Origin of the sequence: Acinetobacter sp. YH12039 (assembly GCF_013420015.1) — a bacterium.
GTDB classification, from domain to species: domain Bacteria; phylum Pseudomonadota; class Gammaproteobacteria; order Pseudomonadales; family Moraxellaceae; genus Acinetobacter; species Acinetobacter amyesii.
The window spans coordinates 1-57,671 of record NZ_VOZA01000001.1; the positions used below are offsets into that span (position 1 = coordinate 1).

The 57,671-nt window shown below is 41.7% G+C and carries 55 protein-coding genes and 4 pseudogenes (1 of these 59 running past the window's edge); 39 read left to right on the plus strand and 20 right to left on the minus strand.

What is annotated here, in order from left to right:
* Positions 1–140: 140 nt before the first annotated feature.
* The 10 genes and pseudogenes from FTT98_RS00005 to FTT98_RS00050 all read left to right on the plus strand — a co-directional run.
* Positions 141–368, plus strand: a pseudogene (locus tag FTT98_RS00005) (ribonuclease E inhibitor RraB); the annotation flags it as partial.
* A 332-nt stretch (positions 369–700) separates the two neighbouring features.
* Positions 701–1,148 (plus strand): annotated as a pseudogene (locus FTT98_RS00010) (SRPBCC family protein).
* A 45-nt stretch (positions 1,149–1,193) separates the two neighbouring features.
* Positions 1,194–1,562, plus strand: coding sequence for a DUF488 domain-containing protein (locus tag FTT98_RS00015; protein WP_180004732.1), 369 nt, complete (start codon positions 1,194–1,196; stop codon positions 1,560–1,562).
* Positions 1,563–1,717: 155 nt separating this feature from the next.
* A complete protein-coding gene (locus FTT98_RS00020; RefSeq protein WP_180041515.1) occupies positions 1,718–2,059 on the plus strand; it encodes a zinc ribbon domain-containing protein YjdM in 342 nt (113 codons plus the stop codon).
* A 162-nt stretch (positions 2,060–2,221) separates the two neighbouring features.
* Positions 2,222–2,584 carry a 5-carboxymethyl-2-hydroxymuconate Delta-isomerase gene (locus FTT98_RS00025; protein WP_180041514.1) on the plus strand — a complete coding sequence of 121 codons (363 nt, stop codon included), beginning with the start codon at positions 2,222–2,224 and terminating at the stop codon, positions 2,582–2,584.
* A 272-nt stretch (positions 2,585–2,856) separates the two neighbouring features.
* On the plus strand, positions 2,857–3,192 hold the full coding sequence (locus tag FTT98_RS00030; RefSeq protein ID WP_078191118.1) for a YegP family protein: 336 nt from the start codon (positions 2,857–2,859) through the stop codon (positions 3,190–3,192).
* Between the two features lie 185 nt (positions 3,193–3,377).
* Positions 3,378–4,061, plus strand: coding sequence for a DUF2939 domain-containing protein (locus tag FTT98_RS00035; protein ID WP_180041513.1), 684 nt, complete (start codon positions 3,378–3,380; stop codon positions 4,059–4,061).
* A 25-nt stretch (positions 4,062–4,086) separates the two neighbouring features.
* On the plus strand, positions 4,087–4,533 hold the full coding sequence (locus FTT98_RS00040; RefSeq protein WP_218950648.1) for a nuclear transport factor 2 family protein: 447 nt from the start codon (positions 4,087–4,089) through the stop codon (positions 4,531–4,533).
* 137 nt (positions 4,534–4,670) lie between these two features.
* Positions 4,671–7,106, plus strand: a complete 2,436-nt coding sequence (locus tag FTT98_RS00045; RefSeq protein WP_257220771.1) for an AI-2E family transporter — start codon at positions 4,671–4,673, stop codon at positions 7,104–7,106.
* Between the two features lie 90 nt (positions 7,107–7,196).
* Positions 7,197–8,249, plus strand: a complete 1,053-nt coding sequence (locus FTT98_RS00050) for a DUF1176 domain-containing protein (RefSeq protein ID WP_180041512.1) — start codon at positions 7,197–7,199, stop codon at positions 8,247–8,249.
* A 79-nt stretch (positions 8,250–8,328) separates the two neighbouring features.
* Here the strand turns inward: FTT98_RS00050 and FTT98_RS00055 are convergent, their stop codons facing one another.
* Positions 8,329–9,096 carry a hydroxymethylpyrimidine/phosphomethylpyrimidine kinase gene (locus FTT98_RS00055; protein ID WP_078191115.1) on the minus strand — a complete coding sequence of 256 codons (768 nt, stop codon included), beginning with the start codon at positions 9,094–9,096 and terminating at the stop codon, positions 8,329–8,331.
* A 98-nt stretch (positions 9,097–9,194) separates the two neighbouring features.
* Here FTT98_RS00055 and FTT98_RS00060 point away from each other — a divergent pair, with 98 nt between their 5' ends.
* Positions 9,195–9,866 carry an HAD-IA family hydrolase gene (locus FTT98_RS00060; protein WP_180041527.1) on the plus strand — a complete coding sequence of 224 codons (672 nt, stop codon included), beginning with the start codon at positions 9,195–9,197 and terminating at the stop codon, positions 9,864–9,866.
* A 28-nt stretch (positions 9,867–9,894) separates the two neighbouring features.
* Here FTT98_RS00060 and FTT98_RS00065 read toward each other — a convergent pair whose 3' ends face one another.
* Complete coding sequence (locus tag FTT98_RS00065; RefSeq protein ID WP_180021346.1) at positions 9,895–10,347, minus strand: hypothetical protein; 453 nt, start codon at positions 10,345–10,347, stop codon at positions 9,895–9,897.
* Positions 10,348–10,644: 297 nt separating this feature from the next.
* On the opposite strand from FTT98_RS00065, the pseudogene FTT98_RS00070 reads away from it, so the two are divergent.
* Together FTT98_RS00070 and FTT98_RS18010 are read left to right on the plus strand one after the other, a co-directional pair.
* Positions 10,645–11,815: pseudogene (locus FTT98_RS00070) on the plus strand (low temperature requirement protein A).
* A 93-nt stretch (positions 11,816–11,908) separates the two neighbouring features.
* Positions 11,909–12,322, plus strand: coding sequence for a TM2 domain-containing protein (locus tag FTT98_RS18010; RefSeq protein WP_228144741.1), 414 nt, complete (start codon positions 11,909–11,911; stop codon positions 12,320–12,322).
* Between the two features lie 40 nt (positions 12,323–12,362).
* Here the strand turns inward: FTT98_RS18010 and FTT98_RS00080 are convergent, their stop codons facing one another.
* The 5 genes from FTT98_RS00080 to FTT98_RS00095 form a co-directional block, all read right to left on the minus strand.
* A complete protein-coding gene (locus tag FTT98_RS00080; protein ID WP_180004738.1) occupies positions 12,363–12,962 on the minus strand; it encodes a DUF805 domain-containing protein in 600 nt (199 codons plus the stop codon).
* A gap of 64 nt (positions 12,963–13,026) precedes the next feature.
* Entirely contained in the window at positions 13,027–13,635 is a 609-nt protein-coding gene (locus tag FTT98_RS00085; protein WP_180004739.1) for a DUF805 domain-containing protein, read from the minus strand.
* 169 nt (positions 13,636–13,804) lie between these two features.
* Positions 13,805–15,088 (minus strand): ribonucleotide-diphosphate reductase subunit beta, encoded by a 1,284-nt coding sequence (locus tag FTT98_RS00090; protein ID WP_078191110.1) that lies wholly within the window; start codon positions 15,086–15,088, stop codon positions 13,805–13,807.
* 142 nt (positions 15,089–15,230) lie between these two features.
* Entirely contained in the window at positions 15,231–15,359 is a 129-nt protein-coding gene (locus FTT98_RS18015; RefSeq protein ID WP_257220656.1) for a hypothetical protein, read from the minus strand.
* 143 nt (positions 15,360–15,502) lie between these two features.
* Positions 15,503–18,334: a ribonucleoside-diphosphate reductase subunit alpha gene (locus FTT98_RS00095; RefSeq protein WP_180039651.1), complete on the minus strand. Its 2,832-nt coding sequence runs from the start codon at positions 18,332–18,334 to the stop codon at positions 15,503–15,505.
* Positions 18,335–18,922: 588 nt separating this feature from the next.
* On the opposite strand from FTT98_RS00095, the gene bfmR reads away from it, so the two are divergent.
* Together bfmR and bfmS are read left to right on the plus strand one after the other, a co-directional pair.
* Entirely contained in the window at positions 18,923–19,639 is a 717-nt protein-coding gene (bfmR, locus tag FTT98_RS00100; protein ID WP_067764711.1) for a response regulator transcription factor BfmR, read from the plus strand.
* A 45-nt stretch (positions 19,640–19,684) separates the two neighbouring features.
* Positions 19,685–21,346 carry a sensor histidine kinase BfmS gene (gene bfmS, locus FTT98_RS00105; protein ID WP_180039654.1) on the plus strand — a complete coding sequence of 554 codons (1,662 nt, stop codon included), beginning with the start codon at positions 19,685–19,687 and terminating at the stop codon, positions 21,344–21,346.
* 92 nt (positions 21,347–21,438) lie between these two features.
* On the opposite strand, the gene FTT98_RS00110 is transcribed toward bfmS, so the two are convergent.
* Complete coding sequence (locus FTT98_RS00110; protein ID WP_180009319.1) at positions 21,439–21,795, minus strand: hypothetical protein; 357 nt, start codon at positions 21,793–21,795, stop codon at positions 21,439–21,441.
* Between the two features lie 567 nt (positions 21,796–22,362).
* Between FTT98_RS00110 and ndhC the strand changes: the two genes are divergently transcribed.
* The 16 genes from ndhC (at position 22,363) to FTT98_RS00190 (ending at position 39,468) form a co-directional block, all read left to right on the plus strand.
* On the plus strand, positions 22,363–22,911 hold the full coding sequence (gene ndhC, locus FTT98_RS00115; protein ID WP_078191106.1) for an NADH-quinone oxidoreductase subunit A: 549 nt from the start codon (positions 22,363–22,365) through the stop codon (positions 22,909–22,911).
* A 6-nt stretch (positions 22,912–22,917) separates the two neighbouring features.
* A complete protein-coding gene (locus tag FTT98_RS00120; protein ID WP_078191105.1) occupies positions 22,918–23,595 on the plus strand; it encodes an NADH-quinone oxidoreductase subunit B family protein in 678 nt (225 codons plus the stop codon).
* A gap of 87 nt (positions 23,596–23,682) precedes the next feature.
* On the plus strand, positions 23,683–25,470 hold the full coding sequence (gene nuoC, locus FTT98_RS00125) for an NADH-quinone oxidoreductase subunit C/D (RefSeq protein WP_078191104.1): 1,788 nt from the start codon (positions 23,683–23,685) through the stop codon (positions 25,468–25,470).
* 14 nt (positions 25,471–25,484) lie between these two features.
* Positions 25,485–25,994 (plus strand): NADH-quinone oxidoreductase subunit NuoE, encoded by a 510-nt coding sequence (nuoE, locus tag FTT98_RS00130; RefSeq protein WP_078191103.1) that lies wholly within the window; start codon positions 25,485–25,487, stop codon positions 25,992–25,994.
* Positions 25,991–27,322 (plus strand): NADH-quinone oxidoreductase subunit NuoF, encoded by a 1,332-nt coding sequence (gene nuoF / locus FTT98_RS00135; RefSeq protein WP_180039656.1) that lies wholly within the window; start codon positions 25,991–25,993, stop codon positions 27,320–27,322. The genes nuoE and nuoF overlap by 4 nt, the downstream gene beginning before the upstream one ends.
* Positions 27,323–27,333: 11 nt before the next feature.
* Positions 27,334–30,012, plus strand: coding sequence for an NADH-quinone oxidoreductase subunit NuoG (gene nuoG / locus FTT98_RS00140; RefSeq protein WP_180039658.1), 2,679 nt, complete (start codon positions 27,334–27,336; stop codon positions 30,010–30,012).
* A gap of 3 nt (positions 30,013–30,015) precedes the next feature.
* Positions 30,016–31,032, plus strand: coding sequence for an NADH-quinone oxidoreductase subunit NuoH (gene nuoH, locus FTT98_RS00145; protein ID WP_078191100.1), 1,017 nt, complete (start codon positions 30,016–30,018; stop codon positions 31,030–31,032).
* A gap of 18 nt (positions 31,033–31,050) precedes the next feature.
* Positions 31,051–31,593 carry an NADH-quinone oxidoreductase subunit NuoI gene (nuoI, locus tag FTT98_RS00150; protein WP_078191099.1) on the plus strand — a complete coding sequence of 181 codons (543 nt, stop codon included), beginning with the start codon at positions 31,051–31,053 and terminating at the stop codon, positions 31,591–31,593.
* The gene (gene nuoJ, locus FTT98_RS00155; RefSeq protein WP_171262661.1) at positions 31,593–32,111 is read left to right on the plus strand and encodes an NADH-quinone oxidoreductase subunit J; all 519 of its coding nucleotides are present in this window, start codon (positions 31,593–31,595) and stop codon (positions 32,109–32,111) included. Before nuoI ends, nuoJ begins: the two co-directional genes overlap by 1 nt.
* Positions 32,111–32,419, plus strand: a complete 309-nt coding sequence (gene nuoK, locus FTT98_RS00160) for an NADH-quinone oxidoreductase subunit NuoK (protein WP_067665227.1) — start codon at positions 32,111–32,113, stop codon at positions 32,417–32,419. Before nuoJ ends, nuoK begins: the two co-directional genes overlap by 1 nt.
* On the plus strand, positions 32,416–34,305 hold the full coding sequence (gene nuoL / locus FTT98_RS00165; protein ID WP_180039660.1) for an NADH-quinone oxidoreductase subunit L: 1,890 nt from the start codon (positions 32,416–32,418) through the stop codon (positions 34,303–34,305). The genes nuoK and nuoL overlap by 4 nt, the downstream gene beginning before the upstream one ends.
* Before the next feature lies 1 nt (position 34,306).
* Positions 34,307–35,920 (plus strand): NADH-quinone oxidoreductase subunit M, encoded by a 1,614-nt coding sequence (nuoM, locus tag FTT98_RS00170; protein WP_180039662.1) that lies wholly within the window; start codon positions 34,307–34,309, stop codon positions 35,918–35,920.
* 3 nt (positions 35,921–35,923) lie between these two features.
* Entirely contained in the window at positions 35,924–37,468 is a 1,545-nt protein-coding gene (nuoN, locus tag FTT98_RS00175) for an NADH-quinone oxidoreductase subunit NuoN (RefSeq protein WP_078191095.1), read from the plus strand.
* 126 nt (positions 37,469–37,594) lie between these two features.
* Positions 37,595–38,230, plus strand: a complete 636-nt coding sequence (gene upp, locus FTT98_RS00180; protein WP_180039663.1) for a uracil phosphoribosyltransferase — start codon at positions 37,595–37,597, stop codon at positions 38,228–38,230.
* Positions 38,231–38,315: 85 nt separating this feature from the next.
* Positions 38,316–38,609 carry a cold shock domain-containing protein gene (locus FTT98_RS00185; RefSeq protein ID WP_168378567.1) on the plus strand — a complete coding sequence of 98 codons (294 nt, stop codon included), beginning with the start codon at positions 38,316–38,318 and terminating at the stop codon, positions 38,607–38,609.
* Positions 38,610–38,715: 106 nt separating this feature from the next.
* Positions 38,716–39,468 carry an excalibur calcium-binding domain-containing protein gene (locus tag FTT98_RS00190; RefSeq protein WP_180039665.1) on the plus strand — a complete coding sequence of 251 codons (753 nt, stop codon included), beginning with the start codon at positions 38,716–38,718 and terminating at the stop codon, positions 39,466–39,468.
* 43 nt (positions 39,469–39,511) lie between these two features.
* Here the strand turns inward: FTT98_RS00190 and gigC are convergent, their stop codons facing one another.
* On the minus strand, positions 39,512–40,396 hold the full coding sequence (gene gigC / locus FTT98_RS00195) for a LysR family transcriptional regulator GigC (RefSeq protein WP_078191091.1): 885 nt from the start codon (positions 40,394–40,396) through the stop codon (positions 39,512–39,514).
* Between the two features lie 85 nt (positions 40,397–40,481).
* Between gigC and FTT98_RS00200 the strand changes: the two genes are divergently transcribed.
* Positions 40,482–41,243 carry a ferredoxin--NADP reductase gene (locus tag FTT98_RS00200; protein WP_180025850.1) on the plus strand — a complete coding sequence of 254 codons (762 nt, stop codon included), beginning with the start codon at positions 40,482–40,484 and terminating at the stop codon, positions 41,241–41,243.
* Between the two features lie 430 nt (positions 41,244–41,673).
* On the opposite strand, the gene FTT98_RS00205 is transcribed toward FTT98_RS00200, so the two are convergent.
* From FTT98_RS00205 to FTT98_RS00225, 5 genes are all read right to left on the minus strand, one after another.
* Positions 41,674–42,417 (minus strand): amino acid ABC transporter ATP-binding protein, encoded by a 744-nt coding sequence (locus tag FTT98_RS00205; protein ID WP_078191089.1) that lies wholly within the window; start codon positions 42,415–42,417, stop codon positions 41,674–41,676.
* Positions 42,414–43,097 (minus strand): ABC transporter permease subunit, encoded by a 684-nt coding sequence (locus FTT98_RS00210; protein WP_180039667.1) that lies wholly within the window; start codon positions 43,095–43,097, stop codon positions 42,414–42,416. Before FTT98_RS00210 ends, FTT98_RS00205 begins: the two co-directional genes overlap by 4 nt.
* Positions 43,097–43,840, minus strand: coding sequence for an amino acid ABC transporter permease (locus FTT98_RS00215; protein WP_078191087.1), 744 nt, complete (start codon positions 43,838–43,840; stop codon positions 43,097–43,099). Before FTT98_RS00215 ends, FTT98_RS00210 begins: the two co-directional genes overlap by 1 nt.
* Before the next feature lie 70 nt (positions 43,841–43,910).
* Complete coding sequence (locus FTT98_RS00220; RefSeq protein ID WP_180039669.1) at positions 43,911–44,858, minus strand: transporter substrate-binding domain-containing protein; 948 nt, start codon at positions 44,856–44,858, stop codon at positions 43,911–43,913.
* A gap of 337 nt (positions 44,859–45,195) precedes the next feature.
* Positions 45,196–45,618: a hypothetical protein gene (locus FTT98_RS00225; protein ID WP_078191199.1), complete on the minus strand. Its 423-nt coding sequence runs from the start codon at positions 45,616–45,618 to the stop codon at positions 45,196–45,198.
* 349 nt (positions 45,619–45,967) lie between these two features.
* Between FTT98_RS00225 and FTT98_RS00230 the strand changes: the two genes are divergently transcribed.
* The 4 genes from FTT98_RS00230 to FTT98_RS00245 all read left to right on the plus strand — a co-directional run bounded on the left by FTT98_RS00230 (position 45,968) and on the right by FTT98_RS00245 (position 48,822).
* Positions 45,968–46,246: a hypothetical protein gene (locus FTT98_RS00230; protein ID WP_078191085.1), complete on the plus strand. Its 279-nt coding sequence runs from the start codon at positions 45,968–45,970 to the stop codon at positions 46,244–46,246.
* A gap of 274 nt (positions 46,247–46,520) precedes the next feature.
* Positions 46,521–48,284: a mechanosensitive ion channel gene (locus tag FTT98_RS00235; RefSeq protein WP_180176864.1), complete on the plus strand. Its 1,764-nt coding sequence runs from the start codon at positions 46,521–46,523 to the stop codon at positions 48,282–48,284.
* Between the two features lie 69 nt (positions 48,285–48,353).
* Positions 48,354–48,536 (plus strand): hypothetical protein, encoded by a 183-nt coding sequence (locus FTT98_RS00240; RefSeq protein WP_168378574.1) that lies wholly within the window; start codon positions 48,354–48,356, stop codon positions 48,534–48,536.
* A gap of 124 nt (positions 48,537–48,660) precedes the next feature.
* The gene (locus FTT98_RS00245) at positions 48,661–48,822 is read left to right on the plus strand and encodes a hypothetical protein (RefSeq protein WP_162689753.1); all 162 of its coding nucleotides are present in this window, start codon (positions 48,661–48,663) and stop codon (positions 48,820–48,822) included.
* Positions 48,823–48,914: 92 nt separating this feature from the next.
* Here FTT98_RS00245 and FTT98_RS00250 read toward each other — a convergent pair whose 3' ends face one another.
* The 5 genes and pseudogenes from FTT98_RS00250 to FTT98_RS00270 form a co-directional block, all read right to left on the minus strand.
* Entirely contained in the window at positions 48,915–50,114 is a 1,200-nt protein-coding gene (locus FTT98_RS00250) for an NAD(P)/FAD-dependent oxidoreductase (protein WP_180039672.1), read from the minus strand.
* A gap of 33 nt (positions 50,115–50,147) precedes the next feature.
* Positions 50,148–51,038, minus strand: coding sequence for a 1-aminocyclopropane-1-carboxylate deaminase/D-cysteine desulfhydrase (locus FTT98_RS00255; RefSeq protein WP_180039674.1), 891 nt, complete (start codon positions 51,036–51,038; stop codon positions 50,148–50,150).
* Positions 51,039–51,185: 147 nt separating this feature from the next.
* A pseudogene (locus FTT98_RS00260) lies at positions 51,186–52,293 on the minus strand (HlyD family secretion protein).
* 62 nt (positions 52,294–52,355) lie between these two features.
* Positions 52,356–54,005, minus strand: coding sequence for an MFS transporter (locus FTT98_RS00265; protein WP_180039676.1), 1,650 nt, complete (start codon positions 54,003–54,005; stop codon positions 52,356–52,358).
* A gap of 6 nt (positions 54,006–54,011) precedes the next feature.
* Positions 54,012–54,560 (minus strand): TetR/AcrR family transcriptional regulator, encoded by a 549-nt coding sequence (locus FTT98_RS00270; protein WP_180039678.1) that lies wholly within the window; start codon positions 54,558–54,560, stop codon positions 54,012–54,014.
* Between the two features lie 305 nt (positions 54,561–54,865).
* Between FTT98_RS00270 and FTT98_RS00275 the strand changes: the two genes are divergently transcribed.
* Positions 54,866–55,069, plus strand: coding sequence for an NF038215 family lipoprotein (locus FTT98_RS00275; protein WP_078191077.1), 204 nt, complete (start codon positions 54,866–54,868; stop codon positions 55,067–55,069).
* Positions 55,070–55,305: 236 nt separating this feature from the next.
* Here the strand turns inward: FTT98_RS00275 and FTT98_RS00280 are convergent, their stop codons facing one another.
* Complete coding sequence (locus tag FTT98_RS00280; protein WP_168378581.1) at positions 55,306–55,764, minus strand: DIP1984 family protein; 459 nt, start codon at positions 55,762–55,764, stop codon at positions 55,306–55,308.
* Between the two features lie 171 nt (positions 55,765–55,935).
* Here FTT98_RS00280 and FTT98_RS00285 point away from each other — a divergent pair, with 171 nt between their 5' ends.
* Positions 55,936–56,559: a LysE family translocator gene (locus tag FTT98_RS00285; protein ID WP_180039680.1), complete on the plus strand. Its 624-nt coding sequence runs from the start codon at positions 55,936–55,938 to the stop codon at positions 56,557–56,559.
* Between the two features lie 60 nt (positions 56,560–56,619).
* On the plus strand, positions 56,620–57,671 hold the 5' portion of the coding sequence (locus FTT98_RS00290; RefSeq protein ID WP_168378583.1) for a P-loop NTPase fold protein. 811 nt of this gene lie beyond the right edge of the window; the window shows 1,052 of its 1,863 coding nt (coding positions 1–1,052); it begins with the start codon at positions 56,620–56,622; its stop codon lies beyond the right edge, outside the window.

Consider the following 57,671-nt stretch of genomic DNA (forward strand, 5'->3'; position numbering starts at 1 on the left):
ATTTTGCATGTGACTTGTTCCACTTTAGATATTTGTTTAAGATGAGATGTAACTCATTGAAATGTGTCATCATATTCGTCGTCAGAAAACAAGTATTATGCCATTATTTCAATGAGTTATCTTTTTTTGTCGTGTACAAAGAAGAAGAGCAAAAAATTTCGTTGTTCCAAGATGAAGAATCAGATCGCGTGGAATGGATTATCACGGTCTATGTCTATATGGAACCTGATTATGAAGATATCGTTGATTTAGAGCAGTGGTTTATTAAAATTGCGGAACAACATTCGGGCGAATATGATGGCTGGGGTTGTATGGCTTATATCTATGAAGATGATGATCTGGAAGAAGATGAAGCACAATTGAGCTAAGTCTCACTATTGCATCTTTAGCAACAAGAACCCAGTCTTTCAACTGGGTTTTTTATTATTTAAATTTTAGAGAAATTGTGTAAAATTTTGATTTTTCAATATTTTTATAAAAAAATCAATATGAATGCAGCTCACAAAACATAACACGGCATTGCGTTAAAGTGATGGGATCAATCTGTAGGATTCGCTATAGTATTGAACAGTAATACACCTTTCTCATACGTCGTAACACTGTTTCGCTTAGATCGTTTCAGTGTGATAAAAATGGACGATAAAGCGAGGGTGAATGCATGTGGATGATTCAGTGAAAACAATGACAAAAGGACATCATCATGAGTAATACTGTTCGATTACATCGTGTTTTTAGTGCACCTGTAGAGCGAGTTTATCGTGCCTTTGTGGAGCCAGATGCTTTGGTGAAATGGATGGCACCGCATGGATTTACCGCCCATGTGGAACATTCGGATGTGCGTGTAGGTGGCTCGTACCGCATGTCGTTTCAAAATTTTTCAACCGGAACCACACACGCTTTTCATGGTGATTATCATGAAGTCGTGCCGAATCATTTACTGCGCTATACAGACCAATTTGATATGCCAGAGTTAGCCGGTGAAATCGAGGTCACTGTTGAGTTTAAAGCGGTATCAGTAGGAACCGAAGTGACGATTGTACAGGCAGGGTTGCCGAGCGTTATTCCACCTGATGCCTGTTATTTGGGTTGGCAGGAGTCTTTACAGTTGCTGGCTTTTTTTAGTGAATCCAGCGATGCCCGATGAATAATTTGAAGAATGATCGAAAAACTGTAAATAGATGATGGAGGGCTTAATGACCGTACATATTAAACGTATTTATGATGAGATAAGCCCAGATGACGGTAAACGCATATTGGTCGATCGCTTGTGGCCGCGTGGTATCAGTAAAGTGAGCGCAGAGCTAGATTTGTGGCCGAAGGCATTGACGCCATCGACAGATTTACGTCGTTGGTATCATCAAGACGAGGCAATGGCTTCTCGTTGGGACGAGTTTAAACAGCGCTATTTGCAAGAAATACAGCCGCATCAAGCCGAGTTAGAACAACTGCGCGCATGGGAAAAAGAGGAGCCGCTGACCTTACTCACAGCGGCCAAACATATGGATAAAAATCATGCGCATATCTTAAAAGCGTTGATATTAAACACCTCATTAGAGATCTAAAATTTAAACCGATTAGTGCTGTGGCGTTGTGTTATTTAAATCGTCATAACTTCACTAAACCATACGATATTTATGGTTTTTAAGTTTATGAAATACATAAAAATGTTATATTAAGTTTTTATGGATTTTTGCGTCCATCTTTTTTGAGGTCTTTTATGTCTTTACCCAATTGTCCCCAATGTAATTCTGAATATACCTATAATGATGGTGACTTACTGATTTGTCCTGAATGCTCACACGAATGGCGTGAAGGCGAAAGCGCTGCTGATGAGCAGGTGCTGATTAAAGATGCCAATGGCAATGTATTGACCGATGGTGACACGGTTACTGTGGTGAAAGACCTTAAAATTAAAGGTTCATCTTCAGTGGTGAAAGTTGGTACCAAAGTTAAAAATATTCGTCTTTTAGTCGATGCAACAGATGGTCATGACATTGATTGTAAAATTGATGGTATCGGGGCAATGAAGCTCAAATCTGAATACGTGAAAAAAGTTTAAGTTTCGTTTTTGTTCGCTCCAAAGCAAATTTCAATCATCCTAAGCGAAGGCCACACTTGGCTTAGGATGTCTACTTAAACATGAAATAGATAACTAATTCGCTATAGATTTTACTTTTCAGCCTGCATAATAGAAGCATTACAGGTTTGAAATGTCTTTACTATGCCGCATATTCATTTGGAATATTCCAATAACCTTGAGCTGGAGGCTCGTCCTTTACTTAAATCGCTAAACAAGGCCTTATTTGAATCGGGTCATGTCAGTGCCATCAATGATATTAAGAGCCGTGCTGTCGCTCAGCAAGATTTTGTTGTGGGTTTGGATGAACACGCCCAACATGCGTATATGCATGCCAAAGTTTCATTATTGACGGGTCGAACGATCGAAGTGCAAAAGCAAATTTCATTGTTGTTATTGGACGTGTTGAAACAACATGTCACAGCTTCAGCAGTAGAAGTGCAACTTTGTGTTGAAATTTTAGAAATGAATAAAGCGACCTATTCGAAGCAGATCGTCAGTCCTTAAGGCCTTTATTCATGCGTTGAGTAATGCGCCTCTATTCACAAATACAGCATGATGAAAGAATGATGAAATCCGACTTCGGTCGGATTCTTTTTTATTGGAATTATTTATTGAAAATCATTTTCTTAGTGATTAAATTTTAAGCCTTTACACTGATCAAAAAAGACATTGAAAAATGTGACCGAGTTCATTTATATTCTGTAGATCAGGTTGAATTTCCAACAACAAATCCTGATCGAATAATAGAGAAAACAATGAAAATGAAGGGGTAACATATGTCGGGATGGTACGAGATCAGTCATTCTAATGATCAGCAGTTTCGTTTTGTATTAAAAGCAGGGAACGGTGAAATCATTTTAACGAGTGAATTATATAAAGCGAAAGCATCAGCCCAAAACGGGATTGAGTCTGTACAAAAGAACAGTGCAGATGACAGCCGTTTTGAACGACTGACGGCCAAAAATGGCAAACCATATTTTAATTTGAAAGCGGCAAACCATCAAATTATTGGGACCAGCCAATTTTATGCCAGTGAGCAATCACGCGATAAAGGCATTGAATCAGTTAAAACCAATGGTGCAAGTACCCAAATTAAAGATCTAACTGCTTAAATTTGAAACAACCTGATCGAGACAGTCAAAGCGGGATGAACAAAACGTGAAGGCTTGTCAAAATCACAAGATCAAAAGCAATATGGTTCTCAAATAAGCGTTGTTGGGTTGGACGCTCAACCCAGATCAGGCTTATTTGACGGTACAAGGAAGTACCACAACTTCACTGGCTAGAGTGGTGAACGATGAATAAGCAGAATCATATTTGGAATTATGGGCTCATTACGATCTTGATCATCGTCGTGGGTTGGATGATTGCATCTCCGTATTGGGTGCTGTATCAAATACGTCAAGCCTATGAGCACAATCAACCTGAAAAAATTGCTCAATATATCGATTTTGCGGCAGTCAAATCGAGTCTAAAACCACAAGTTGAAGACCTCATTCAACAGAAAACTGGGCTACAGCATTTACCCGAATTTGCCCAGTCTTGGGGTGGGCAGCTCAGCACAGTCCTCAGTGCAACGCTAGTCGACAGTCTGGTCAATCCAACCAGTATCATGCTGCTTTTACAAGGCAAAGCATTAAAAGAGTCGATCCAACTACCAGAAATAACCAAACTGACCAATCCGAGCATGATTAGCCCAGGGATTGAACTATTCACGCATGCTGAAAATAAGGTCGCAGAACAACCTTATGCGTCAACACTATCCAAAAATGACGAAACTGCAACCGCTGTTGCTTTAAAGCAAAGCCAGCCACTTGAACCCAAAGCCAGCTATAGCGCTTGGAATCGATTTGATCTGTATGTGCCGCTCCAAGGCCTAAGCGAAGAAAAATATACCGTATTTAGTATGCAACGCCGCGGTTGGAGCTGGAAGATCGTTGCAATTCAACTTCCAAACGCCGCCCAGAACAATGCTTCATAAAAAATAAAATAAATAGGTGCCAGAGATGCAAGATAAAATCAAAATAGTTGGTGACCAACAGGCCGCTGACGAAATTCTGCAATTTTTAGCCAATTGGGATGAGGTCATCTGCCAATTGAAAATTGAAAATATTGCTGAATCCTGCGCAGCAGATGTGTACTTTTTTGATGCCAGTTGTGAAATGCGTGGCTTAATGGCATATCAAAAAATGTGGGAATTTTATCGGGAGTATTTTCGTGAAGGCTTAAAGGTATTTAGGCGGGAATTGGTCATCCATGCAGATCCTGATATTGCCTTTCTGCACTGTTATTCCAAAATTGATGATCAGAGCGGGATACCGACGTCGGGGATCTCGTGGTGTCGTAATACCATTGGGATGAAAAAAACGCAGTCTCAATGGAAGATCGTTCATCAACATATTTCTGTTCCAGTGGATATTGTGACTCATCAAAGTAAAGTGATTACCTTTTAATTCCTCTCGAAACGCAGTATGAAAACAGAGCTATAAAGCTCTGTTTTTTTCTTTGCAAATCATTACATGAAATGCGTATGCAGCCCTAAAACTTCAGCCTAAATTAAAAAATAATGACCATCGTTCAGGATAAGAAAATGGATCATAAAAATAATAAATTAGCGCAAGAATTTGAATCATCACCATCAGGTCAAAAGCAAGGCTTGCAAGACCTGAACGCATCGAAGCAAATGCCCCCTGCAGATTTACATAAAGTGATTCGAATCACAGCAGGGTTTATCATCGGCAGTTTGCTGATTGCCGCCTTATATCTTGGCAAAGATATTTTTATTCCATTGGCACTCGCAATTTTATTGGCTTTTTTAGTTGATCCTTTGGTGATGAAACTACGCGGTTGGGGACTTCCGCAGATGCCATCTATATTTATTGTGGTCGGTTTGGCTTTGGCGATTTTATCCGGCGCGGCCTCTTATTTGGGTTATCAACTGGGGCAATTAAGCCAAGAATTACCGCAATATCAGGGCACGATTCAAAAGAAAATGGATTCTATTCGTCAATTTGCACGCGGCCCGAGTGTTTGGGATGGCGCAAAAACCACCATAGATACCGTTGAAAATTCGATAGATGATGTGGTGCCAGAAGAGAAAAATCCTAAAGTGCAACAAGTGAAAGTGGTGGGGCAACAACAAACCACGGCTGAAGCGGTCATGGCTTGGAGCGAGCGGGTGCTCAATCCCTTGGCAACTGCGGGTATTGTTTTTTTGTTTGTGATTCTGATTTTGGTCAATCGGAAAGATTTGCATGATCGTTTCCTTAAGCTGCTGGGCGGTAATTTAAATATTGGAACTGACGCACTAGATGAAGCGGCCAATCGTATCGGTAAATATTTACGTATGCAGCTGATGGTGAATGTGACCTACGGTATTCCGATGGCTTTGGGACTTTGGTTTATTGGGGTGCCGGCAGCAATTATGTGGGGAATGGTGGCGATTGTGATGCGCTTTGTTCCCTATGTCGGCCCGATGATTTCTGCGATTTTCCCCATTGCACTGGCTTTTGCGGTAGATCCCACATGGAATATGGTGCTGTGGACAGTCGGCTTAATCCTGCTCTTAGAGTTGGTCAGTAATAATATTATTGAGCCTTGGTTGTATGGGGAAAGTACTGGACTTTCAACTTTAGCCATTATCATCGCAGCCATGTTTTGGACGGCGGTGTGGGGGCCAATTGGTTTAATTTTATCGACGCCTTTAACCGCGTGTTTATTGGTGCTTTCAAGCTATGTACCATCCTTAGGTTTTATTAAAACCCTGATCGGTAGTACACCTGCATTGGAGCCGCATGAGCGCTTTTATCAGCGATTGGTCGCTGATGATGTGCAAGATGCCATGGATGTAGCACAGACTTTTATTGCTGAAAAGTTACCGAAAGATGCCACGGATGAAATCAAGGCACGTCGGGTCAATGCGTTTTATGCTAAAGTGGCGATTCCAGCCATACGGATTTTTTCGAGCGGACACAACACCGAGGCCAGTGCAGAGCATCGACTACGCTTACATCAAGGCTTAAAACTGTTTAATCATAGTTTTCAACGGGCATATCCAGTGGCACAGCAGGATCAGAAAGCAGCGGTGTTATGTATCGGCGCACGTTGGGAAATTGATGTTCAAGTATCGGCTATGTTGGCGCATGGGCTAAGTTTAAGCGGTATTCCGGCTCAGGCATTTAGCGACGTATTGATTCAAAATCAGCATCAAAGTATGGATGATATCCAAGAGGATATTCAGATCGTATGTATTTCGATTTTCCATACAGTACCAGAAGCTCAAATTCGCCTTTTAAGCCATGTTTTTAAGGCACAGTTTCCAGATATAAAACTGATTTTTGCACTGTGGAGCTGTGATGAGATATCCCAATTAGATGCGATCAAAGAAAATTTCACCGTCGATGCAGTGGTCAATAATATGAATGACTTGTTATTAACCATTGAAGCTTTTCAATTGAAGCATGGTGAATCTTGGTTGGATGAGCCTGATCCTAGCGTTGAAGCGCAGCGCTTAAAAGCATTAGAAGAACTGAATGTTTTGGATGAGCGGAATTTACCGATCTATGAACAATATATTGAAGAAGCTCGACAAGCCTTCGATGTGAAATATGCGCAAATTTCTTGGGTCAAGCAAGATTGGGTTTATACCCCAGGTAGCCCTTTGGCTGAGGCTACCGAGCAACCGATGCAGGTGCGCCAGTCGAAGCAAGACTCGATCTGTAGCCATTTGGTGTATCAAAATGAACGATTGATAATTGAAGACCTACAACGTGACCCACGCTTTGCGCATTTACCTGAATTGATGCATAACCGCATTCGCTTTTATGCAGGCGTTGCACTTAGAGACCGTAATGGGGTGGCGTTGGGAAGTTTCTGTGTTTTAGATCGGCAGCCGAATCAAATGACCGATGATGATATGAGTCTGTTAAAAGGCCTTGCGGCAGATTTGATGAATACGCTCAGTGATGAAAATGTGAAGCGAAAAAAATGTGAGGAGATACAGCAACTAAATGATTCGTCTTCATAATTTCAAATGATGCAGCAGATCTTTTTAGGCTGGAGTTTCAGTGAAAAGCATTTTAAGATAGTTCTAATATAATTATTTTGAGCCAAAGACATGAACAAAAATAATGTCATCTGGCAACTTCTATTGGGCTATGTTGTTGCATTGGGTTGTAGTGTGAGCTTTGCTCAAATTCAAGGAAACTATTTTTCACATAAAGATTGGGAAATCGCTTGTGATAATACGGGGACTTGTCGCGTTGCAGGTTATCAAGCGGAGGGCAATCAGCCCGCTATTTCTGTGTTATTACAACGTGCTGCGGGAGCTCAAGCGCAAGTCAGCGCACGAGTGAAACTCGATCCTGAAACCTTCAATGCGGCAAATCAACCACTTCAACTTTACATTTTAGGTAAAAATCAGGGAACTGTGCAGCTTGATGCCAAAACTGCGGAAGGTCAGTTAAGTGCAGCTCAAACTCAAAAACTGATTCAAGCCTTACAAGCCAACCAACCAATTGTGTGGAAAGGCAACAACAAAACATGGTTATTGTCGGTGCAGGGCGCTAGTGCAGTTTTACTCCGTATGGATGATTTTCAAAAGCGCATAGGGACAAATTCGGCATTATTGCGTAAAGCCAATAGTAGTTCGGCCAATGTACTCAAACCGAAAAGTATTCCGAAAGTGAATATTCAAAATTACAGTAAGGGCTTACAAACACGGTATGCCGTCAATGCGCCCACAGCCAAACAATTGTTTGGATTGATAAAGAAGAAAACGACAGTAGAAGATTGTCCTCAACTCTTTGATGCAAATTTCTTAGAGGATGATCGGGTCGTGGTGTTTCCAATCAATGGGAAAAATGCCTTGGTCGAAGTGCCATGTTGGCGTGGGGCATATAACAGTGGTAATGGCTATTGGCTGATGGATCGAAATTTAAAGCAAATCAAACAATCCGTGACCTTTTCCGGAAGTGGTTTTAGCGAAGGGCAGATTTTCTCCAATCAACGTGGACGAGGCATTGGCGACTGTCATAGTACGGGGGAGTGGTCATGGAATGGTCAGCGTTTTATCCAAACCTATATGGCAAAAACCACACAGTGCAAAGGATTTGCTGGTGGTGCGTGGGAAATTCCAACCTTGGTCTATCGCGTTCAACTCGACTCTTAATTTGAAAAAGCCCTGATATTCAGGGCTTTAAATGATGCAGCGTTTTATTCTATCGGGTTTAAATAAATAACCGAGTACTTTAAAAACGTTTTGGAATTTTCTGTCCTCCGACAACTGGTGATTCAGCGATTTTCAACACACCAAATAGCCATGTTTCGGCATGATGAACAGCCGTTTTGAGCTCATCACCTAAGGCTAAACGCCCTGCAATAAAACTCGCCAATGAACAGCCCGAACCATGATATTCCCCATCCAGTCGTGGACAACGGGTTTCAGAGACTAATTCACCCTGAACGTACAACGAGTTTTGGATATAGTCAGGCGTATTTTCATGCCCACCTTTTACTAATACCGCTTGAGCACCCATCGCAAAAAGTTGCGCAGTTGCTTTAGAAATATCCTCTTCACCTGTGAGCGCACGTAATTCTACGGTATTGGGTGTAAGCACAGTGGCAAGTGGAATCAGTTCTGCAAAGGCTTTGACCAAAGTTGCTTGATCGCCCAAAGAACCACCACTATTGGCAACTAAAACGGGGTCGAGAACATAATGATATTCGGGATGTTCACGTAAAAACTCAGCGAGAGCCGCGATATTTTCAGTCGTTCCTAACATTCCTGATTTTACACAGCGAATAGGGAGGTCACCGACGACGGCATGTGCTTGAGCCAGCAATAACTCACGAGAGGTCGCTTCAAACGAATACACTTGTTGTGAGTTTTGAACGGTTAATGCTGTACACGCAATGGCAGCATGTGCGCCACTTTGACCAATGGCTTCAATGTCCGCTTGCAGTCCTGCACCACCTGAAGGGTCAAGACCTGAAAAGCACAGTACAGTAGGGCGCACAATGATGTCCTTATTACACAAAATTTGCGATAGTATAGGCAACTTTGAGCGAACACTCGATAGTATTTTTGCAGAAGTGAATGGATAAGGTACAAGCTGTGATTAAGAATATATTGATCGATCTCGATGGAACATTAACAGATCCAAAAGTTGGCATTACTACTTCAGCACGCTATGGACTGGCGAAAATTGGACATCCCATTTCGGATGAGACCAATATCGATTGGATCATTGGGCCACCTTTGAAAGCCTCTTTGGCCAAAATCCTCAATGTCGATGTGCATAATGTACTTGCAGATCAGGCTTTACTAGGCTATCGCGAGCGCTTTGCAGTGACTGGCTTATTTGAAAATAAAGTCTATCCTGCCGTTGCCGACACTCTAGCAACTTTACAACAGCAAGGCTTTCACTTGTACGTCGCTACAGCAAAGCCGACGGTCTATGCCCGCCAAATTTTAGAACATTTTGATTTGGCACAATATTTTACTGTGATCTATGGCAGTGAACTGAACGGTGAGCGCACCAACAAAGGCGATTTAATTGAATACATTTTGCAGCAAGAACAGTTGGATGCGAAGGAATGTGTGATGGTGGGAGACCGTGAGTACGATATTTTAGGCGCACGCCGTAATGCAGTGCAGAGTATTGCTGTGAGCTATGGTTATGGTAGTGCAGAAGAAATTCAAACGGCTGCACCGGCACTGGTGATTGATCGTTTTAACGATTTGATTTCGAGTATTGAGCAATTGCAGCAGCAGAAAGTGTCGTAGTTGCACCTAATCAAGAGAATGATGCTGATTATTTAAAGATAATCAGCAAAATCAGAAAAATCAGCCCACAGAAAAACCATTTGAGCAAAGGTGACTCATCATTTTTGATGGTTTCTGCTTCGAGTGCGATGCCATGTTTATCGTAGACAAATACAAAATGTGCATTTGCGCTTAGAGCCATTTCTTGAATGGCTTGTAGCTCGAGTGCGCTGACTTCTTCACTTAAGCGTTCTTTTAGCTGAATAAAAATAACCGGCTGTCCAAACTCATACCACTTGAAGTGGATCTGTTGTATGAGTTGGTTGAAGCACTGTTCTGCAACATGATAGTTTCGGACAAAACTTCCACGTTCTATAAAAGCTAAAGGGCAGTTTTGTTCAGCTACAATTTGATGATCACGCGTTAAAACTTGCATTTGATCATAATGAATCTGTACCCAAACTGCGTCAGGAAAAGACGCTAATTTTTCTTTTAACATCACTTTTAGATTTCATTATTTTTTTAATTACTAGCAGTATGTCATTAAAATTTAGAGAAAAATATAGCTGAGATATAAAAAACACATCGATCTATCGAGTTTTTATCTTAAAACGTCTTTCGCAGTTTTGTCACTTTGAATTTTTAACTTCTACAATTGAAATATCTAAATCTTAAGTGTGTTTTTAAAGCCATTATCCTTTTTCTAGAAAACTGTTTCTCATCTGATTTATGTAATCGATCTTGTAACTGTTTCAGGCTTTTGAAAAAATTCAGACAGAAAACAATAAAGCTGAATGCTATGTCCAAATCATTTTTATTCCCTAGCCAGTGGCTCAAACCTTTGCACCCACGTGATCCACATGAGCATCATCGTGTCGCGACCTCTTTAGAATTGCTTTTTGACTTGATCTTTGTCGTGGCGATCGCAACAGCAGGGCAGCAACTGCATCATGCCATTGTTGAAAATCATTTAGCTCAGGGTTTAACGCTGTATGGCATGGTGTTTTTTGCCTTGTGGTGGGCGTGGATGAACTTTAGTTGGTTTGCTTCGGCGTATGATAATGATGATGCGCTCTATCGAATCTTAACTTTCGTACAGATCATTGGTTCTTTGGTCATTGCTGCAGGTATTCCAAGCGCTTTTCAAAAGCAGGATTTTGACGTAATTGTGATTGGTTATGCCATTATGCGTCTGGGCTTAGTTACAGCAGTGGTTTCGCGTTGCAAAGCATGATCTGTCCCGTCGGAAAACAGCATTACGCTATGCTTTTGGCATCATACTGGTGCAAGTGGGGTGGCTGTTCTTTCATTTTTCACCGCTGCATTTCACAGTTTATCTTTTCATTTTGCTCGCAATTGCTGAACTGTCTATCCCAGTTTTTGCAGAAGCTGCAAGCCGTACACCTTGGCATGCGCATCATATTGCAGAGCGATATTCACTGCTTACCATTATCGTTTTAGGCGAATCTATTGTCGGATGCTCGATTGCCATAACCGATGCATTAACAAATCAGCGTTTTAGTACTGAACTGATTTTTCTGATGGTGGGCGGTCTGATGATGATGTTCACCATGTGATGGTCTTATTTTGATACCAGTATTGCAGAGCGTTTAAATAGCCGAAAAATGGCATTTACTTGGGGTTATGGACATTTCTTTGTCTTTATTAGTATCGCGGCGATTGGTGCAGGTTTAGCTGCCGCAGTTGATGTGGTTTCGCATGAGGCGCTGATTAGTTCTGAGAAAGAAAGCTACTTTGTGGCGATCAGCCTCGTGATTTATACGACAAGTTTATATTTACTTCATGAATTGCATCATCAAAGTGGTTTTAGAAAACTTTTATATCCTTTAACCGTGGTGATTGTTTTATGTATTCCGTTGTTTATTACTCCTGCGGGTTATGCAATATTTGCGATGGCAGTGGTATATGCATTGAGATTGATGTTTACAAAATGCTATTTGGCAAGATAAGTTAATGATATGATATTCATCAATAATTCGTTATATTGCTGATGAAAATAACGTCCAAGAATCATCAAATAAAGATAAAACATAGAGGATTATATGAAAGGGCAAATACTCGATTTTTCTGTTCAAAATAATACAGGCATCATCAGCGGAGATGATCAGAATCGTTATCAATTTTCTGGAAGCGATTGGAAAGGACAAACTGTTCCTGCTCGTGGACAATTTGTTGATTTTGAGACAAGTGGAATGGGTTACGCAACCGATATTTACTTAGTCGCTGTGCCGAATGCTTTAGGCACGCAATACGGTCAAAAGAGTCGTATTGTTGCTGCACTCTTAGCATTCTTCCTTGGTGGATTTGGTATACATAAATTCTATTTGGGTCGTATTGGATGGGGGATTGTGTATCTGCTATTCTGTTGGACCTTTATTCCATCCATTGTTGCTTTTATTGAATTTATTATTTATCTATGCACTTCAGATGAAGATTTTGCGCGTAAATATGGCTAAAGTTTTTTGTTAAAAGATAAGGCGCATTGTGCGCCTTATTTTATTGTTGCAGATCTCTAGCGGGTTGACCCCATTGGTTGTTCTCGGCTTTGGTGTCTGTAGCCCACCATATAATCAGTGGAATGATTCCAATGATTGTGAGCATTAAAAGTTGCCACCAACCTGAACGTCCTGTGTCATGTAGTCGACGTGCGCCAACAGCTAAGCTAGGAATGAGTAAAACGATATTGGTAATATTTTCTAGCCAAGGTTCACTGCCAATAACGAAATCGCAAACAGAGGCAAGTATAATGACCAATATACAAAATAGCCAAAAGAACCAGAACTCTTTACGTCGAGCACGTCCTTCAAATTCAGCAAACTTTTTCAGTGGTTTGAATGACCACGCGAAAAAGTCATAGTTTTCCTCTTCTTCACTGTAGTTTGTTCGCGTATTCGTGGAAAAACTTTGTTGGCGTAATGCAATATAGACTTGAATTGCTTGCCCACTTTCATCCAAAGCAAAATCAACCTGTTCTCCACGTGTAGGTGGTCTTTGACCTCGCCATTCATGACCAGCAAATTGATAGTGTTTTCCATCTTCAGCACTAATCACCCCAGTATTAGTTTGAATCGAAAAATCTAGTATTTGTCCTTTCATATTTTTCCTGAGTTAATGTGCTGTAGATAGGGTGGCTACATAAATAGTAGCCACGATTTTTTATTTATTTGGCAGGTTGTCCCCATTGGTTTACTTCAGGTTTGGTTTCTGTTGCAAGCCAAATTAGAACCAGAATTGGTCCAACGAGCGGAATCATTTGTATTAACCAATACCAACCAGATTTATTAATATCATGTAAACGACGTACTGCAACAGAAAGGGACGGAATAACCATTGCTAAGATGAAAATACCTGTGAATATTCCTCTGGTTCTAAGCACTGAATCGACAATCAGAGTAATAATCATTGCGATAAGATAGACCAAAACAAAAAACCAATATTCTTTACGGCGTGCACGTCCAGTAAAGTTGGCATAATTTTTTAGACATTTGACAAACCAATCAATCATGTTGAATTTTGATTCAGCTTGGTCTTGGTTTGAAATTTTATCGAGGTGCTGTGAAATTTGTTGAATAGGATTACTGCTGCCAAGTGCATTGAATACTTGAACCGCTTGACCTTCGGGACTGATATCGAAATCTACATGATCGCCACGTTTAGGTGAGTTTTGGCCACGCCATTCTGCACCTGTAAACTCATAACGGTTTTGATCATCTCCACTGATGATGCCTGAATTGGTTTGTACTGAATAATCTAATATCTGACCTTTCATTCTGTCCTCTTTTATTATGTGATTTTTATTAATTAATGTATTTTTATACCGTTTTATATTAGCAGAATATGAATTAAATTAAATGCATAGATTTGCTTGGGTGAATGAAATTCTTCATAAAAAAAGCGGAACACTTGGTTCCGCTTTTGATATTTCGCTGAAAAATTTATTACCAGCTTAACGCTCCACCAGTTTGGTAGTCAGTTACGCGAGTTTCAAAGAAGTTCTTCTCTTTACGTAAGTCCATCATTTCTGACATCCACTGGAATGGGTTATTCACGCCAGCAAATTGTTCAGGTAAACCTAATTGGCTCAAACGACGGTTACAGATGAATTTCAAGTATTCTTCCATCATGCCTGCATTCATACCCAATACACCGCGTGGCATAGTGTCACGTGCATATTCGATTTCAAGCATTGTACCTTCAAGAATCATTTGAATGATTTCTTCTTGGAACTCAGCAGTCCATAGGTGAGGGTTCTCGATCTTGATTTGGTTGATCATGTCGATACCAAAGTTCAAGTGCATAGATTCATCACGTAAGATGTATTGGAATTGCTCAGCAACACCATTCATCTTGTTACGACGACCCATAGACAAGATTTGGCTGAAACCACAGTAGAAGAAGATACCTTCAAGGACGCAGTAGAACGCGATCAAGTTGCGAAGCAAGATTTGGTCGTTTTCAGGTGTACCTGTTTTGAACGTAGGATCACTTAAAGATTGTGTATATTTCAGACCCCAAGCTGCTTTACGAGCCACTGAAGGAATTTCACGGTACATGTTGAAGACTTCGCCTTCGTCCATACCTAAAGATTCGATACAGTATTGGTAAGCGTGCGTGTGAATCGCTTCTTCAAATGATTGACGTAAGATGTACTGACGGCATTCAGGGTTTGTGATGTGACGGTAGATTGCAAGAACCAAGTTATTTGCAACCAATGAATCCGCAGTCGAGAAGAAACCTAAAGAACGCATAACAATGGTACGCTCATCTTCGGTCAAGCCATTTTCAGACTTCCAAAGTGCGATGTCATGGTTCATGTTCACTTCTTGCGGCATCCAGTGGTTTGCACAACCGTCTAGATATTTTTGCCAAGCCCATTCGTATTTGAACGGTACAAGTTGGTTTAAGTCAGCGCGGCAGTTGATCATCGCTTTATCGTCAACTTGAACACGCTGAGCACCCATTTCTAACTCTTCTAAGCCAGGTGCAACGTCTAGATTTTCTAGAGCGTTAGATGCTCTTGCCAACGGATCGGTTGGATCTGTTGGTCGATTTGTACTGGTTCGAGCGGGTTGTGCAGCTGCCAAATTCGGCGATGAGTGCTGTGCATTAGATACCACTTGCGAATCAGTCGTTTTTTGCGGTTCGACGGGCGCAGGCTGGTGAGCTTGTGCAGCTTGTTTCGGTTCATCATCTTCGAAATCGTCCCAACTTAGGATAGACATAACAGTTCTCTCTTCGTTGCTTTATATCTTTTATAGACATCCAGCGTCGCTGAGATGTCCTACTATACGCTCAATTTGTGTAAGCAAAATTAAGTTTTGTCGATCACTGCTCTAAAAGTGTTCGGTAGAGCAAATATCCCCACTACTTATTTTGATTACGCGATTTATATGCCTTGAACCAGAAATAGGCGATCGGGACATAAAAAGTCAAAATAAAGGAAACCACCAAGGCAATTAACCCTAACTGATAGTTATGCGTCATATGTGGCATGGTGGATTCCTTTATTTATTTTTAATTTTTTAATCCCCCTAAATCCCCCTTTTGCAATGGGGGGACTTGCATCCCGCCATTTGCTTCGAGGAATCTCCCTCCTTTATTAAAGGAGGGTTGGGGAGGATTTAAAACCTGTCAGATTACTGACAAGCTTCACAATCAGGGTTGTCAATTGAACATGCCATTGGCACTGGAGCTGCTTGACTAAAACCTTCTTCTTCAGCAGCAACTTCAGCTTTAGGTTCTTCTTTCGCAACAGCAGTTACAGGTGCTGCAACTGTAGCAGGCTTAACCGCGTTCAATGCACCAGTATTAATGGTTGATTTCTCAGCAGAAGTCGCACCCAATGCACGTAGGTAGTAAGTGGTTTTTAGACCACGTAACCATGCCATTTTGTAAGTCATATCAAGTTTCTTACCGTTTGCACCAGAGATGTAAAGGTTAAGAGACTGAGCTTGGTCGATCCATTTTTGACGACGTGATGCAGCATCAACAATCCAACGTGGCTCAACTTCGAACGCAGTCGCGAAGATTGCTTTAAGCTCTTCAGGAATACGTGCGATTTTTTGAACCGAACCTTCGAAGTGTTTCAGGTCGTTCACCATTACAGAATCCCAAAGACCGCGATCTTTTAACGCACGCACTAGGTACGGGTTGATCACTGTGAATTCACCAGAAAGGTTAGATTTCACATACAAGTTTTGGAAAGTTGGTTCGATTGACTGTGATACGCCACAAATGTTCGAAATGGTTGCAGTCGGTGCAATCGCCATCACGTTTGAGTTACGCATACCGTCTTTTTGAACTTTAGTACGTAAAGTATCCCAGTCCAAACGTGTCGTACGGTCAACTTCGAACATACGGTCAGGACGTGCTTTTTGTACGATATCTAAAGAGTCAATTGGCAAGATACCTTGATCCCAAAGTGAACCTTTAAATGTCTCGTAAGTACCACGTTCAAGTGCCAAGTCGCTAGATGTTTGAATCGCGTAGTAAGAAATCACTTCCATAGATTCATCAGCGAACTCAACCGCAGCATCAGAACCATAAGCCAATTTCATTTCGTATAAAGCATCTTGGAAGCCCATGATACCCATACCCACTGGACGGTGTTTCAAGTTCGAGTTACGAGCTTGAGGAACAGCGTAGTAGTTGATGTCAATCACGTTGTCGAGCATACGAACAGCAGTTTTAACTGTACGAGCAAGCTTTTCACGATCTAACACACCGCCTTGAACGTGTTGTACAAGGTTGATTGAACCTAAGTTACATACTGCGATTTCATCTTCGTTAGTGTTCAGCGTAATTTCTGTACACAAGTTAGAAGAGTGAACTACACCAACGTGTTGTTGTGGTGAACGTAAGTTACATACGTCTTTGAATGTGATCCAAGGGTGACCAGTTTCAAACAACATAGACAACATTTTGCGCCATAAGTCTTTCGCACGGACTTTCTTATGTAGCATGTTGGTTTCTTTCGCAATGCCTTCGTAGTAAGCATAGCGTTCAGCAAATTCTGCACCTGTTAGGTCATGCAAATCAGGTGTTTCAGATGGTGTGAACAGTGTCCATTCAGCATCTTCGAATACACGTTGCATAAACAAGTCAGGAACCCAGTTCGCTGTGTTCATGTCATGGGTACGACGACGGTCATCACCCGTGTTCTTACGAAGCTCTAGGAATTCTTCGATGTCCAGGTGCCAAGTTTCAAGGTATGCACATACTGCACCTTTACGTTTACCACCTTGGTTGACTGCAACGGCAGTATCGTTGGCAACTTTAAGGAACGGTACAACACCTTGTGACTTACCATTCGTACCTTTGATATACGAGTTAAGCGCACGAACAGGCGTCCAGTCATTACCTAAACCACCCGCCCATTTAGACAACATTGCGTTATCACGCATTGCGCCATAAATGTTGTAAAGGTCATCTGAAATCGTTGTTAAGTAACAGCTAGATAACTGTGGACGTAAAGTACCAGAGTTAAATAGAGTCGGCGTAGACGCCATGTAATCGAAGCTAGACAATAAGTTGTAGAATTCGATCGCACGTTCTTCACGGTTGTCTTCGTTCAATGAAAGACCCATTGAAACACGCATGAAGAATAATTGTGGTAATTCGAAACGTACGCCATCTGAGTGGATGAAGTAACGGTCAAATAAGGTTTGTAGACCTAAATAAGTAAATTGGTTTGAGCGTTCTGGTTGAATCGCAGCAGCCAATTTTGCAAGGTCAAAGTTAAGTAGCTCTGGAGAAAGAAGATCAAGCTCGATACCTTTCTTCAAGAAAGTTTCTAAAGCGTCGCCTTCGTTCGTGTCAGTATCTAAACCTAAAAACTCTAAACCTGTAGCAACAAGGTCATTACGCAATAAACGCGCAGTCACGTATGTATAGTTTGGTTCTTGTTCGATACGTGTACGAGTTGCCATCATCATGGTCGTTGAGATGTCTGACTCTTTTACGCCGTTATATAGGTTTTTTACAGTCTCATCGATAATCGCTTGAACATCGATGCCTTCTAAACCTTCAGCTGCTTTGACAATATTTGCCTCAAGCGCGCCAAGATCAAGCGGTTTAAGCTGACCGTTTGAACCCGTCACTTGTAAAGTAGGGTGGTGGTGAGCACCAGTTTGTTTACGAGCTTCAGCACGTTGTTCGCGGTAAATCACGTAAGAGCGAGCAACTTTTTGCTCACCTGTACGCATAAGCGCAAGTTCAACCTGATCCTGAATTTCTTCAATGTGAATGGTACCGCCAGAAGGTAAACGACGGTTAAAGGTATTCAGTACCATCTCAGTTAATTGAGAGATACGGTCATGAATACGACTGGAGTCAGCGCTTTGCTGGCCTTCAACGGCCAAGAACGCTTTACCAATCGCCACAGAGATTTTTTCTGCATCAAAAGGTGCAACGTCACCGGTGCGTTTAATCACCTGAATTTGACCAGGGGTTGAATTCGTTACGCTCATGCTAGCATAGCTCCATTTTTCATCTATTTTTATGTTAGGACCGTTTGAACTGGGCAATTTTTATGCCACAGTGTTTGAGGTTTAAACACAAGACCTAGTGGTTTAAAAATTTATTGAACACAAGATACGGGAAAATTTAGGGTAGATCAATATTGACATTTTACTAAAAGCTTTGAACGTTTCTGGCAGCTATCCATCTCAAAAAATCCCTATTTTTTATCTTTGTTATATATGCCTTATCCGACAAGGGCATAGCATAGCAAAGTCGAAAAAGAGTGCTTATAGATAACATTGTGGATAACTTTAGAAAGCGTAAAAAGTTGTGAATCAACCAGTCAGTTTTTATCCGATGAAAATGTATCCAAATTTATAATTGTTGCTATTGTGAGCAATAGGTCATGGAAATGATCGGTAAATAAAATTGCAGAAATATGGCAGGTTAAAATTTATTACAAAATACGATATTGATGTATCAGTTTCGTGAATGCCATCTTGTTTACAATGTAAACGTGTGTATATTGCAAACTATGTTTAAGCGTATCTATCGGATTTCAAATAGGATACGCCCAATCAAATAAGGGGCAATCAATGAGCCAAGAAGAAAAGTTACCTAAAATTTTAATTGTTGAAGACGATGAGCGTCTTGCTCGTTTAACTCAAGAATACTTAATCCGTAACGGACTTGAAGTTGGGGTAGAACCAGACGGTAACCGTGCAATCCGCCGTATTATCGCTGAACAACCAGACATGGTATTACTTGACGTAATGCTTCCGGGTGCAGATGGTTTAACCATTTGTCGTGAAGTTCGTCCGCATTACCATCAACCAATTTTAATGTTGACTGCACGTACCGAAGACATGGACCAAGTTTTGGGTCTAGAGATGGGTGCAGATGACTACGTTGCAAAACCTGTTCAACCTCGCGTTCTACTTGCGCGTATTCGTGCATTATTACGTCGTACAGACAAAGCACCAGAAGATGAAGTTGCACAGCGCATCGAATTTGATGACCTTGTGATTGATAACGGTGGTCGTTCTGTCACGCTCAATAATGAGTTGGTTGACTTTACTAGTGCGGAATATGACCTTTTATGGTTATTGGCATCTAATGCGGGTCGAATTCTTTCTCGTGAAGATATCTTTGAGCGTCTTCGTGGTATTGAATACGATGGTCAAGACCGTTCAATCGACGTGCGTATTTCACGTATTCGTCCAAAAATTGGCGATGATCCTGAAAACCCGAAACGTATTAAGACCGTACGTAGTAAAGGTTATTTATTCGTAAAAGAAACCAACGGCATTTAATGTAAAATGCCGTCCCTCAGTTTGGCAAAGTAGGACACTTTTTACGTGTTTAAACACAGTATATTTTTGCGCGTCTACGCGGGACTACTGATATTAGTCTTCTTAGTCGCTACATTTGGCTATTTGCTGGTACAGATCATCAACTACCAGCGCGCGCAAGAATATCGTGAATCGCTTACTGACGGTTTGGCTTTCATTATAAGTGAAGGTATTGCACGTCAGCCAAATGAACAACAAAAGTCAGATTGGGTGTCAGATGCATCTGATCTACTTGAGTTGCCTATTTATTATGTAAAAGCTAATCAGGTTGATTTAACCCGAGCGGAAACAAAACGTATAGAAGAGCGTAAAGCTGTAGTGCGTTGGGATGCACAAACTACGGCAGCCTATATTATTATTGGCTTAAAAGATGACCCTGCGCATCTGCTGTATATCAAAGCCGATAATATTTCAGAACGCCAAATGAAGGCGTTGCCTGTCTTTATACTGGATTATTTGGTTTATTACCCAGGTCAAGAAAAACAATATCTTGAAAAAATTCAGCATCATTTTTCATATCCAATTTCAATTCAAAATGTTCAGAGTTTACCTTTAGATTCTGAGCAAATCGGCCGATTACGCTTAGATCACAGCATTATTTTGTATCGTGACAGTGCGACGGAGCGCGGTACAACTATTTCGATCGTATCGCCAATTCCAAGCTCAACTTCAGAAGTCTTGGTTATGGGGCCGGTACCGCTATTCAATTGGATGCCTTTTCAGTTGGCAGCCGGTATTACGCTACTAAGCTTATTTGTCTTGAGCTTGGGTGTTTATGGTCTATTGGTGCCGATGCAACGTAAGCTGCGTGCTGTAAATTATGCGTTAAATAAAATGAAGGGCGGGGACTTATCTGTACGTCTGCCTGTCGAAAGTACCGATGAATTTGGTACCTTGGCATCGAGCTATAACTCAATGTCAGATCATATTGAACGTTTAATTGAAGCACAGCGTGAGTTGATGCGCGCGGTATCGCATGAACTGCGAACACCTGTGGCGCGGATTCGCTTTGGTGTAGAAATGATGGCGGATGAAGACGACTACGACTACCGTCAGCAGCAAGTTGAACAAATCGACAAAGATATCGAAGCTCTCAATACCTTGATTGATGAAATTATGACTTATGCCAAGCTCGAACAGGGCATGCCATCTTTAGAGTTTGAAGATGTCAGCTTGTTTGAAGTTTTAGATCAGGTCTTGATTGAAACCGAAGCCTTAAAGACAGGGAAAACCTTGGAATTGCAAGCACCACCGATTGGGGTGATTGTGGAAACCGAGCGTCGCTATTTACATCGCGTTGTACAAAACTTGGTGGGTAATGCAGTGCGTTATTGTGATGATAAAGTGCTGATCAGTGGTGGTGTGAATGATGAAGGCATGGCCTATATCTGTGTTGAAGATGATGGCCCCGGCATTCCAGAAGAAGATCGTAAGCGTATTTTTGATGCCTTTGCACGCTTAGATGATAGTCGTACCCGTGCTTCAGGGGGCTATGGTTTAGGTTTATCGATTGTTAGCCGTATTGCTTATTGGTTTGGTGGAACAGTTGGTATTGATGGAAGTCCAACATTGGGTGGGGCGCGTTTTACCATGACATGGCCTGCGACACGTTTTAAGAAGAATAAGCCGAAGCTAGATGGTAAAGAGCTTAGTGCCAATGAAAGCTAAACAGCCTAAGAAATCTAACTCAGCTGTATTTAGCGAGTGGTACATATAAAAAGCCATTCAATTTGAATGGCTTTTTTACATCAGGTTTTTATTTATTCGGTAATCGTTGCATCAGGTTCAATAATGGGTTTGCCATTTTTCAGAGCAGCAAGGGCATCTGCATTGAAATCGATGAGTAAAGAGTTGTTTTTAGCATCGATAGAATAATTGCTAATGAGTTTTTGGTCGCCGTTTAGAGTCTCAATTTTATATTCATCTACAATATTCATAATCCCGCTAAGGTTGGTGGTTGCAGAAGCTAAATCTTGACGTAATAACTCATAGATATCACGTAAATCAAAAATGGCATTTTGAGCATCAGGGTGCTTATCTAAGTAGTTTTTAATATGGTGAATCACCAATTGCGCAGATAGAAAATAATCAGGTTTATGCGTAAATTCTAAAGTCATTATTGTCTCTCCGTTGTGATTGCTTTTTGTGTTTTAACTACAAATATCACACTCTTTATAGGTCGTGTCAAAGAATTGCAAAAAAGCCACAAGAAGCTAAAAAAATGTCTTTTTACATAGAACCAATACAGCTGGCTTTTCATTTGAAGAAAAGATCAAAAGCAAAAGAAGTGAATAAAGAAACAACAAAGTTGAGGTGGGGGAGTATTTATTTAATAAATGACACAGTTGATAAAAATACGCCAATTTGAACGTGTATGCTGAGAAATGAAGGGTTTGTTGATGAAACTGAACAGTCATAATTTTCTGATAAAATCACATAAATGTAATAATTAATAAAAAAATGCAATCTAATCTAATTAAGCGATTAATCCTAATTTTAAGGGAGTAAACCCAATTTAAATGCTGAAATGATTAAAAAATCATCCTAAAGACGAATACCGATAAGCTAGCAAGAAGCCTCCTCAATCAGGTACAATTGGCGGGATTAATTTTGTGTTTGGTGTATTTGAAGGCCAATACATACATTCTTTGTTAATAAATAGGCCTGCCAGGAGTTATCCCCGCATGAGTGCCATTACTCCATACGATTGGGCAATTATTGCCTTCGTGATCGGCGTTACATTCCTTTGCGTCTTTATGCTGACCGTCCCTTTACTCCTTGGGGGTAAATCATGGGGTCGTGCTAAGCAAGAGCAGTTTGAGTCAGGTGTAGTAGGTGCTGGTGGTGCACGTATTCGCTTGTCTGCGAAATTCTATTTAGTTGCAATTTTCTTCGTCGTGTTTGATATCGAAGCACTTTATCTATATGCATGGTCTACTTCTGTTCGTGAAGCAGGCTGGTTTGGTTTTACTACCGTGGTTATTTTTGTGGTCGATTTATTGATTGCTTTAATTTACGCGGTAAAAGTAGGTGCATTAGATTGGGCGCCTTCTGATAAGCGTAAAGCTGCAGGTAAAGCGTTGAAAATTGGTTCACCAAATATGGACATCGCAGAAATCACACGCTTTAACTCTATTGAAGAGTTGGTTATGGACCCTACAGGTCAAATTCCAGCGCAATCATCTGGTCGTGTGAAATCTAAGTCACCGACTGCATCATCTGACAAGGAGTAAGACGGGATGAAATATACATTAACCCGTGCGAATCCGGATGCTGATCAATATCCACTTCAAGAGCGTCAAATCGTTACCGATCCGCTTGAAGAAGAAGTGAATAAAAATGTGTTCATGACTCGTTTAGAGGATGTTGCACATACAGCAGTAAACTGGGGTCGTAAAAACTCAGTTTGGCCGTTTAACTTTGGTACATCTTGCTGCTACGTAGAGTATGCAACGACTTTAACAGGCGTGCATGACTTGTCACGTTTCGGTGCCGAGGTTATTCGTGCTTCACCACGTCAGGCTGACTTGATGATTGTTGCAGGTACATGCTTCATGAAAATGGCGCCTGTAATTCAACGTTTGTACGAGCAAATGCTTGAGCCTAAATGGGTAATCTCAATGGGCGCATGTGCAAACTCTGGTGGTATGTACGACATTTATTCAGTTGTACAAGGTGTGGATAAAATCATCCCTGTCGATGTGTATATCCCGGGTTGCCCACCACGTCCTGAAGCTTTAATTCAGGCATTGATGTTATTGCAAGACCAGATTCAACTTGAGCGCCGTCCTTTATCGGCCGTGATTGGTGATGATCTTAAGCCAGTGTATAAGCCAAAGATGATGCCAGAACGTGACCGTAAGAACGCACAGCGTATTGCAGTGAAAAACTTACGCTCAATGGATGAAATTAAATAATCACTGCGACGAAATATTGATACACCCGGACTGGGTGTAATTGTCGTTTTGATTGACTGAATTTGTATTAAATAGGAAGCCAAGCCAATGGCTGAAACTGACATTGCTATGCCAGAATCAACTCCAGTTGATTCCCGCCCTGCATTTGCAATTGTAGAAGAGCTCAAAACCAAATTTGGTGAGAACTTCTACGTGCAAACGACTTTTGAAGACTTTCCAACAGTCTGGGTTGAGCGCGCACGTGTACAAGAAGTTTTAATGTTCTTGCGTACGGTGTCACGTCCATACGTGATGCTGTTTGACTTGTCTGCGGTTGATGAGCGTTTACGTACACACCGCGATGGTCTGCCTGCATCTGACTTCACTGTGTTCTATCACTTGTTATCGTTAGAGCGTAACAGTGATATTCGTATCAAGGTTGCATTAGCTGAGAATGATGTAAACATTCCAACGGCAACCAATATTTGGCCGAATGCCAACTGGTACGAACGTGAAGCTTACGACATGTTTGGTATCAACTTCGAAGGGCATCCAATGCTCCGTCGTATCTTGTTGCCAACATATTGGGAAGGTCACCCGTTACGTAAAGAATATTCTGCACGTGCGACCGAATACACGCCTTATCGCCAAAACCAAGCGAAACAGGATTACGAACAAGAACATCTTCGTTTCGTACCTGAAGATTGGGGTATGAAGCGTGGGAACGATGATGAAGACTTCATGTTCCTAAACTTGGGTCCTAACCATCCATCTGCGCACGGTGCCTTCCGTGTGATCTTGCAGTTGGACGGTGAAGAAGTGAAAGACTGTGTTCCTGACATCGGCTATCACCACCGTGGTGTGGAAAAAATGGCTGAGCGTCAAACATGGCACTCATTCATTCCGTATACAGACCGTGTTGACTACTTAGGTGGTTGTGCGCAAAACATGCCTTACGTTCTTGGCGTAGAGCAAATGGCAGGGATTACCGTTCCTGACCGTGCACAATGTATCCGTGTCATGATGTCTGAATTGTTCCGTATCAATAACCACTTGTTGTTCATTGGTACTGCGATTCAGGATGCCGGCGGTATGACCCCTGTATTCTATATGTTCGCTGACCGTCAAAAAATCTATGACGCGATCGAAGCGATCACGGGTTACCGTATGCACCCAGCATGGTTCCGTATCGGTGGTACAGCGCACGACTTGCCAAACAACTGGCAGCACCTCATTCGCGAAATCCTAGATTGGATGCCGAAGCGTATGAACGAGTACTACACTGCGGCACTGAAAAACTCAGTGTTTATCGGTCGTACCCGTAATGTTGCTCAGTATGATGCAAAATCAGCATTGGCTTGGGGTGTAACAGGTACAGGCCTACGTGCTACAGGTATCGACTTCGACGTTCGTAAATATCGTCCGTATAGCGGCTACGAAAACTACGACTTCGATGTGCCTTTAGAGTACGAAGGCGATGCTTATGCACGTGTTCTTGTTCACTTCCGTGAAATTGAAGAATCACTGAAAATCATCAAACAATGTTTAGACAACATGCCTTCTGGTGCATACAAAGCAGACCATCCATTGGCTGTTCCACCACCAAAAGATAAAACTTTACAAGACATCGAAACATTGATTACGCACTTCTTGAGCGTGTCATGGGGTCCTGTAATGCCAGCAGGCGAAAGCTCTGTAATGGCGGAAGTGGTAAAAGGTGCGTCGAACTACTACTTGACTTCAGATAAGTCAACGATGAGTTACCGTACACGTATCCGTACACCAACCTTCACGCACTTACAGCAAATGCCTTCTGTGATTAACGGCAGCTTAATGTCTGACTTAATCATTTATTTAGCGACAATTGACGTCGTAATGGCTGACGTGGATCGCTAAGGGGTAATCGCATTATGATGATTTTGACTGACAAAAAACCACGTGTGAACGTTGAAGGGATTTTAACTGCGGAAGAAATCCACGATATCGAACATCACATTGGTCACTATCCGTACCCACGCGCAGCATGTCTTGATGCGTTGAAGTGTGTACAACGCCGTAATGGCTGGGTAGATGATGCACAGATGAATGCTATTGCGCAATTGCTTAGCATGAGCCTTGCAGACCTAGAAGGTGTTGCTACTTTCTATAACCGTATTTACCGTCAACCAGTTGGTCGCCACGTAATTTTATTATGTGACTCGATTGCTTGCTTCTTGATGGGTGCGGAAACACTTGCTGAAGCATTCCAGCGTGAATTAGGCATTTCATTTGGTCAAACGACTGCAGATGGTCGCTTTACTTTATTGCCAATTTGCTGCCTAGGTAACTGTGACAAAGGTCCGACGTTAATGATTGACGAAGACACTCACGGTCTAGTTGAAGTGACTTCAATTAAACAGTTATTGGAGAAGTATGTATGAATACTGAACCAAAACCAATTTATGGCGACGGTAACCCAGAAACTCACCCATTAACTTGGCGTTTGAGCAAACAGGAACACGTTCGCAGTGCAGATGATTACGAAGCACTTGAAGGTTATGCAGGCTTTAAGAAAGCTGTTGGCATGCAACCGAAAGAAGTGCTTGAAGTGATCAAAGCTGCGACTGTAAAAGGTCGTGGTGGTGCGGGCTTCCCAGCAGGAATCAAATGGTCGCTTATGGCACCAAATGATAACTCAGGTCCTCGTTACCTCATCTGTAATGCCGATGAAATGGAACCAGGTACCTTTAAAGACCGTCTGTTGATGGAAAAACTTCCTCATCAGTTGATCGAAGGGATGTTGATTGCTGCTTATACATTAGAAGCAACACAAGGTTATATCTTCATCCGTGGTGAATACATCGAAGCGGCTCAATACTTAAATGAAGCATTGGACCAAATTCGTGCCAAAGGTTACTTAGGCGAAAACATCCTAGGTACTGGTTGGAACTTTGAGTTACACGTGCATACCGGTGCGGGTCGTTATATCTGTGGTGAAGAAACTGCATTGATTAACTCGCTTGAAGGTCGCCGTGCGAACCCTCGTACTAAACCGCCATTCCCACAAGTTGCAGGTGCTTGGGGTCGTCCTACGATTGTTAACAACGTAGAGACTTACAACAACTTACCCGCAATTATGCTTCATGGTCCTGAATGGTATATCGGTTTATCTGAAGGTAAGTCGAAAGATCCAGGTACTAAAATCTACGGTGCATCAGGTAAAGTGACTTTCCCAGGTCTTTGGGAACTTCCATTTGGTACAACTGCGCGTGAAGTGATTGAAGATCATGCTGGTGGTATGCGTGATGGTTTAAAACTCAAAGCATGGTTACCGGGTGGTGCTTCTACAGACTTCCTTGCTGCTGAACACATTGACCTTCCTATGGATGCTGAAAGCATCATGAAAGCAGGTTCACGTTTAGGTACGTGTTTGCTCATGGTGGTTGATGAAACTCAGTGTATGGTTTCTGCGACACGTAACTTAGAAGAATTCTTTGCGCGTGAATCTTGCGGTTGGTGTACACCATGCCGTGATGGCTTACCTTGGGCGGTTAAAGCGCTTAAAGCCTTGGAAGATGGCACAGGTAAGAAAGAAGATATCGATCACTTACAAGAACTTACTCGTAAGCTTTGGATTGGTAAAACTTTCTGTGCGCATGCTCCAGGTGCGATGGAACCGTTAATGGGCGCACTCAAACATTTCCGTGGCGAATTTGAAGCTAAAGTCGTAAATGCGGCAGCTCAAACTAGCAACGTTGAACAAGCTTAAGGAATTCGACTATGGCTACAATTCATGTCGATGGAAAATCGTATGAAGTCAACGGCTCAGAGAACTTGCTACAAGCATGTCTTAGCCTTGGCATCGACATCCCATACTTTTGTTGGCATCCATCCTTAGGTTCTGTCGGTTCTTGCCGTCAATGTGCTGTGACTCAATACGCGAATCCTGAAGATACTCGCGGTCGTTTAGTTATGTCATGTATGACGCCTGCATCTGACAATACCTACATCTCGATTGAAGATAACGAAGCAAAGAATTTCCGCGCTTCTGTTGTTGAATTCTTGATGACCAACCACCCACACGACTGTCCAGTCTGTGAAGAGGGTGGTCACTGTCATTTACAAGATATGACTGTAATGACTCAGCATGATCGTCGTCGTTACCGCTTCACAAAACGTACGCATTACAACCAAGAGCTAGGCTCTTTCATTTCTCATGAAATGAACCGTTGTATCGCGTGCTACCGTTGTGTGCGTTACTACAAAGATTATGCAGGTGGTACGGACTTTGGTGTGTATGCAAACGCTTCGCGTGTTTACTTTGGTCGTCCAGAATCAGGTACTTTAGAATCTGAATTCTCTGGTAACTTGACTGAAGTTTGCCCAACAGGTGTATTCACAGATAAAACACACTCTGAACGCTATAACCGTAAATGGGACATGCAGTATGCGCCAAGCGTATGCCAAGGCTGTTCGTCAGGTTGTAACATCTCTCCGGGTGAACGTTATGGCGAACTACGTCGTGTAGAAAACCGCTTTAACGGTGACGTGAACCAATACTTCCTTTGCGATAAAGGTCGTTTCGGTACAGGTTATGTGAACCGTGAAGATCGTCCACGTCAACCACAATTCCGCTCTGGTGCAAATGTAACTACAGTTTCTGTAGACCAAGCATTGGATACCGTAATTGAAAATATCCAAGGCAAAAAAGTATTGGGTATCGGTTCACCACGTGCGTCACTTGAATCAAACTTCGCACTTCGCGAACTTGTAGGTCAAGACAACTTCTCAACGGGTATGTCTCAAAAAGAGCAAAAACTTGTTGAACTTGCAGCTTCTATTATGCAAACCGAAGGTGTTTATAACCCTGGTATGCGTGAAATCGAAAGCTACGATGCTGTGTTGATTTTGGGTGAAGATCTGACTCAAACTGCGCCACGTATGGCTCTATCTGTTCGCCAAGCTGCGAAAAATAAAGCTAAAGAAATGGCTGCAGAGCGCCGTACGCAAGAGTGGTTGGCTGAACCTGTACAACGTATTGCTCAAGATGCGAAATCTCCGATTTACATCCTTGCTGCAACTCAAACACGTTTAGCTGATGTTGCAACGGGTGAAGTTGTTGCATCACCTAACGACATTGCACGTTTAGGTTTTGCGGTCGCTGCTGCTGTGAAAGGTGAAGTGATCTTAGGTTTGGATGACGATGCGAAAGCATTTGCACAAACTATTGCGGACACTTTAAAAGCTGCGAAAAAACCATTAATCATCTCTGGTACGAGCTTACAAGACGCATCAATCATGGAAGCTGCTGCACAAGTTGCACAGAACCTTGGTAATGCGGGCTTAACATTGACTGTTCCTGAAGTGAACTCAATGGGCTTAGCGATCTTTGGTGGTCAAAGCTTAGAACAAGCATTCGCACAAGATTACGATATCGTGATCGTGGTGGAAAATGACCTTTATCGTCGCTTACCAGCCGCGCAGGTGAATGCTGCACTTACTGGTAAAGAAGTGATCGTACTTGATCATTCTGAAACTGAAACTGTGAAAAAAGCCAACATCGTACTTTCTGCTGCTTCATTTGCTGAAGGTGACGGTACTGTTGTCTCTCAAGAAGGCCGTGCACAACGTTTCTACCAAGTGTATGACCCAAGCTACTACAAACCTGAACTTGCGATCAAAGAATCTTGGCGCTGGTTACATGCCATTGAAACTGGCGTGAAAGGCAAAGCGATTTCTTGGACACTTCTTGATGATGTTATCGAGTCAGTAGCGAAAAACGTTCCTGCACTTGAAGCAATTCAAGACGTAGCACCAGATGCTGGCTTCCGTGTACATGGTCTGAAAGTGGCACGTGAACCACGTCGTTACTCAGGTCGTACTGCGATGCGCGCACCACTTTCTATTCATGAACCAAAACAACCAGTCGATAAAGACTCTGCGTTGACGTTCTCTATGGAAGGTTATGTAGGTAACCAAACTCCAGCTTCACTTGTACCATTTGCTTGGTCTGCAGGTTGGAACTCTCCACAAGCTTGGAACAAATTCCAAGACAACGTGGGTGGTCACTTAAAAGGTGGTGATGCAGGCGTTCGTTTATTCGATCGTTTAGCGAAACGTCCAGCACGTACTTTCGTTACACCTGCACCTGTTGCGGTTAATGGTGAAAGCTTCCGTCTTGTGCCGATGCATCACATCTTCGCTTCTGGTGAATTTACAGTGAAAACACCTGCGATGGAATCGCGTATTCCTGAAGCAATGTTTGCTGTGGGTGAACAAGATGCAGCACGCTTAAATGTTCAAGATGGTCAACGTATCGCTGTGAAAGCAGGGGATGCTGAAATCGTCCTTCCAGTTCAAGTGATTGAATACTTACCTACAGGTTATATCGGTTACCCAGTGGGTCTAGCACCTACAGTATCGCTTGCAGAACCTGTTTCAGTCGCGGTAGGAGTGTAATTCATGGAACAAGAATTAATCCGTCAAACGCCGCTGTGGGCTGAAAACTGGCCAATCGCCTATTCAGTTCTTCAAGCAATTGTGATCTTACTGGTTGTGGTATTGATTGCTGCGTTGATGTCTTTTATTGAACGTCGTTTACTCGGCTTGTGGCAAGACCGTTACGGTCCGAACCGTGTAGGTCCGGGCGGTATGTTCCAGATTGTTGCCGACATGCTGAAAATCATGTTCAAAGAAGACTGGACACCAAAATTTGCTGACAAATTGACTTTCCGTATGGCTCCAGCAGTTGCGATGGCAACTGCGGTGCTATCGTTCATGGTTATTCCTGTTTCACCTTATCTAGGTGTTTCAGACATGAGCATCGGTCTATTGTTCTTTATGGCAATGGCTGGTATTGCGGTATACGCAGTATTGTTCGGTGGTTGGTCATCAAATAACAAATACGCATTACTTGGTGGTTTACGTTCTGCTGCTCAAACCATTTCTTATGAAGTGTTCTTGGGTATTTCACTGATGGGTGTGGTTGCGATTGCAGGCTCATTCAACATGCGTGAAATTGTTGAAGCTCAACGTGATGTTTGGTTTGTTATTCCTCAGTTCTTAGGTTTCTTGATCTTCGTGGTTGCGGGTGTCGCGGTAACTCACCGTCATCCATTTGACCAACCAGAAGCAGAACAAGAATTGGCGGAAGGTTACCATGTTGAATACGGCGGTATGAAATGGGGGATGTTCTTCGTTGCGGAATACGTCAACGTTGTACTGATCTCGGCATTAATCGTGACTTTATTCTTCGGTGGTTGGTTAGCGCCTTTCAACCTAGATATTCCATTCATTCCAGCTGCGTTCTGGTTCATTATTAAAACAGCATTCTTTGTAATGATGTTTGTCTTGGCTCGTGGTTCTTTAATGCGTCCACGTTATGACCAAGTCATGAACTTTGGTTGGAAAATTTGCTTGCCATTGGCGTTGGTTAACCTTCTGGTAACTGGTGCTGTGATTCTGATGAATCAGGCCTAAGACAGCAGGGAGAATAAAATGTTTAAATTTCTAGCTGGATTTGGGTCAATTGTACGTTCGTTGTGGATGGTATTCTCACACGCGACACGTAAACGTGACACCATTTTATATCCAGAGGTTAAAGCGGAAGACATCGTACCACCACGTTTCCGTGGTCGTATCGTGTTAACGCGTGACCCTGATGGCGAAGAGCGCTGTGTAGCATGTAACCTTTGTGCGGTTGCATGTCCAGTCGGCTGTATTTCACTACAAAAAGCTGAAAAAGAAGATGGTCGTTGGTATCCGGAATTTTTCCGTATCAACTTCTCACGTTGTATTTTCTGCGGTATGTGTGAAGAAGCATGTCCTACAACTGCGATTCAAATGACACCTGACTTTGAGTTAGGTGAGTATGTTCGTCAGGACTTAGTTTATGAGAAAGAAAACCTTCTTATCTCAGGTCCTGGTAAATACCCAGACTATAACTTCTACCGCGTAACAGGTATGGCTGTTGCTGGTAAAGATAAAGGTCAGGCTCAACGCGAAAGCACACCAGTTGATGTACGGAGTCTATTACCATGATGTGGCCATTTTATTTGATGGCGCTTGTGGCCATCGTCTCTACCGTTCGTGTTGTAACTAACACGAACCCAGTACATGCTTTATTAAGCTTGATTATCTCTTTACTTGCAGTTGCAGGTATCTTCATGATCGTGGGTGCGCCGTTTGCCGGTGCCCTCGAAATTATCGTTTACGCTGGCGCAATCATGGTGCTATTCGTATTCGTCGTGATGATGCTGAATCTTGGTCAAAATACTGTTGAACAAGAAAGCAAATGGCTGACTTCTTCAGCGTGGGCATATCCTGCGTTGATGAGCTTCCTGATGGGTCTAATCCTTGTTTGGATGTTGAAGTCAGACTACACAACTGCTGGCACTGTCATGGGTGCTCAAGTTGTCGGTCCGAAAGAAGTGGGTACTTCACTCTTTACTCAGTACTTATTGCTGGTTGAAGTTGCTGCGATGTTATTGCTTGGCGCACTTGTCGCTGCATTCCATCTTGGCAAACGTGAGCCAGGTGCAGAAGAGGACAAAGAATAATGGGCAACATCCCTTTAGAACATGGTTTGATCGTTGCAACCATTCTTTTTGCACTGGGTTTTTACGGTGTGATGGTTCGACGCAACCTACTATTTATTTTAATGAGCCTTGAAATCATGATGAACGCTGCTGCTTTAGCGTTCGTTTTGGCAGGAAGCGCATGGGCACAGCCAGATGGTCAAGTGATGTTTATCTTGATCTTAACGCTTGCTGCAGCAGAGGCTTGTATCGGTCTTGCGATCGTCCTTCAGTTCTATCATCGCTTCCATCATCTGGATGTGGATGCTGCTAGTGAGATGCGCGGATGAGTTATTTATATTTAACAGTACTTTTCCCGCTAATTGGTTTTATCCTGTTGGCGGCAGGTCGTAAAAACCTTCTTGAATCAGTTGCTGCAATTATTGGTGCAGGTTCAGTGGGTCTTTCAGCTTTATTTGCATTAATTGCCGGTATCGACTTTGTTAATAATGGTTCAGTTGCAACAACTCAGCATCTTTGGACTTGGTTCAGTGCAGGTAACTTAGCACCGGGCTTCACGCTTCATTTAGATGGCTTATCATTATTGATGATGGGCATGATCACAGGTGTGGGTTTCTTAATTCACATCTTTGCAACATGGTACATGCGTGGCGAAGAAGACTTTGCACGTTTCTTCTCATACTTCAACTTATTCGTGGCAAGCATGCTGCTTTTAGTGTTGGGTGACAACTTAGCGTTGTTATTCCTCGGTTGGGAAGGTGTAGGTCTATGTTCATACCTATTAATTGGTTACTACTACCAAACACCTGCAAACGGTTTTGCTGCAATTAAAGCATTCACTGTGACACGTGTGGGTGACGTATTCTTACTGATTGCATTGTTCTTGATCTACCAACAATTCGGCACTTTAAACATTGCAGAAGTTGTGGCTGCTGCGCCAACAGTTTTGGCTCAGAGTTCTTCGATTGCAATTTGGACTGCATTGATGTTGTTCTTGGGTGCTGCAGGTAAATCTGCTCAGATCCCATTACAAACATGGTTGGCAGATGCGATGGCTGGTCCTACACCAGTATCTGCATTGATCCACGCAGCAACAATGGTAACAGCAGGTGTTTACCTATGTAGCCGTATGTTCAGCGTGTTTGAACAAGCGCCAGAAGTGATGATGTTCATCTCAATCACAGGTGCGGTAACATTGTTGGTTGCGGGCTTTGCTGCATTGGTACAAACAGACATCAAACGTATTCTTGCTTACTCTACTATGAGTCAGTTGGGTTATATGTTTATGGCTGTAGGTGCTGAAGCTTACCAAGCCGGTCTATTCCACATGCTGACTCACGCATTCTTCAAGGCATTATTATTCTTGTCTTCTGGTGCTGTGATTTTGGCTTACCATCACGAACAAAACATCTTCAAGATGGGTGGTCTATTCCACAAAAACAAATTCTTGTTTGCTTGTTTCGCTATTGGTGGCGGTGCATTGGCAGCGATTCCATTCATTACTATCGGCTTCTTCTCGAAAGATGCGATTCTTGGTGCGGTATGGGTGAAAGGTCAAGCGATTGCAGTTTATGACTGCTTGTACTGGACTGGCGTAGCAGGTGCGTTCTTAACTTCAATTTATACATTCCGTCTTATTTGGGTTGTATTCTTTGGTAAAGAAAACACGCCTTACCATGAAATCAAAGGTGTTACTTACTGGGGTCCATTGGCGATTCTTGCAGTGCTTTCAACTGGTTTAGCTTATGTCTTAAAAGCACCAGTAACGAATATTTTAAATGCTGCACAAATCCCAGCGTTTAATATTCCAGAAGCACTAGAACACGGTATGCATAGCGCTGAATATACAGCAGTTGGTATTGCACTTGCAGGTCTTGCAGTGGGTGTGGTGTTATTTGCCTTTGCTTATGGTGCAGTGAAATCGTTCGCGAAAACTTCACTGGGCGCGGGTCTTGCAAATATCTGTCGTAATGCACTTGGTTTCGATGCTTTGTACAACATTGTTTTCGTTAAGCCTTATTTGCTACTGGCTAAAATCTTTGGTCGTGATCCAATTGACGGCTTATGGCTTGTATTGCCTGCACTTGTTAAAGGCGGTAATAGTTTTACAAGTTCACGTCAAACAGGTTCATTGCGTGAATACGCATCTAGTATGGCATTCGGTACGTTTGCATTACTATTGATCCTGGTCGTGATTCAGGTCGTGGGGAAATAAAATGGAAACTCCAAACAATTTAATTCTACCCGCTCTGATCCTTATTCCGTTCATTGCAGGTTTTGTATGCTGGCTTGTCGATAAACTCGACAAGCACTTACCACGCTATATTGCCTTAATTGGTATGTTATTAACGTTGGTGTTAACCGTCGTTTTATGGCAAAGCGGTAGTTATAACTACGAGTTGGGTACGCAAGCTCCACAGTGGGCTGCTCAATTTAACCTACCGTGGATTACCACTTTAGGGATTAACATTCACCTTGCGGTGGATGGTCTTTCACTGCTTATGGTGGGTTTAACTGCATTACTGGGTGTACTTGCAGTTGGCTGTTCATGGGGTGAGATTCAAAAGAACGTTGGTTTCTTCCACTTAAACCTACTGTGGTCTTTAGGTGGTGTGATCGGTGTATTCTTAGCAATTGACATGTTCCTATTCTTCTTCTTCTGGGAGATGATGCTGGTACCAATCTACTTCTTGATCGCACTTTGGGGTCATAAAGGGGCAGAAGGTAAGTCACGCGTTTACGCTGCAACTAAATTCTTTATCTATACTCAGGTTGCGGGTCTGATCATGTTGATCGGTATCTTGGGTCTAGTGGTTGTTGGCTTCCAACTTCACGGTCAAATCAGCTTTAACTATGACTTCTTGATGAGTGTTGCACACACTGTTGAGGCGAAAGCTCCAGCACTTGCGTATGCATTCATGATCTGTATGTTCATTGGTTTTGCGGTAAAACTTCCAGTTTTCCCATTACACGGCTGGTTACCAGATGCACATGCGCAAGCACCTACAGCGGGTTCTGTCGACCTTGCAGGTATCTTGATTAAAACTGCGGCTTATGGTCTTTTACGTTTCGTAATTCCATTCTTCCCAGTAGCATCTGCTCAGTTTGCTGACATCGCGATCATTCTTGGTCTAATCGGTATTTTCTACGGTGCATGGTGTGCATTCCAACAAACAGACATGAAACGTCTGCTTGCGTACACATCTATTTCGCACATGGGCTTCGTACTTCTTGCTTTGTATGCAGGTAACATCCTGACATTCCAAGGCTTAATGATTATGATGCTGGCTCACGGTCTATCTTCTGCTGCATTGTTCATTATGTGTGGTCAGGTTTACGAACGTCTGCATACACGTGACATGCGTTTAATGGGCGGTATCCGTGGTCAGTTCCAATACCTTTCATTCTTCTTAATGTTCTTTGTTGCGGCACTTGTAGGTATTCCAGGTCTAGGTAACTTCATCGGTGAATTCCTGATCTTGATGGGTTCTTATGACAAGTTCCCTGTGTACACAATCCTTGCTGCAGTAAGCTTAGTATTTGCCGGTCTTTACGGTTTAATCCTGATCCACAAAGCATTGTTCGGTACACCAAACGAAGAACAAAAACAGCATTACGCAAATCCGTTGAAAGACTTAAATGCGCGTGAAGTTGTGATTCTTTTAATCTGTGCTCTTGGTCTAGTATGGCTTGGTCTATTCCCACAAACCTTCCTTGATATTTCAAATTCAAGCATGGCGTGGATTGCAAATAGCTATATCCCAGTTCAAGAAGTCGTTGATGTTGTGCAGCAGATTGCTGTACAACCTGAAAATGTGGAGATGCAATAAGCCATGGACTTCACAATGTCATTTTCTGAGCTTATGCCATTAGCTCCTGTGATGATCGTGGCTTTAACTGCGATCGTCGTGATGTTGCTAATTGCAATCAAGCGTAACCACAATTTAGTTGCAACGACTTCCGTTATCGGTCTGAACCTTGCAGCCTTTTATATTATTTTTGTTTTCGTTGCAGGGCAGTATGCACCTGCAAACGTAATGAATTTGTTCATCGTAGATCCATTTACGATGTTGTACCAATTCGTGATTTTGATTGCAGCACTTGCTTGCTGCACATTGTCACATGCGTATATCGAAACCTATAAAGATAACCGTGAAGAACTTTATATCTTGATGCTGTGCTCTGTAACAGGTGCATTGTTAATGGTTGCAAGTTCGCACTATGCGTCTTTCTTTATCAGTCTTGAGTTAATGTCGATTCCTGTATACGGCCTATTGGCTTATACACACCAACGTTCACAGTCGCTTGAAGCGGGTGTGAAATACTTGGTGCTTTCAGCAACTGCTTCTGCGATGTTGTTGATGGGTATGGCTTATGTATATGCGTACACAGGTACAATGGCATTCGTTGCTGAACCAGGCAAAATGTTCACAACATTCAGCCAACCGGGTGTAGTCCTTGGTCTTGCACTGATTGTCTTTGCTGTTGCATTTAAATTGTCTCTTGCGCCATTCCATAAATGGACACCGGACGTGTATGCAGGTGCGCCAGCGCCAATCGCGACATTCTTAGCGACTGTGGCTAAAGTGGCAATGATCGGTCTATTCGTTCGTTACTTCTTGGCTTCTGGTTTAATCCTTTCTGATAGCTTCATCACGATCGTGACCATCATTGCAGTATTGTCTATCCTTGCGGGTAACTTACTAGCAGTACGTCAAGTGAACTTGAAACGTATCCTTGCATACTCTTCAATCGCTCACTTTGGTTACTTACTTGTTGCGATTGTCAGTGCACGTAATACTGACTTTGTTCAAGTACAAGGCTTTGCAACATTCAGCAGCGTCAACGTCTATGTGATTACTTATGTATTAACAACGATTGGTGCGTTCGGTGTTGTGACACTGATGTCTAGCCCTTACAACAACAAAGACGAAGCAGGTAGCCTTGCGGAGTACCGTGGTTTGTTCTGGCGTCGTCCAGTGTTGACTGCAACACTGACTGTCATGATGTTATCTCTTGCAGGTATCCCATTAACAGCTGGCTTTATTGGTAAGTTCCTTGTGATCAAAACAGCGGTTGCTGGTGGTTCATGGTTCTTAGCTGCGATGGTGATCCTTGGTTCAGGTATCGGTTTGTACTACTACCTACGTGTGATGATTGTGATGTACATGACTCCACCGGAAAACCCACGTATCGATGCTGTCGATCATTGGGGTCAAAAAGTGGGTGGTATTATGGTGCTTGGCGCAGCTGCACTTGTGTTGTTGATCGGTGTATATCCAGATCCAATCATTGCAGTATCTCAAGTGGCATACTTTGCGATTTCACCTGAATTACAACAGTTCATTTTTAGCTTAATTCAGAGTGGTTTTAACTAATGAATTAAGCAATTAATTTGCTTATTACAAAAAAGCCTCCTGTAAAGGGGGCTTTTTTATTTTTATCATTTGTTAAATAGCTTTATAATGGTTGAAATTTTATCTTAACCTTTTAGGTGTTCTCCCGTGGCTATCCATGAAATCCGTCATCCGCTTATTCGACATAAACTCGGCTTACTTCGTCGTGCAGATATTAGTACTAAAAACTTCCGTGAGCTTGCTCAAGAAGTGACTATGCTTCTGACTTATGAAGCAACGAAAGATTTACCAATGGTCGATCATGAAATTGATGGTTGGAATGGTAAAGTAATTGTAGATCGTATTGCCGGTAAAAAAATAACAGTCGTACCGATTTTACGTGCAGGTATTGGTATGTTGGATGGTTTCTTAAACCTGATTCCAAGTGCGAAAGTATCTGTATTGGGTTTAGAGCGTGATGAAGAAACTTTAGAAGCGCGTACTTACTACAAAAAATTAGTACCAGACGTACAAAACCGTTTAGCGATGATTATTGACCCAATGCTTGCAACAGGTTCATCGCTCGTTGCTGCTATTGACGTTCTAAAAGCCAGTGGTTGTAAAGATATTCGTGTCATGGTGCTTGTTGCCGCTCCAGAAGGCATTAAACGTGTAAATGAAGCTCACCCAGATGTGATCATTTATACAGCATCTGTAGACCAAGGTTTAAATGAAAACGGTTATATCGTTCCTGGTCTTGGCGATGCAGGCGATAAAATTTTCGGTTCAGTTCAAAAAGACTAATTTTTGCATCATGAACAGAAAAGGGGCTTTTATAGCCTCTTTTTTATATACTAAAGACATTGGCATAAATGGAATAGGGTACTTTATGAAGTCCGAACAATATAAAGGTAAAGTGAAGCAGTACAATCCTGAAAAGGGCTTTGGCTTTCTTTCATGTGAAGAAGGTGATGTATTTTTCCATATCTCTGACTTTCCCGCAGATGGTGTCGAGCCAAAACGTAATGATCGCGTGAAATTTAATGTGGTGGAAAATGGTGATCGTTATAAGGCCATTAACATTGAGCGTGAAGAAGACAAATCTGCAAAAGCTAAAAAATCTAAAGTCGTGGCAAATAACCAGTCGATTACTTCAGCATTGCTTTCGAATTTGCGTAAATAATGTGATTTTAAGATTTCATAGAAATCTTTGAAATAAAAAAGAGGTCTATAGGACCTCTTTTTTATTATGATAAGAGTATTAAAAGAAAATGTGAGAGACAATTTTTATGTTTAAAGAGGGGAAAATCAAAAGCTATAATGTTGAGCGCGGCTTTGGATTTATACAACAAGATCAAGCAAAGGATTTATTTTTTCATATTCGTGATTTTCCTAGCCGACACATCGAACCACGTGTTGGAGAAAATCTCAAATACAGGATTGAAGCAGATCAAGGTAAATTTAAAGCTGTAAATATCATCCGTTTAGATTTGAAAAAAGAGCAGCCCACTCATGAACAGATAAATCCGTCATTTGAATCAATGCCAGATCGAGTAAACGATCAAGTTACTCCTCACGATATAGCCAAAGGCACAGTTTGGGGCAGTAAAATCATCAGTATTATTGGACTCATTGTGATTCTAGTTTTAGCTGTGGCCGTCTATAGTAAATATCAGCAGTACCAAGAACAGAAGCAACAACATTTACAACAGCTCATGCAAGAAAATGAAAACATCGTAAAAGAACAACGTAAAGCTCAGGGGGATTTACCCGATCGGGTGCTGTCTGAGCAAGGTGAAAAAAATCTATACGGAACAGCTTCAACGCAAGCTCAGTCTGTTGTTCAAGACACTGCGCAGGCACCTGCTTCAAGTGATTCGCCAAGGGCAGTAGAAAAAGCTCAGTTTAGTTGTGATGGACGACAGTATTGCAGTCAAATGCGCTCAAGAGATGAAGCTCAGTGGTTTATTAAGAATTGTCCAAACACGAAGATGGATGGTGATAATGACGGTATTGCTTGTGAGAATGATTCTAGGTGGTAATGGAAGCATTCACAAAAAAAGCGCCATTAGGCGCTTTTTTTATTTAGACAGATTTTTCACAAAATTGCATAAAGGCTTTGAGACCCGGTCCTTGGTATTTCTGACGATGTACCAACATGAATAATGGACGGGCAAGTTGCCAAAACGGCGTATCTAAAACCACCAATTGACCTTTTTCACGTAAAGGCTCAATTGCCAGTTTAGAAATACATGACATACCAAGACCACCTGCCACGATTTTTAGAATGGCTTCGTTATGACCCAAGGTTAAACGAATATTGGCATCTGGCAGGTCTTTTAAAATTGCGTTATCAAATACTTCACGTGTGCCTGAACCTTCTTCACGTAAGATCCATTCTACGTTATCAAAGTCAGCCGCAGTGAGTGCACGATCCAGCTTCGCTAAAGGGTGCTCAGGTGAACAGCACACAGCAAGTTCATCGTCACGCCAGTGAATACATTGCAGCTGTGGCAGATGACATGAACCTTCAATTAAGGCCAAATCCAACTGAAATTGGTTTACCGCTTCAATCATTTGGCGGGTATTGCCGACTTGAAGTTGTAAATGTGCTTGAGGCTGAATTTGTAGGAAATCTGCCATGAGGTCTGGCATCAAGTAGTCACTGATGGTTAGGGTCGCACCCAAACGCAGATCAATACTTTGTAGTTCGCCTTTGGCTGCTTGTTCAAAAGCTTCGCAGCGCCCTAAAATTTCCAAAGCTTGTGGCAATAAAAAACGACCCAAGTCATTCAATTGCAAGCGTTTACCAAGTCGGTCAAACAGTGGAGCACCGAGACCATCTTCGAGGTCTGCCAATGCCATACTTGCTGCACTTTGAGTAAGTTTGACAGCATCACTGGCTTTGGTAACGGTACCTTCTTGAGCGACTGCTACAAAAACAGCCAACTGGCGTAAAGTCATGCGCATGAATCAGGCCTTAACATTTAAAAAATATTAATAAATTATGCTGTCATGCTAACATGAGCACAGTCTGTCACGCCACGTTCAAATCATGTCAATTGAAAAATTTAGCTTAGAAAAGGTTTTATCTGTACACCGTTGGACCAATACTTTGTTCAGTTTTACCATGACACGCCCTGCACATTTTAAATTCACCGCTGGTCAGTTCGCACGAATTGGTTTGAAAGTGGGCGATGAATTGGTGGTTCGTGCCTATTCTGTGGTGTCGTCACCCTTTGATGAAACTTTAGAATTTTTCTCTATCGTCGTTCCAGATGGTGCGTTTACCTCGAATTTACAGCATCTACAAGTGGGTGATGAGCTGTATTTAGAAAAAGTCCCTTATGGCTTCCTTACCTTGGCACGTTATCAGTTGCCATTGCCGAAGGACTTATGGCTGTTGGGGACAGGAACGGGTCTTGCACCATTTTTATCAATGCTACAAGACTTTGAAACGTGGTCTAAATACGAAAAAATTAATCTAGTCTACAGTGTGCGTACCGTATCAGAATTGGCTTATATCGAGCGTATTCAAGAAATCGCCGAGACCTTTGGTGAAGGGCATACGGGTTTTAAATTTATACCTATTGTGACACGTGATCCAAATGCACCGCTGCATGATCGTTTACCAGTTTTAATTGAAAATGGCGAGCTAGAACAGGCGGCGGGCTTAGCGTTTAATGTGGAAACGACGCATGTCATGTTGTGTGGTAATCCACAAATGGTTGATGACACCAAGGCAGCATTAAAGGCGCGTGGTTTGACCATGAACCGCCGTGGTGAAGGTAATATTGCTGTAGAAAACTATTGGTAAGGTGCCATGAAAAAAAGCTCATCGATGGATGAGCTTTTTTATTTTCGGAAAATAAATAACTGATGTTATGCATGCAAAAGTAATTTTGCATTTTTAAAATGATTTTTAAGCCAATTCGACGGAGTCTTACATCAAGGGAATGAATAAAGTGATTAGCCTTCGGCTGGAGGTACTCTTACGAAGCACGCTTCTCATTAGGCAAAATGAGAAGCGAAGCTTCGCAAGGAAACCATCTTGCGGAGCAGTGCTCCTCACCGCAAAACTCGTTCACTAGCGTCTAATTATCTAAAGTATCGCAAAAACATTTTTGATTAGAAGAATTCCTATCTCAAACACTTGCGGATGACGTTACCGCGTATCGTACTTTTATTTGAATCAAATTACGCTTCTGATGTTACTTCGTAACATCAGTTAAATAAACGTTTTGATGTTAATGCAGAATTTTATTTAAGAACTGCTGCGCTCGTTCACCACGAGGAGCATTAAAGAAATCATCTTTGCTGCAGTCTTCTACAATTTTTCCTTGATCCATAAAGATCACTCGGTCTGCAACCTGACGAGCAAAGCCCATCTCATGGGTTACACACATCATGGTCATACCTTCTTTGGCAAGACCCACCATTACATCAAGCACTTCGTTAATCATCTCTGGATCAAGTGCCGAAGTTGGTTCATCAAACAGCATGGCAATCGGGTCCATACTGAGCGCACGTGCAATGGCAACACGTTGTTGCTGTCCACCTGATAACTGTGCAGGAAATTTAGCGGCATGCGCACTCAAACCCACACGATCTAAATAAGCCAAGCCTTTTTTCTTGGCTTCGGCTTCTGATCGACCCAAGACTTTAACCTGCGCAATGGTCAGGTTTTCGGTAATGGATAAATGTGGAAACAATTCAAAGTGCTGGAACACCATACCGACACGACTACGCAATTTATTTAAATCGGTTTTTGGGTCATTAATGGAAATACCGTCGACTAAAATCGTACCGGCTTGAAAAGGCTCAAGTCCATTGACGGTTTTAATGAGCGTTGATTTGCCTGAACCTGAAGGTCCACACACGACAACCACTTCACCTTGTTTAATTTGAGTCGTGCAATCGGTAAGCACTTGAAAATCTTTATACCATTTACTGACATTTTGGAGGTCAATCATCGTTTTTTGATCGGTCATACACTTAACCTCCGTTGTAATTTTTTAACTGCATAGGTAGCGATCATACTAATAGTGAAATACACCAAACCAGCAAACAGAATGTATTGAGTTAACAATGACATAAGGTCGCCTCGAACATAGTTGGTGCGGAAAAAGTCTAACAGTCCGATGGCATAAACCATGGTTGAATCTTGGAACAGAATGATGGTTTGTTGTAAGAGAAGTGGCGTCATTTTGCGAAAAGATTGCGGCAAAATAATTAAGCGCATCGCTTGGCTATAACTCATACCGAGAGCATAAGCTGCAGATGTTTGACCTTTAGGAATTGATTGAATCCCGGCACGGACAATCTCTGAAAAGTAAGCCGCTTCAAATAGCATGAAGGCCACGATACTTGAAACGAGGGCAGTATCAATCGTTAGATAGTTACCCGTGATCCCTGTGTAGATAAAGGGTACGGCAAAGTAGAACCACATCAGCACCAAGAGCAAAGGAATAGAACGAAAGAGGTTCACATAGCCTTTAGCAAAAATATTAAATACTTTAATCGAGGACAGGCGCATCAACGCCAACAATGTCCCCATAAAGACACCACCAATGGTTGCCGTGATCACCACTTTGAGTGTGATGCTGAAACCATGCCATAGCGCAGGGCCAGACGCTTGGAGGTCTTGAATAAAAGAACTGAGCCATTCCATTATTTATCTCCTGCAATTAAGCCAGGAACGCGTAGGCGTTTTTCCAGAAAATTCATGAAACCAATTAAACAGATATTGATCACGATGAAAATAATGGTGACGTAGGTATAAATTTCGATGGTGTTTTGCGTGTATTCACTGATGGTTTTCATCTGTGAAATGATTTCTGCAACACCGACCAAGGAGGCGACTGAGGTGTTTTTGACACAGTTGGTCAACTCAGAGCTGAGGGGTGGCAAAATCGTGCGGAATGACTGCGGTAAGATCACATAGCGGTAAAGTTGAGCCGTGCTAAATCCCATGGCATAACCTGCATTGGTTTGCCCCAAAGGAAGTGCTTCAATACCTGTCCTGACTTGCTCACAGACCCGTGCAGCTGTAAAAAGACCCAAGCCGACACTTGCAGAAATTAAGGCGGTCGTATTTGCCCCAAGGTCATTCATCCACCAGCTTTTAATCGCAGCAGGGAGGAAGTTGGGCACAACATAGAACCATATAAACAGTTGAATCAATAAGGGTACATTTCGGAAAATAGTCACGTAGGCCGTACCAATACCTCGTGCTACAGGACTCGGTAGGGTACGCATAATACCCAAGATGCTGCCGAGCACCATCGCAATGCTCCATGCCACCAAAGCGATGACAAACAACCAGCCGATTCCAATTAAAATCCAATTCAGGTAGGTCGAATCACCTACACCAGTAGATTGGAACAGCACACCCCAATTCCAGCTATAATTCATAGGAACTCCCTATAATGAGCTTAAGCCAAAATCCGTTTGGCTTAAGCATCTTTAGAATGTTTAGGGAAAGTTATTCGTCACGGTCATGTGGATTACTAATCAATGCTTTTAATTGATCAGACATCGGGAAATTCAAATTGATATTTTTTGGTGGAATTGGCGTTTGGAACCATTTTTTATACATGTCATTGATTTCACCAGAGCTATAGGTCGCTTTGATTGCATCATCAACCACTTGTTTAAAACCAGTATCGCCTTTACGCATCATACAACCATAGATTTCATGAATCGGTGCTGTACCCACGATTTCCCATTTATTAGGATCTTTGGCTTTCGATTTTTCACCCGCCAGCAAAATATCATCCATCATAAATGCCGCTGCACGACCATTTTGTAGCATGAGGAAAGACTCAGCGTGGTCTTTGGCAGAAATGACTTCACCAATACCTAACTCTTTTTCATGTTGACGAATATAACGCTCAGATGTAGTTCCTGCCGTGGTGACTAATTTTTTACCTTTAAGGTCAGCGAAGTCTTTAATCCCAGAGTCTTTTGCAGTAAGTAAGCGTGAACCCACTTCAAAGAAACCTGTTGAGAAATCAACTTGTTGTTGGCGTTCTTTATTGTTGGTGGTTGAACCACACTCTAAGTCGACGGTGCCATTAGAAACTAATGGAATTCGGTTTTGGCTGGTCACTAAGTTATAACGGATTTTTAAATCGGGAAGATTTAATTGTTTTTTTACTGCTTCAACTACTTTTAATTGAAGATCATGCGCATAACCCACAGGTTGGTTTGGATTATCTGCGATATATGAAAATGGAATCGATGAATCGCGATAGCCTAAAACAATCGTGCCCGATTTTTTGATCTTATCTAAAGTCCCTGAGTCAGAAACAGCAGCTTCACTTCCTGCAGCTTTATCCGTTGTAGGTGCTTTATTGTCACTACATGCGCTAAGCCCTAAAGTGAGCGCACTTGCACAGAACAAAGTTGCTAAATGTTTTTTTGACGTCATCGTTAAAACTCCTTTTACCCTGATTTAATATCCACTTTTTATGATCTTGTTACGTATTTAGTTTTATTGCTCTGTTTTTAAGAATGTTTCAACAATAAAAAAGAGATCATTTTCTACATCTTAGGTGATAAATCGAACAAGGCTCAAGCAAAATTTATTGCCGAATTGTTACTAAGAAATGGGATAAGTTATGAAGATTTTTTATAAGTAAATTTGTTATAAGCGATTGAATATTAAATGAATTATATTTATTGTGAAATAGATAATGAAAATAAAAGGCCATAAAAAAACCTCCAAATGGAGGTTTTCGGGATTAAACTTTAGTTTAATCTCCGTGTTAATGCACAAACATATCCATAAATTCACGAATTTCTTGAATCGCTGTGTCTACGTCGGAAGTCAACCAAGTCGGTTCAAAAAAGCCAGCATAATGCTCCAGTCGATCTTGGGGAACAACTAAGCGAATCGGGCATTCTTCTTCGAGCAAGCGCCAAGGAATAATAGGCACTTCATTATCTAAAAAAGCCGCAATATTTCGAATATCAATCACCATCGCATTGATGCATTCAGGGAATGGCATCACTGAAAACTCTTCAGTACGTCGGCGGAAATATTCCAAATCACCCCATTTCAACACATAACTTGGCTTACTAAATTCAATAATGCCAATAAGATGCTGATCACGAGTGTAATGAAGGGAACATTGATGAGTGACGTCAGTGTCAAGATCAAGCGTTACACCTTGTTGATGGTACGCCATAGATTTGATAACAGGTGAAAAATAAGGTGCATGATTATAGCTCATTTCATCCATCAAAAGCAGAGAATTCCATCTAGCTCAAAAAAAGCATTTATTATCGCAACACTTCTCACGCTGTAAATAAATACGATTGAAATGGTGCATTCAGTTCATTGTCCGATATTTATACCTTAGCGATTGATTTTAAATCTAAAAATAAGTCATCTATCTAAACAGTAACACGGAAATAAATTGAATTGATCTTTCAAGTTACATGTTTTCACGGATTGTAATTGTTCTTCACACAACAAAGGATATTGTATTGCTAGTATAAAAAGTGAACGACGAACAACAAAATAGCGAGGGGAATATGACACACGATTTTAATAAACCGCCCCATACCACCAGCGCAGAAGAAACAACACAAAAAAAACGTATCCCAGTGTATATGCTAATTTTAGTGGGTATCTTCTTAATCGCGTTATTATTTTATATGTTTGCAGATATGAAACCGTCTGCTTCGGATGCACCACCTGATCATCCTGCACCGAATGCACAAACTGCAACTGCCAATGATACGACTAGCGGTACAGCGGGGGATGAAGCTGTTGCCAATGATTCAAATACAGCAACTGCGACAGATCATTGATGATAAATACATGAGACAGATTTACATGATTGCAAGATCTGAACCTTAAGCATCTCATCAGAATGACACAAATAAAGCCTTGGTTATGCCAAGGCTTTTTTACATTCAATTGTGAGCTTTTGTTGGAGTTATGCATACTTTGGTTGATTAAAAAATACGCAAAAACTAAGGTGGAAAAGAAAGCTCAAGTTTAAAGCACCAATGCTGTGTGATATCGCGGCATACGTAAAAATGCACATAACAACAGATCATGTATAACAATGAGGGCGAACGTATGAATGATTATCTGGGTGGTCCGCGTGGCCGTTTTGATGCCATGTATTATTGGGAACAGTTTCACCCCATTTTAAGTGCAGTAGCAATTCTCCTGATTGGTTGGGTCATTGCTTTATTGATTGCTGCTGGCGTCAAAAAAGTTCTGCAACAATTAGGTACAAATCAAAAACTTTCAAATGCAACTGGGCACCGTTCCAATGTTGAAAATATAGTCTCCAGAGTAGTGTTCTGGATTATTTTGATCATTGCCGTCATTGGTGCGCTCAATGTGCTGAATTTGACCAGTGTCAGTGGCCCATTCAGTAATATGATTCAGCAGTTCTTGTTATTTATTCCACAGCTCTTGGCTGCGGTAGCCGTGGGTTTTATTGGTTGGATCGTGGCGAGTTTGGTCAAAGTCGGTTCAAAAAAACTGCTTGATAAAACCCAACTCGATGAAAAACTTAGTTCTGAGGTTGGCGTCAGCCCTATCAGTCAAAATATCAGTGAAATTGTATATTGGCTGATTTTGTTACTTTTCCTACCGATTGTTTTATCGATCTTGGGTTTGAACGGTCTATTGTTCCCAATCCAAAATATGGTCACTGAAGTTGTTTCTTATCTTCCCAATATCTTTATTGCCGGTGTCATCGTCTTTGTGGGTTATATTTTGGCGAAGATTGTGCGAGGTATCGTGGAAGGCTTGGTGAACAGTTTGAGTTTGCAGCAGCAAGTCGAAAAAGTGGGCATGTTTAAAAACGCAAAACTTGCTCAAGTTTTGGGTAATTTTGTCTTTGCTATAGTCATTATCACTGCATTAATTGTGGCTTTCGAAGCACTTGGTATCGAGGCGATTTCTCAGCCTGCAACAGCCATGTTACATGAGATCATGTATGCGATACCGAACATCATTGCCGCAGGTTTAATCTTAATCTTGGCCTATGTGGTGTCACGCTTTGTAGCGCGTCTAGTTGTGGATGTGATCTCGGGTACAGGTGTTGATGCTGTACCAGAAAAATTAGACATACAACGCTTTTTGGGCAAAACCAAAGTGTCGGATGTTGTCGGTTGCCTCATTGTATTTTTCACAATGTTGTTTGCGGTATCTGAAGCTGCTAACCGTTTAGGCTTTGAGCAAATCAGTGCCTTGATTGCCATGTTTATCCAGTTCGGTGCAAGTATTTTACTTGGTGCTGTAATCTTGGTGGTGGGTTTCTGGCTTGCCAATATTGTGGCAAATGTGGTGCAACGAGGGGAATATAACAGTTCACGTTGGTTAGGTAATTTGGTCCGTGTGCTGATTATGGGCTTGGTTGTAGCCATGGGCTTGCGTGCCATGGGTATTGCCGACTCGATCGTGAATTTGGCCTTTGGTTTAACGCTTGGTGCGGTTGCTGTTGCATTTGCTTTGGCCTTTGGTTTAGGCGGTCGCAATCCAGCGGAACGATTGTTATCAGATCTTATTGATAAAGCAAAACGTGAAGCCAACGAACCGAATCCAGTACAGGAACAGGCGAAGGCAAAAACCACCTTTAATACGCCAACATCGTCTACAGCGAGTCCAACGCCATCAACATCTGTGATGACTTCTGAAGTGAAAACCGATGATGGCTATCCAAACATTCAACAGGCTGCTCCCGGTGTCAGTGAAAAAGAAACGGCCACGCCAGATCAGTTGGATGTAAACCCAAGTGATCAACCACAAAATAATCCATTTGGATCGACAGGCGAGGCTGAAAATTCGGCACCTTTAACCCCGTCAAAACCAGATGATCCAAATTAAACTATTCTGTCTTTAAAAAAATCGGCCACGCTTAAGTGGTCGATTTTAATGCTTTATAAGGAATATTGTATGGCAAAAGCACCGAATAAATTTTTAGCCCCAGTGATTATTGCAGGGATCACGGTGGGTTTTTTGGCAAGCGCACGACGCTTTATTTTTGCAAAACCAAAACGCACTAATTTGGAGCAGGCAGAACAATCACCGCCAAAAAGTGAAAAAAATTATACCAATCAGTCCAAAAATAATGATTGAAATTTACTCGAAAATTGGTATTTTAAGTAATAGTGATATATAGAATATTACTTAAAATATAAAAACTTAGGATTCATATTGCTGTCATGAATGACACTTATGATCCGTGCAAAGGAATGGCAAAATGGGGGTAATTTCAATGCTCAATACTTTAGTATCGACACTCAAACAAACCGCAAGCGTGCAACCACAACATATTTCAGTTGCCGTTGAAAAAATGGATCTGACAATTCAACGAACTTCGACGTCGTCAGTATCATTATTTAAAACCGACTATCTTGAATAAGTTAGATCGGGCATAAAAAAGGGCTGAATGAATCAGCCCTTTTTTATGCAGAGTTCATCTGTACGTTATGTTTAATTCATTCTAAGTCGAGATCAGACGTATTCAGAAGCCGCATGTGCAGAAGCCCATGCCCATTGGAAGTTGTATCCACCTAAATGCCCCGTTACATCGAGCACTTCACCAATAAAGTACAAGCCTTTCTGTTTTTTACTTTCCATGGTTTTTGATGAGACTTCAGTGGTATCCACACCACCGAGTGTAACCTCAGCAGTACGATAACCTTCAGTGCCTGATGGTTTCACTTCAAAGCTTTCTAAACGGCTTGCAATGAGTTCTAGTTTTTCATCACTGATATTGCCAATGGCTAATTCAGCTTGTTCAGGCCAAATCAGATTTTGTAATTCTATAACTACACTTTTCGGTAAGTGTTCATTGAACAATGTGCGCAGTAACACTTTTGGTTGACTGGATTTTTTAGATTTGAGGAAATCTAAAACATCTAAAGCTGGCAGGAAATTGATATTAAAACGTTGACCGACATCCCAGTAGTTTGAAAGCTGCAATGAGCTTGGGCCACTTAAACCACGGTGAGTAAAGAGTAAAGCCTCAGTAAAACTGTTTAACTCATTCGATAACGTGGCTTCAATAGCATTGCCGCTCAAGCGAGAGGTTACTTCTTTAAAACTATCTGAGAAAGTGAAGGGTACTAAGCCTGCGCGAGTGGGGTAGACGGAATGTCCGAATTGTTTGGCAATCTCATAGCCAATTCCTGAACCACCTAACGTAGGAATAGAAAGACCGCCACTGGCAATAACCACCGATTCTGCTTCAAAATAGCCTAGATTGGTTGCCACTTGAAAGCCTTGTTCTGGCATGGTATTGACTGCTTTTACTTCGCAGTTGGTTTTAATATCCACCAAGCCTGTTTTGTCACATTCTGCCAATAGCATGGCGAGAATTTCTTTTGCACCATTTTGGGTAAATAACTGTCCATGTTTGCGCTCTTCGTACTCTATGCCATATTCGCAGACCATACCAATGAAGTCCCAGTTGGTATAGCGAGTTAATGCTGAAATAACAAAGTGTGGATTATGTGAAATATAATTTTCTGGTTCGACATACAAATTGGTGAAATTGCATTTACCACCACCAGACATTAGGATTTTTTTGCCAACTTTATTGGCTTTTTCAACCACCAAAACTTTGCGTCCACGCTGCGCCGCTTTATATGCCGTCATTAAGCCTGATGCACCAGCACCTAAAACAAGGACATCATATTGATTTTGCGACATGGTAAGTTTCCGCGTGGAAGAAAGGACGCAGGATTATACGCTTTTTAGCGCTTCGGTTGAACCTTTCAGGCGACCTTGTAGGCCACCAGTATGGATCACTAAAACACGCTGATGGTTTGTAATCTGACCCCGCTCAATCATACTGAAAATACCTCGCAGCATTTTAGCCGTATAAACCTGTTCTAATGGGACCGCATAGCGTTGTTCAAAGTCCCGCATAAACTGTAATAGTTCCGGCGTTGTTTTGGCATAGCCGCCACAGCAAAATTCATTACTGATGTTCCAATTGGTTTTCTGCGTCAACTGAGCAACATCGTCGCAAAGAAAATTACCTTTGAGCGCTGAAAAACCTAGAACATGTTGATGTTCCGCACTGGCTTCGATCAAGCCCGTTATGGTTCCACCTGTACCGACTGCACAGCAGATGAGATCAAAATTTTGTTGATTTTCATGGCTTAAGATTTCCGTACAGCCACGGATAGCCAATGCATTAGTTCCACCTTCAGGAATGACATAATGTTCGGGATATTGCTGTCGTAATTGCGCTAAAGCGTCTACTTGTTTCATTTCCCGATACTGTTGGCGTGTGACAAAATTGAGCTGCATACCAAACTGTTCGGCGGTAGCTAAAGTAGGATTTCGGGCTTGATGTTGTAATTCTTCCCCACGGATGATGCCTAGACTACCGAATCCAAATAAATGTGCGGCAAATGCGGTGGCTGCAATGTGATTTGAATAAGCGCCCCCAAAGCTAAGCACGTGTTTAACCCCTAATTTCTGAGCCTCAATAAAATTATATTTAAGTTTATAAAATTTATTGCCTGATATTTGTGGGTGTACTAAGTCCAAACGCTTAATACACAAATCAACCCCTTGATATTGAATAGTCTGCTCAGGAATGGCGTGGGCAATAGATTCAAACATGTTGGTGATCGTTATCTTGGTGGTTAGAGGTCAAATAGGTAGGCATTGTAAAACGGCAGGTGCAGAAGATGAAATCCTTTGCATCTTGTTCTATTCATCTTTACTTAAAGCACTTCACTACTAGCATCCGCTAACTAGCAACATCAACTAACTAGCAACATCAACAGAGGTGACGACAGACATACCGGGCCAAACCTTGTTGATTAGGATCAATTGCAATTTTCACGGCAATGCGTTGCACGACTTTGGTGAAATTTCCTGTAGCATTGTCAGGTTTCAATACACTAAATTCAGAACCAGCCGCAGGGGAGATTTGCTCAACTTTGCCGTAAAATTTTTGATGTTTCATACCATCGACGCTGAACCAAGCTTTTTGACCAATATGCATATCTGCAATTTGCGTTTCTTTAAAGTTAGCAGTCACCCAGCGCTGCTGTGGAATTAAATACATCAGTTGAGAGCCTGCAGCAACATATTGACCAATACGCGGGCTGACTTCACCAAGCTGACCATCCATAGGTGCCACAATCGTGCTGTAGTCTTTAGTGGTCACTGCCTGATCAAATTGTGCTTTGGCACTATTCACTTGCGCTTTAAGCCCTGTCGCTGCAACTTGTGCAGTTTTGAATGATTCTTTGGCAACTAGTAAATTGGCTTCTGCTTGATGAAGTTGGGCCAAACTATTTTTAGCGTCTGCAATCGCTTTATCTTGTTCTGATTTCGATGCAGCGCCAGTATTGCCGAGTTGTTGGTAGCGCGTCATTTGTGCAAGAGCTAATTCATAGGCCGCACGTGATTGGTCCACTTTCGCTTCGGCTGCCGTAATATCTGCTCTGCGTTGTTCAATGGCTTGACTTTGATTGGCAAGAGAGTTCTGTGCTTGTTCCACCCCAGATTCAGCCTGTGTGACTTTTTGATCATAGGTCGTTGCATCGATATGCATAAGCACTTGACCTTTTTTCACATGATCAAAATCCGTCACCAAAACATCTTTCACATAACCATTAATTTGTGATGAAAGCACCGTGGTTTTGCCTTTGACATAGCTATTTTCAGTCGACTCGATACTGTTATGAAATGGACCAATCCGCCACGCCCATAAGATCAGCGCAATTCCCAACAAGAGGATGATCAACATAAAAATCAAGGTACGCTGCGGCGTAGAAATAAGCTTACTCGATGGCGCAGGCATAGCGGTTGCTGTTTGTGGTTGCTGCGGTGCTGCTTGCTCAGTGGGTTTATGGTCTTCGGTCATGTTGTTCTCAATATCGATTAGGTCATTTGGCGGTTGCTTATGTTGTGTAAGTCGGGAAAATTTTAACTACTATCCGTGCGTTGCTGTTGGCGTAATTGATATTTATTTTTGCCCATCAGCAATAAACCCCAAAGCAACAATAAAACGGCGAATATGCCATTTAAAAAAATCACATCGTTATAGGCTCGAACTTGGGCTTCTCTAGTGATGGTTTGATTAAGGCTACGTATGGCTTGTTGTTGGTCTAAATTTGAGTCTAAAGAATATTGATGCGCACTTTGCGCCAATTGTTGTAGGCGCTGTTCGACTATAGGGGAGGTTTTCGATAAATCATTATAAATCTGTGCCTGATAGGTTTGGGTACGCATTTGCTGATAGGTCGAAAAGAACGATGAGCCGACGAGACCACCAAAAGTTTGCGTTGCAGAAAATAGTACGATAAACGTCACCATGTGCGATGGGCCTTTTTGCAAAGCACTGACAATGCCTGTAAGCAAAAGTGGGCCAATAAACATGCCACTGGCAAAGCCCACCAAAAACTGACTCCAATAAAAATCATGTGGTCGTACATCACTGGTCAGATGGTAATCCAGTGCACAGGCAAAGAGCACGAGACCTGCTGCACCGAGCAGATGAAGCACAATTTTTTCTTTGGAAAAGGTCAGGGCACTAAACACTGTGCCTAAGACAATTCCGATCAGCACAACGGTATAAAAAGAAACGAATTGGTCGGGTCCCATGCCCATGGTTTTCAAAAAATTCACGGCCGCATAGCTTTGTTCTGACATGAGAAAGCGAATGGCAAAGGCACCAATAATAAAACTCACGGTAGACGATGTTCCGAGCCAGCGTGTGACAATCAGGGGGTTGACCCGAAAATGTTCATAGGTCAGGCCGACAACTAAAAGAATCAAAGCGGCGATGAGTAAATAGGCCAACCATTCAGCCTCAAACCACCAAAGAATCGGGCCTTGAGTTAGCACGATACATAGCAAAGCAAAGCCGGGTGCTAATAATGCAAAGGTGAATAAATCTTGCTTTTCAAACACTTCTATACGTAGGCTTCGTGGCAGTTTTAGAGAGACCACCATCGCCAAACAACATAAGGCTAAACCTAATTCAAAGGTGTAAAAAATAGACCAATCGTTGACATCGACCAGATAGGGCGACATGATCCATGCCAGTGGAATCCCCAACTGCTGAAAGCCCAAAGCTAGATAAAGCCCACGACCAAAATGAGCACGTTTAAACGCTTGCATGATGTAATACATCCCAAGCGAACTGAGTGGAGCTGCAAGTAAGCCGCTAATCACCCGTGCAAAAATTGCCATTTCATAGGTATGGACGAATAAATGCAGCACCATCACAGCGATAAATAAAACCAAACCAATTTCTGAAAATAGCCTAAATCCATATTGTTGACGGGCTTTAAATAAGATCAGGTTAGAGCTGACATTGGCCATAACAAATGCCGCAGGAATCCATGCCGCTTCTGAAGGCGTTAAACCATATTCACCTTGTAGAAGGGGTAAATTTGCCGTGATAAATCCATTACTTAAACTCCCCGAGATCGCAACAAATAAACCGATAAAGAAGTATAAAAAACGCTTATAGGTGGGATGTGCAATGGCAGCGGGAGAGCCGGGCAAAGTCGGTTTTTCTTCGGGTGTCCAATCCGGAGCAGGTTCCAATAAACGTGGAGATTTGGACATGACGTATTACCCGCAAATACCATGTAGTAAAAACTCAACGGCACGTTTGGCGAGTTTTTCCTGATCTGCTTCGGTATGGCCTTGTAAAGCTGCACGTAAAATGGAAGTGACCATGGCATAGTCTGCCGGTTTAAAGTCTGCTCGACAGCGACCATTTTGAATGGCCTGATCAATCATCGGTTGCAAAATGGCATCACGTCGTTGGTATATTTCAACCATGGCAGGATCATCTCGATCGATCACGCGCCAATATTCCATTAGGGCTGTGAGATAGGGAATATTATAAATATGGTCTTGAATGAGGCGAATAAATCCATCATCGAACTGTGCATAATTAAGCGCACGCTGTTCAAGTCGGTTCAAGGCAGCTTGCATTAAGGCGCGTACCAACTCACGACGGTCATTAAAATTACGATAAAACGTCGCACGTCCAACTTGAGCCTGATCCATGATGAGTTGTAAAGGCGCATTGATTCCGTGAATACGGAATACCTCAACTGCAGCTTCTAAAAGCACTTCTCGGTTTTGCGCAGCGAGTTGTTGACGTGTGGACATTATTCTTTGACATCATCATTCTAAATTTATCTAGCTATTAAACGGACAAAAGTGTCCGAAGTAAAATCGTATTCGATAGCAGTTTTGTAACTTGTCTTTTATGTAGTTCAAATGAAATGAATAAATTATTTATTTTTAAAGGAAAAAATTCATATCTGCATGAATTTTCATCCGCATTCGTAAGACCCTCGAGACATAATTCCTGACAATTAACCCTAAATCGGCAGATAAATAAGGTGAATATCTGCACAAAAATGCTATGCTGAATTTATAAGCAAGATAATTATAAAAATGGAGGGCATCCAATGAGCAAATTAAGTCGGGCTGTGCTGCCTATGCTGTGCCTGTGCAGTTTTTGGATGGTTGGCTGTGATACGACTGACGAATTGCATCGTCCTCAAAATGAACATCGCACTATGATCATTGGCGGTGTCCCTGTAAATGACCATGACTATAAATTACCGCGTGAAGATGTTGCGCTCAATGAAGCTGCCGCAGATGATGATTAGCAGCTATATGCATCAAAAATAGGGTGGACATACTGTCAGTACACGGTAGTGAGACGTGACATGTAAAGAGTCACAGATGCAGTGTGCTACGTCAGATGTGTGAACATTTTGAAGTAGACGTCTTACTTCTGCAGTTTAGTTTGTTGGATTAAAGCCTTACAAACATTTAAAAAGGCTCTGTACTCGCCCAGTATGCCCGAACTGGAATGAACCGTGGTTCAAATGCTTAAATCAGGTCAATCTATCAGGTCTATTTGCCAATTTGATGCCTGAATTTCTAAGTTATTTTGTCTAAGTTGCTGACTAATGCTATCTGCCTGTTTCTGTAAATCTGCCACTGCAATGGTTTTAATCCAACGGATTTCACTTGAGCTATAACGACCATTTTCACGGCGTGAGCTGTCAATAGCTTGTTGCAAGATACGATGCTGTTGGGTCAATAAATCACGTTCATTGAGGACCGAAAGCATGCAGCGTCCTGAACTGGTTTTAGCCTGTGCATTGGTGGCGTGAATCTTTTCAATTAAGCCATAAAGTTCTGTATTTACGGCAAATGCTTCTTGAATTAAAGCATTCGGTTCTTCGCTAGGTGCATCACCTTCTTGAATGAGCACGTTGTTATTGATTCGTTGTTGCAGCGAGGCCAATTTTGTTTGTAAGTCACTGCGTAAAAGTAGGGCTTCGGCTAATTTCATTGTCTTGATATTAATTTGTACTTTTAGCGATCATGCGATGGATTAATGCGGTATTCAAGTTATTTATAGTGAAAAATTTGGTCAATTAAAATAAACACTGCAAATTATAGAGAGAAATTCAGAGAGTCTATCTGTAAAATTGCCACGAATTTAAGTGAAAACGGTGTGACAGTGGAATCATTTTGGATTTTAGGCTCGATTGCGGCAGCGCTATTACTTGGTGCAATGAGCCCGGGGCCAACGTCAATTTATGTGGCGAAGAATTCCATTGCAATTTCACGTAAACACGGTTTATTTACTGCACTTGGTACAGGTTTGGGCGCTGCAATATTTGGGCTTTTAGCGGTATTGGGTTTGCAGGCATTTTTATTGGCTGTACCTTCTGCATATTTGGCTTTAAAAATTTGTGGTGGTTTATACCTGCTTTGGATGGCATTTAAAATTATAAAACATGCCAAAGAACCGATTGAAACTGGTGATGCCAGCAGCTCGCAGATATCACTCCGTCGAGCCTTTACGACTGGTTTAATTACCCAGTTGTCGAATCCGAAAATTGCAATTGTGTTAGCCAGTATTTTTACGGCACTTTTACCGAAAGACATTCCGACGTATTTTTACTTTGTACTGCCAGTTTTGTGTTTCTTTATTGATGCTGGCTGGTGTTCATTGGTCGCTGTGGCTTTGTCGGCAGAAAAACCACGCAAAGTGTATTTGAAGTTTAAAGCGGGTTTTGATCGGGCAGCTGGGGCAGTGATGACAGTGCTTGGATTAAAGCTGATTTTGGGGATGAAGTGATTTACAGTTAAGGTGTAAAGAAATATATTAAAATACAATAATTTATTTTTGAATTTTAATATGTCTAATTACATTTCAGAACCTAATAAGCACATTGAAGACTACTTAGACTATTATTTCGATGGAAATAAGAATTTTGAATATGCTGTATTGTTGAATGGAGCATGGGGTAGTGGCAAGACATGGTTTGTAAAACAATATTTAGAAAAGAAAAAAGATCAGGGAAAAAAGATTTGTTATGTGAGTTTAAATGGTATTACTAAGACTTATATGATTGATGAAGCTATTTTTAAAAGTATTCATCCAATTCTTGGGAGTAAAAGTGCAAAATTAGCAGGTCAAATTTTAAAAGGTACATTGAAAGCAACAATTAGAGTTGATTTAGACAACGATGGTAAATCAGATGGAAATATCTCAGGTAGCATTCCCAATATTGATTTACCAGATTATCTAAAAATTAATGATAACTTCGTATTAGTTTTTGATGATTTAGAACGTTGTGAGTTAAAAAAAGAGGAAGTACTTGGCTATATTAATTACTTTGTAGAGCAGGAAGGAATTAAAACCCTTATTGTGTCGAATGAAGAAGAAATTAAAGATAATGAAGAATATACTAGAAAAAAAGAAAAACTTATTGGAGCAACTTTTTATTATATAGAGGATCAAGAGTTAGCAATTAGAAGTATTCTACATGAGGTTGAAAATAGAGATTTAAACAACCTGCTCACTTCAAATTTTGAATTAATAAAGCAAACTTTTAACCAAGTAGGCTATAAAAATTTACGATCTTTTAAGCAAGCAATTTTTGACTTTGAAAGATTTTATAAAAAAGAATATTTTTCTTATAAAGATTGTTTTGATCCTGACATTTTTAAAAAAGTATTAAAGGTTTTTTTAACACTTTCATTGGAAAATAAAAAAGGAAGATTTAAAGGAGAAATCTTAAAATTTAAGCTTGATGACAAAGAACCTTCGACCAATGAAGAAAAAAGGACTAGTGCTTTTCAACATCTTGTCAGCTATGTTGGTGAAGATGCACACGGTTTCCATAAAAAGTATCAAATGAATCTGAATGATTATATTTTTACTCAAAAGCTTTGGGATCAAATTCT

Bases quoted from the DNA above. Each gene is read 5' to 3' on its own strand.
- FTT98_RS00050 (WP_180041512.1), top strand. From the start codon at position 7,197: ATGAACAAAAATAATGTCATCTGGCAACTTCTATTGGGCTATGTTGTT.
- FTT98_RS00240 (WP_168378574.1), top strand. From the start codon at position 48,354: ATGGCAAAAGCACCGAATAAATTTTTAGCCCCAGTGATTATTGCAGGG.
- FTT98_RS00220 (WP_180039669.1), bottom strand. From the start codon at position 44,858: ATGACGTCAAAAAAACATTTAGCAACTTTGTTCTGTGCAAGTGCGCTC.
- ndhC (WP_078191106.1), top strand. From the start codon at position 22,363: ATGAGTGCCATTACTCCATACGATTGGGCAATTATTGCCTTCGTGATC.
- FTT98_RS00120 (WP_078191105.1), top strand. From the start codon at position 22,918: ATGAAATATACATTAACCCGTGCGAATCCGGATGCTGATCAATATCCA.
- FTT98_RS00250 (WP_180039672.1), bottom strand. From the start codon at position 50,114: ATGTCGCAAAATCAATATGATGTCCTTGTTTTAGGTGCTGGTGCATCA.
- FTT98_RS00205 (WP_078191089.1), bottom strand. From the start codon at position 42,417: ATGACCGATCAAAAAACGATGATTGACCTCCAAAATGTCAGTAAATGG.
- FTT98_RS00270 (WP_180039678.1), bottom strand. From the start codon at position 54,560: ATGTCCACACGTCAACAACTCGCTGCGCAAAACCGAGAAGTGCTTTTA.
- FTT98_RS00085 (WP_180004739.1), bottom strand. From the start codon at position 13,635: ATGAAAGGTCAGATATTAGATTATTCAGTACAAACCAATTCAGGCATC.
- FTT98_RS00255 (WP_180039674.1), bottom strand. From the start codon at position 51,038: ATGTTTGAATCTATTGCCCACGCCATTCCTGAGCAGACTATTCAATAT.
- FTT98_RS00035 (WP_180041513.1), top strand. From the start codon at position 3,378: ATGAATAAGCAGAATCATATTTGGAATTATGGGCTCATTACGATCTTG.
- FTT98_RS18015 (WP_257220656.1), bottom strand. From the start codon at position 15,359: ATGCCACATATGACGCATAACTATCAGTTAGGGTTAATTGCCTTGGTG.
- FTT98_RS00045 (WP_257220771.1), top strand. From the start codon at position 4,671: ATGGATCATAAAAATAATAAATTAGCGCAAGAATTTGAATCATCACCA.
- FTT98_RS00025 (WP_180041514.1), top strand. From the start codon at position 2,222: ATGCCGCATATTCATTTGGAATATTCCAATAACCTTGAGCTGGAGGCT.
- nuoF (WP_180039656.1), top strand. From the start codon at position 25,991: ATGAATACTGAACCAAAACCAATTTATGGCGACGGTAACCCAGAAACT.
- FTT98_RS00080 (WP_180004738.1), bottom strand. From the start codon at position 12,962: ATGAAAGGACAAATACTAGATTTTTCGATTCAAACTAATACTGGGGTG.
- nuoG (WP_180039658.1), top strand. From the start codon at position 27,334: ATGGCTACAATTCATGTCGATGGAAAATCGTATGAAGTCAACGGCTCA.
- nuoI (WP_078191099.1), top strand. From the start codon at position 31,051: ATGTTTAAATTTCTAGCTGGATTTGGGTCAATTGTACGTTCGTTGTGG.
- FTT98_RS00200 (WP_180025850.1), top strand. From the start codon at position 40,482: ATGTCAATTGAAAAATTTAGCTTAGAAAAGGTTTTATCTGTACACCGT.
- bfmR (WP_067764711.1), top strand. From the start codon at position 18,923: ATGAGCCAAGAAGAAAAGTTACCTAAAATTTTAATTGTTGAAGACGAT.
- nuoM (WP_180039662.1), top strand. From the start codon at position 34,307: ATGGAAACTCCAAACAATTTAATTCTACCCGCTCTGATCCTTATTCCG.
- FTT98_RS00040 (WP_218950648.1), top strand. From the start codon at position 4,087: ATGCAAGATAAAATCAAAATAGTTGGTGACCAACAGGCCGCTGACGAA.
- FTT98_RS00235 (WP_180176864.1), top strand. From the start codon at position 46,521: ATGAATGATTATCTGGGTGGTCCGCGTGGCCGTTTTGATGCCATGTAT.
- FTT98_RS00015 (WP_180004732.1), top strand. From the start codon at position 1,194: ATGACCGTACATATTAAACGTATTTATGATGAGATAAGCCCAGATGAC.
- nuoK (WP_067665227.1), top strand. From the start codon at position 32,111: ATGGGCAACATCCCTTTAGAACATGGTTTGATCGTTGCAACCATTCTT.
- FTT98_RS00225 (WP_078191199.1), bottom strand. From the start codon at position 45,618: ATGGCGTACCATCAACAAGGTGTAACGCTTGATCTTGACACTGACGTC.
- FTT98_RS00190 (WP_180039665.1), top strand. From the start codon at position 38,716: ATGTTTAAAGAGGGGAAAATCAAAAGCTATAATGTTGAGCGCGGCTTT.
- nuoH (WP_078191100.1), top strand. From the start codon at position 30,016: ATGGAACAAGAATTAATCCGTCAAACGCCGCTGTGGGCTGAAAACTGG.
- nuoJ (WP_171262661.1), top strand. From the start codon at position 31,593: ATGTGGCCATTTTATTTGATGGCGCTTGTGGCCATCGTCTCTACCGTT.
- FTT98_RS00110 (WP_180009319.1), bottom strand. From the start codon at position 21,795: ATGACTTTAGAATTTACGCATAAACCTGATTATTTTCTATCTGCGCAA.
- nuoN (WP_078191095.1), top strand. From the start codon at position 35,924: ATGGACTTCACAATGTCATTTTCTGAGCTTATGCCATTAGCTCCTGTG.
- FTT98_RS18010 (WP_228144741.1), top strand. From the start codon at position 11,909: ATGAAAGGGCAAATACTCGATTTTTCTGTTCAAAATAATACAGGCATC.
- FTT98_RS00030 (WP_078191118.1), top strand. From the start codon at position 2,857: ATGTCGGGATGGTACGAGATCAGTCATTCTAATGATCAGCAGTTTCGT.
- nuoL (WP_180039660.1), top strand. From the start codon at position 32,416: ATGAGTTATTTATATTTAACAGTACTTTTCCCGCTAATTGGTTTTATC.
- FTT98_RS00275 (WP_078191077.1), top strand. From the start codon at position 54,866: ATGAGCAAATTAAGTCGGGCTGTGCTGCCTATGCTGTGCCTGTGCAGT.
- FTT98_RS00185 (WP_168378567.1), top strand. From the start codon at position 38,316: ATGAAGTCCGAACAATATAAAGGTAAAGTGAAGCAGTACAATCCTGAA.
- FTT98_RS00095 (WP_180039651.1), bottom strand. From the start codon at position 18,334: ATGAGCGTAACGAATTCAACCCCTGGTCAAATTCAGGTGATTAAACGC.
- nuoE (WP_078191103.1), top strand. From the start codon at position 25,485: ATGATGATTTTGACTGACAAAAAACCACGTGTGAACGTTGAAGGGATT.
- FTT98_RS00215 (WP_078191087.1), bottom strand. From the start codon at position 43,840: ATGAATTATAGCTGGAATTGGGGTGTGCTGTTCCAATCTACTGGTGTA.
- FTT98_RS00265 (WP_180039676.1), bottom strand. From the start codon at position 54,005: ATGTCCAAATCTCCACGTTTATTGGAACCTGCTCCGGATTGGACACCC.
- gigC (WP_078191091.1), bottom strand. From the start codon at position 40,396: ATGCGCATGACTTTACGCCAGTTGGCTGTTTTTGTAGCAGTCGCTCAA.
- FTT98_RS00230 (WP_078191085.1), top strand. From the start codon at position 45,968: ATGACACACGATTTTAATAAACCGCCCCATACCACCAGCGCAGAAGAA.
- FTT98_RS00020 (WP_180041515.1), top strand. From the start codon at position 1,718: ATGTCTTTACCCAATTGTCCCCAATGTAATTCTGAATATACCTATAAT.
- nuoC (WP_078191104.1), top strand. From the start codon at position 23,683: ATGGCTGAAACTGACATTGCTATGCCAGAATCAACTCCAGTTGATTCC.
- FTT98_RS00210 (WP_180039667.1), bottom strand. From the start codon at position 43,097: ATGGAATGGCTCAGTTCTTTTATTCAAGACCTCCAAGCGTCTGGCCCT.
- FTT98_RS00090 (WP_078191110.1), bottom strand. From the start codon at position 15,088: ATGTCTATCCTAAGTTGGGACGATTTCGAAGATGATGAACCGAAACAA.
- FTT98_RS00245 (WP_162689753.1), top strand. From the start codon at position 48,661: ATGGGGGTAATTTCAATGCTCAATACTTTAGTATCGACACTCAAACAA.
- FTT98_RS00280 (WP_168378581.1), bottom strand. From the start codon at position 55,764: ATGAAATTAGCCGAAGCCCTACTTTTACGCAGTGACTTACAAACAAAA.